This is a genomic window from Acinetobacter sp. 25-47-130 (genome assembly GCF_056779705.1).
In genome coordinates, this window is record NZ_JBWYII010000010.1 from 1 (window position 1) to 57671 (window position 57671).

The 57671-nt window shown below is 37.6% G+C and carries 53 protein-coding genes (1 of these 53 running past the window's edge); 21 read left to right on the top strand and 32 right to left on the bottom strand.

Annotated elements, in window-relative coordinates:
* Nucleotides 1-358: 358 nt before the first annotated feature.
* The 5 genes from AC1M83_RS11330 to AC1M83_RS11350 form a co-directional block, all read right to left on the bottom strand.
* Nucleotides 359-2236 (bottom strand): 5'-nucleotidase C-terminal domain-containing protein, encoded by a 1878-nt coding sequence (locus tag AC1M83_RS11330; RefSeq protein WP_092767840.1) that lies wholly within the window; start codon nucleotides 2234-2236, stop codon nucleotides 359-361.
* 63 nt (nucleotides 2237-2299) lie between these two features.
* Nucleotides 2300-3895 (bottom strand): FAD-dependent oxidoreductase, encoded by a 1596-nt coding sequence (locus AC1M83_RS11335; RefSeq protein ID WP_092767838.1) that lies wholly within the window; start codon nucleotides 3893-3895, stop codon nucleotides 2300-2302.
* Nucleotides 3892-4353, bottom strand: coding sequence for a hypothetical protein (locus tag AC1M83_RS11340; protein WP_092767835.1), 462 nt, complete (start codon nucleotides 4351-4353; stop codon nucleotides 3892-3894). Before AC1M83_RS11340 ends, AC1M83_RS11335 begins: the two co-directional genes overlap by 4 nt.
* 163 nt (nucleotides 4354-4516) lie before the next feature.
* Nucleotides 4517-5131 carry a YidB family protein gene (locus AC1M83_RS11345; protein WP_092767832.1) on the bottom strand — a complete coding sequence of 205 codons (615 nt, stop codon included), beginning with the start codon at nucleotides 5129-5131 and terminating at the stop codon, nucleotides 4517-4519.
* Nucleotides 5132-5232: 101 nt separating this feature from the next.
* Complete coding sequence (locus AC1M83_RS11350) at nucleotides 5233-5700, bottom strand: DUF6231 family protein (RefSeq protein WP_092767830.1); 468 nt, start codon at nucleotides 5698-5700, stop codon at nucleotides 5233-5235.
* Nucleotides 5701-5731: 31 nt separating this feature from the next.
* Between AC1M83_RS11350 and AC1M83_RS11355 the strand changes: the two genes are divergently transcribed.
* The gene (locus tag AC1M83_RS11355) at nucleotides 5732-6607 is read left to right on the top strand and encodes a DUF2797 domain-containing protein (RefSeq protein WP_092767828.1); all 876 of its coding nucleotides are present in this window, start codon (nucleotides 5732-5734) and stop codon (nucleotides 6605-6607) included.
* Between the two features lie 35 nt (nucleotides 6608-6642).
* Here AC1M83_RS11355 and lpxB read toward each other — a convergent pair whose 3' ends face one another.
* Nucleotides 6643-7812 (bottom strand): lipid-A-disaccharide synthase, encoded by a 1170-nt coding sequence (gene lpxB, locus AC1M83_RS11360; protein WP_092767860.1) that lies wholly within the window; start codon nucleotides 7810-7812, stop codon nucleotides 6643-6645.
* 186 nt (nucleotides 7813-7998) lie between these two features.
* Between lpxB and AC1M83_RS11365 the strand changes: the two genes are divergently transcribed.
* The 3 genes from AC1M83_RS11365 to AC1M83_RS11375 all read left to right on the top strand — a co-directional run bounded on the left by AC1M83_RS11365 (nucleotide 7999) and on the right by AC1M83_RS11375 (nucleotide 10800).
* Complete coding sequence (locus AC1M83_RS11365) at nucleotides 7999-8874, top strand: sulfite exporter TauE/SafE family protein (RefSeq protein ID WP_481590715.1); 876 nt, start codon at nucleotides 7999-8001, stop codon at nucleotides 8872-8874.
* A gap of 261 nt (nucleotides 8875-9135) precedes the next feature.
* The gene (locus AC1M83_RS11370) at nucleotides 9136-10227 is read left to right on the top strand and encodes a 3-deoxy-7-phosphoheptulonate synthase (RefSeq protein WP_051586615.1); all 1092 of its coding nucleotides are present in this window, start codon (nucleotides 9136-9138) and stop codon (nucleotides 10225-10227) included.
* Nucleotides 10228-10275: 48 nt separating this feature from the next.
* On the top strand, nucleotides 10276-10800 hold the full coding sequence (locus AC1M83_RS11375; RefSeq protein WP_092767824.1) for a phosphatase domain-containing putative toxin: 525 nt from the start codon (nucleotides 10276-10278) through the stop codon (nucleotides 10798-10800).
* A gap of 10 nt (nucleotides 10801-10810) precedes the next feature.
* On the opposite strand, the gene ispF is transcribed toward AC1M83_RS11375, so the two are convergent.
* Nucleotides 10811-11296: a 2-C-methyl-D-erythritol 2,4-cyclodiphosphate synthase gene (ispF, locus tag AC1M83_RS11380; protein WP_092767822.1), complete on the bottom strand. Its 486-nt coding sequence runs from the start codon at nucleotides 11294-11296 to the stop codon at nucleotides 10811-10813.
* A 98-nt stretch (nucleotides 11297-11394) separates the two neighbouring features.
* Here ispF and AC1M83_RS11385 point away from each other — a divergent pair, with 98 nt between their 5' ends.
* Nucleotides 11395-12048 carry an A1S_1983 family putative colistin resistance protein gene (locus AC1M83_RS11385; protein WP_092767858.1) on the top strand — a complete coding sequence of 218 codons (654 nt, stop codon included), beginning with the start codon at nucleotides 11395-11397 and terminating at the stop codon, nucleotides 12046-12048.
* A 23-nt stretch (nucleotides 12049-12071) separates the two neighbouring features.
* Here the strand turns inward: AC1M83_RS11385 and AC1M83_RS11390 are convergent, their stop codons facing one another.
* The 4 genes from AC1M83_RS11390 to AC1M83_RS11405 form a co-directional block, all read right to left on the bottom strand.
* Nucleotides 12072-12920 (bottom strand): DMT family transporter, encoded by an 849-nt coding sequence (locus AC1M83_RS11390; protein ID WP_092767820.1) that lies wholly within the window; start codon nucleotides 12918-12920, stop codon nucleotides 12072-12074.
* Between the two features lie 77 nt (nucleotides 12921-12997).
* The gene (gene fba / locus AC1M83_RS11395) at nucleotides 12998-14035 is read right to left on the bottom strand and encodes a class II fructose-bisphosphate aldolase (RefSeq protein ID WP_035269168.1); all 1038 of its coding nucleotides are present in this window, start codon (nucleotides 14033-14035) and stop codon (nucleotides 12998-13000) included.
* A 132-nt stretch (nucleotides 14036-14167) separates the two neighbouring features.
* The gene (locus AC1M83_RS11400) at nucleotides 14168-14416 is read right to left on the bottom strand and encodes a hypothetical protein (protein WP_035269170.1); all 249 of its coding nucleotides are present in this window, start codon (nucleotides 14414-14416) and stop codon (nucleotides 14168-14170) included.
* A gap of 120 nt (nucleotides 14417-14536) precedes the next feature.
* Nucleotides 14537-15724: a phosphoglycerate kinase gene (locus AC1M83_RS11405; protein ID WP_092767819.1), complete on the bottom strand. Its 1188-nt coding sequence runs from the start codon at nucleotides 15722-15724 to the stop codon at nucleotides 14537-14539.
* Between the two features lie 138 nt (nucleotides 15725-15862).
* Here AC1M83_RS11405 and AC1M83_RS11410 point away from each other — a divergent pair, with 138 nt between their 5' ends.
* The gene (locus AC1M83_RS11410; protein ID WP_035269188.1) at nucleotides 15863-16246 is read left to right on the top strand and encodes a DUF2237 family protein; all 384 of its coding nucleotides are present in this window, start codon (nucleotides 15863-15865) and stop codon (nucleotides 16244-16246) included.
* A complete protein-coding gene (locus tag AC1M83_RS11415; protein ID WP_481590716.1) occupies nucleotides 16246-16857 on the top strand; it encodes a Maf family protein in 612 nt (203 codons plus the stop codon). The genes AC1M83_RS11410 and AC1M83_RS11415 overlap by 1 nt, the downstream gene beginning before the upstream one ends.
* A 117-nt stretch (nucleotides 16858-16974) precedes the next feature.
* On the opposite strand, the gene AC1M83_RS11420 is transcribed toward AC1M83_RS11415, so the two are convergent.
* Complete coding sequence (locus AC1M83_RS11420) at nucleotides 16975-17730, bottom strand: hypothetical protein (RefSeq protein WP_481590717.1); 756 nt, start codon at nucleotides 17728-17730, stop codon at nucleotides 16975-16977.
* 176 nt (nucleotides 17731-17906) lie between these two features.
* Between AC1M83_RS11420 and AC1M83_RS11425 the strand changes: the two genes are divergently transcribed.
* Nucleotides 17907-19073, top strand: a complete 1167-nt coding sequence (locus tag AC1M83_RS11425) for a ribosomal protein uL16 3-hydroxylase (RefSeq protein WP_481590718.1) — start codon at nucleotides 17907-17909, stop codon at nucleotides 19071-19073.
* Nucleotides 19074-19183: 110 nt separating this feature from the next.
* On the top strand, nucleotides 19184-20854 hold the full coding sequence (locus AC1M83_RS11430; RefSeq protein ID WP_481590719.1) for an FMN-binding glutamate synthase family protein: 1671 nt from the start codon (nucleotides 19184-19186) through the stop codon (nucleotides 20852-20854).
* A 36-nt stretch (nucleotides 20855-20890) separates the two neighbouring features.
* Here AC1M83_RS11430 and AC1M83_RS11435 read toward each other — a convergent pair whose 3' ends face one another.
* Genes AC1M83_RS11435 through AC1M83_RS11450 form a run of 4 tightly spaced genes read right to left on the bottom strand, consistent with a single transcriptional unit; the run spans nucleotide 20891 to nucleotide 24628 of the window.
* Nucleotides 20891-21919, bottom strand: a complete 1029-nt coding sequence (locus tag AC1M83_RS11435) for an alpha/beta hydrolase (RefSeq protein ID WP_035266046.1) — start codon at nucleotides 21917-21919, stop codon at nucleotides 20891-20893.
* Nucleotides 21919-23049: a YdcF family protein gene (locus AC1M83_RS11440; protein ID WP_481590720.1), complete on the bottom strand. Its 1131-nt coding sequence runs from the start codon at nucleotides 23047-23049 to the stop codon at nucleotides 21919-21921. The genes AC1M83_RS11435 and AC1M83_RS11440 overlap by 1 nt, the downstream gene beginning before the upstream one ends.
* A gap of 10 nt (nucleotides 23050-23059) precedes the next feature.
* Nucleotides 23060-24094 (bottom strand): UDP-N-acetylmuramate dehydrogenase, encoded by a 1035-nt coding sequence (gene murB / locus AC1M83_RS11445; protein WP_481590758.1) that lies wholly within the window; start codon nucleotides 24092-24094, stop codon nucleotides 23060-23062.
* Between the two features lie 12 nt (nucleotides 24095-24106).
* Nucleotides 24107-24628 carry a low molecular weight protein-tyrosine-phosphatase gene (locus tag AC1M83_RS11450; protein WP_481590721.1) on the bottom strand — a complete coding sequence of 174 codons (522 nt, stop codon included), beginning with the start codon at nucleotides 24626-24628 and terminating at the stop codon, nucleotides 24107-24109.
* Nucleotides 24629-24741: 113 nt separating this feature from the next.
* On the opposite strand from AC1M83_RS11450, the gene AC1M83_RS11455 reads away from it, so the two are divergent.
* Together AC1M83_RS11455 and AC1M83_RS11460 are read left to right on the top strand one after the other, a co-directional pair.
* Complete coding sequence (locus AC1M83_RS11455; RefSeq protein ID WP_481590722.1) at nucleotides 24742-25902, top strand: iron-containing alcohol dehydrogenase; 1161 nt, start codon at nucleotides 24742-24744, stop codon at nucleotides 25900-25902.
* A 37-nt stretch (nucleotides 25903-25939) separates the two neighbouring features.
* Nucleotides 25940-26383 carry an acyl-CoA thioesterase gene (locus tag AC1M83_RS11460; RefSeq protein ID WP_481590723.1) on the top strand — a complete coding sequence of 148 codons (444 nt, stop codon included), beginning with the start codon at nucleotides 25940-25942 and terminating at the stop codon, nucleotides 26381-26383.
* Here the strand turns inward: AC1M83_RS11460 and dnaX are convergent.
* The 7 genes from dnaX to AC1M83_RS11495 all read right to left on the bottom strand — a co-directional run bounded on the left by dnaX (nucleotide 26380) and on the right by AC1M83_RS11495 (nucleotide 35318).
* Nucleotides 26380-28506, bottom strand: coding sequence for a DNA polymerase III subunit gamma/tau (dnaX, locus tag AC1M83_RS11465; RefSeq protein ID WP_481590724.1), 2127 nt, complete (start codon nucleotides 28504-28506; stop codon nucleotides 26380-26382). The two genes, AC1M83_RS11460 and dnaX, sit on opposite strands and share 4 nt — an antisense overlap.
* Nucleotides 28507-28624: 118 nt before the next feature.
* Entirely contained in the window at nucleotides 28625-29083 is a 459-nt protein-coding gene (locus AC1M83_RS11470; protein WP_092767797.1) for a copper resistance protein NlpE N-terminal domain-containing protein, read from the bottom strand.
* Nucleotides 29084-29143: 60 nt separating this feature from the next.
* On the bottom strand, nucleotides 29144-29761 hold the full coding sequence (gene cpaB, locus AC1M83_RS11475; protein ID WP_092767795.1) for a metalloprotease secretion chaperone CpaB: 618 nt from the start codon (nucleotides 29759-29761) through the stop codon (nucleotides 29144-29146).
* 3 nt (nucleotides 29762-29764) lie between these two features.
* The gene (cpaA, locus tag AC1M83_RS11480) at nucleotides 29765-31495 is read right to left on the bottom strand and encodes a metalloendopeptidase CpaA (RefSeq protein ID WP_481590725.1); all 1731 of its coding nucleotides are present in this window, start codon (nucleotides 31493-31495) and stop codon (nucleotides 29765-29767) included.
* 108 nt (nucleotides 31496-31603) lie between these two features.
* Nucleotides 31604-32863, bottom strand: a complete 1260-nt coding sequence (locus AC1M83_RS11485; protein ID WP_373683312.1) for a serine hydrolase domain-containing protein — start codon at nucleotides 32861-32863, stop codon at nucleotides 31604-31606.
* A 68-nt stretch (nucleotides 32864-32931) separates the two neighbouring features.
* Nucleotides 32932-33786, bottom strand: coding sequence for a MaoC family dehydratase (locus tag AC1M83_RS11490; protein ID WP_481590726.1), 855 nt, complete (start codon nucleotides 33784-33786; stop codon nucleotides 32932-32934).
* A 140-nt stretch (nucleotides 33787-33926) separates the two neighbouring features.
* Nucleotides 33927-35318 carry a 3-oxoacyl-ACP reductase gene (locus AC1M83_RS11495; protein WP_035266061.1) on the bottom strand — a complete coding sequence of 464 codons (1392 nt, stop codon included), beginning with the start codon at nucleotides 35316-35318 and terminating at the stop codon, nucleotides 33927-33929.
* A 240-nt stretch (nucleotides 35319-35558) separates the two neighbouring features.
* On the opposite strand from AC1M83_RS11495, the gene AC1M83_RS11500 reads away from it, so the two are divergent.
* On the top strand, nucleotides 35559-37088 hold the full coding sequence (locus AC1M83_RS11500; protein WP_092767787.1) for an acetyl-CoA C-acetyltransferase: 1530 nt from the start codon (nucleotides 35559-35561) through the stop codon (nucleotides 37086-37088).
* Nucleotides 37089-37265: 177 nt separating this feature from the next.
* Nucleotides 37266-38264, top strand: a complete 999-nt coding sequence (locus tag AC1M83_RS11505) for an OmpW/AlkL family protein (protein ID WP_481590727.1) — start codon at nucleotides 37266-37268, stop codon at nucleotides 38262-38264.
* Nucleotides 38265-38307: 43 nt separating this feature from the next.
* On the opposite strand, the gene aceI is transcribed toward AC1M83_RS11505, so the two are convergent.
* A complete protein-coding gene (gene aceI, locus AC1M83_RS11510) occupies nucleotides 38308-38739 on the bottom strand; it encodes a chlorhexidine efflux PACE transporter AceI (protein ID WP_092767850.1) in 432 nt (143 codons plus the stop codon).
* Between the two features lie 97 nt (nucleotides 38740-38836).
* Between aceI and aceR the strand changes: the two genes are divergently transcribed.
* From aceR to AC1M83_RS11530, 4 genes are all read left to right on the top strand, one after another.
* A complete protein-coding gene (gene aceR / locus AC1M83_RS11515) occupies nucleotides 38837-39721 on the top strand; it encodes an HTH-type transcriptional regulator AceR (RefSeq protein ID WP_092767852.1) in 885 nt (294 codons plus the stop codon).
* Between the two features lie 94 nt (nucleotides 39722-39815).
* Nucleotides 39816-40802 (top strand): transaldolase, encoded by a 987-nt coding sequence (gene tal / locus AC1M83_RS11520; RefSeq protein ID WP_481590728.1) that lies wholly within the window; start codon nucleotides 39816-39818, stop codon nucleotides 40800-40802.
* A gap of 67 nt (nucleotides 40803-40869) precedes the next feature.
* Nucleotides 40870-41520, top strand: a complete 651-nt coding sequence (leuE, locus tag AC1M83_RS11525; RefSeq protein WP_180028198.1) for a leucine efflux protein LeuE — start codon at nucleotides 40870-40872, stop codon at nucleotides 41518-41520.
* Between the two features lie 53 nt (nucleotides 41521-41573).
* Nucleotides 41574-42752 carry a benzoate/H(+) symporter BenE family transporter gene (locus tag AC1M83_RS11530; RefSeq protein WP_481590759.1) on the top strand — a complete coding sequence of 393 codons (1179 nt, stop codon included), beginning with the start codon at nucleotides 41574-41576 and terminating at the stop codon, nucleotides 42750-42752.
* 19 nt (nucleotides 42753-42771) lie between these two features.
* Here the strand turns inward: AC1M83_RS11530 and map are convergent, their stop codons facing one another.
* Entirely contained in the window at nucleotides 42772-43566 is a 795-nt protein-coding gene (map, locus tag AC1M83_RS11535; RefSeq protein WP_035266073.1) for a type I methionyl aminopeptidase, read from the bottom strand.
* Nucleotides 43567-43910: 344 nt separating this feature from the next.
* Here map and brnQ point away from each other — a divergent pair, with 344 nt between their 5' ends.
* Together brnQ and AC1M83_RS11545 are read left to right on the top strand one after the other, a co-directional pair.
* Nucleotides 43911-45203 (top strand): branched-chain amino acid transport system II carrier protein, encoded by a 1293-nt coding sequence (brnQ, locus tag AC1M83_RS11540; RefSeq protein WP_481590729.1) that lies wholly within the window; start codon nucleotides 43911-43913, stop codon nucleotides 45201-45203.
* Between the two features lie 420 nt (nucleotides 45204-45623).
* On the top strand, nucleotides 45624-45875 hold the full coding sequence (locus AC1M83_RS11545; RefSeq protein WP_035266079.1) for a hypothetical protein: 252 nt from the start codon (nucleotides 45624-45626) through the stop codon (nucleotides 45873-45875).
* Nucleotides 45876-45966: 91 nt separating this feature from the next.
* Here the strand turns inward: AC1M83_RS11545 and AC1M83_RS11550 are convergent, their stop codons facing one another.
* Entirely contained in the window at nucleotides 45967-46422 is a 456-nt protein-coding gene (locus AC1M83_RS11550; RefSeq protein ID WP_416224324.1) for a hypothetical protein, read from the bottom strand.
* Between the two features lie 144 nt (nucleotides 46423-46566).
* Nucleotides 46567-48099, bottom strand: a complete 1533-nt coding sequence (locus AC1M83_RS11555; RefSeq protein ID WP_179999510.1) for a TerC family protein — start codon at nucleotides 48097-48099, stop codon at nucleotides 46567-46569.
* A 556-nt stretch (nucleotides 48100-48655) separates the two neighbouring features.
* On the opposite strand from AC1M83_RS11555, the gene AC1M83_RS11560 reads away from it, so the two are divergent.
* Entirely contained in the window at nucleotides 48656-49120 is a 465-nt protein-coding gene (locus tag AC1M83_RS11560) for a MarR family winged helix-turn-helix transcriptional regulator (protein ID WP_035266085.1), read from the top strand.
* Between the two features lie 17 nt (nucleotides 49121-49137).
* Here the strand turns inward: AC1M83_RS11560 and AC1M83_RS11565 are convergent, their stop codons facing one another.
* From AC1M83_RS11565 to AC1M83_RS11585, 5 genes are all read right to left on the bottom strand, one after another.
* Entirely contained in the window at nucleotides 49138-49803 is a 666-nt protein-coding gene (locus AC1M83_RS11565; RefSeq protein WP_180028200.1) for an SOS response-associated peptidase, read from the bottom strand.
* 59 nt (nucleotides 49804-49862) lie between these two features.
* Nucleotides 49863-51311, bottom strand: coding sequence for an aldehyde dehydrogenase family protein (locus AC1M83_RS11570; RefSeq protein WP_481590730.1), 1449 nt, complete (start codon nucleotides 51309-51311; stop codon nucleotides 49863-49865).
* Nucleotides 51312-51402: 91 nt separating this feature from the next.
* Complete coding sequence (locus AC1M83_RS11575) at nucleotides 51403-53565, bottom strand: malate synthase G (protein ID WP_481589304.1); 2163 nt, start codon at nucleotides 53563-53565, stop codon at nucleotides 51403-51405.
* Between the two features lie 354 nt (nucleotides 53566-53919).
* The gene (gene zapE / locus AC1M83_RS11580; RefSeq protein ID WP_092767765.1) at nucleotides 53920-55062 is read right to left on the bottom strand and encodes a cell division protein ZapE; all 1143 of its coding nucleotides are present in this window, start codon (nucleotides 55060-55062) and stop codon (nucleotides 53920-53922) included.
* Nucleotides 55063-55162: 100 nt separating this feature from the next.
* The gene (locus tag AC1M83_RS11585) at nucleotides 55163-56173 is read right to left on the bottom strand and encodes an AraC family transcriptional regulator (protein WP_481590731.1); all 1011 of its coding nucleotides are present in this window, start codon (nucleotides 56171-56173) and stop codon (nucleotides 55163-55165) included.
* 155 nt (nucleotides 56174-56328) lie between these two features.
* On the opposite strand from AC1M83_RS11585, the gene AC1M83_RS11590 reads away from it, so the two are divergent.
* Nucleotides 56329-57671, top strand: partial view of a flavin-containing monooxygenase gene (locus AC1M83_RS11590; RefSeq protein ID WP_481589305.1) — the 5' portion only. The gene runs 178 nt beyond the window's last position; only the first 1343 of its 1521 coding nucleotides appear in the window; the start codon lies at nucleotides 56329-56331; the stop codon falls past the right edge of the window.

Below are 57671 nucleotides of genomic sequence, written 5' to 3' on the forward strand. Positions count from 1 at the left end.
AATTTCTACCAATTATTAATGATAATATATATCGATCAATCAACCAGTAAAAATCCACACAAGTTGTTCTTCATAATCTCTTAATGATCTTTCTAACATCTCGTCAATGCTAGAAGCTGGACTCGAAACACTTAACAACTCAGCAACCTGCTTCGCTCGTTTCCGTGTATCTCGTCGGTATGGGGTGCATTCTATAGATTTTTTCTTCCCTTGCAACCCCTTATTTAAACAAAAACTCATGCATGTTTGTTTTTTAAGCAAATTTATGTTTTTTACACTAAAAAATACACAAAAACGATTAATTAAATTAAAAAACCCCAATTAAATTGAGGTTTTTCAGATCAAAAAGCTCTAAATCTTATTCTATGTATTTTTGAGTACTATAATATGAAGTAGGTAATTTTCGAATTGTTTTTATTTTTTGATGACCATCTATTGAATTTAAGTAATTTAAGAATGCTTCTGCATAGTCCAATCCAACTTCTATTCGACGCTCACCTGTAATTTTTTTCAATGTATGATAGTAATCAGCACCATCAGCTAAAAAATTGATGGTTACAATTTTATATAACTGATTTAAATCTAATGGCACAAGCTGGTCAAACCCATTTCTGACTTGAATATTTGTAATACGCTTTCCAATAGGCTGCGTCATATCAACTTGCCAAGTTAATCCAGCCGTATACGGATAACTTCCAGTATTTTTTTGTTCAATCACGCCTGAAATGGCATCTTCAAGCGTATCTTTAATTTCTTGACCAGTCATATTCAATTGAACGAGCGTATTTTTGAAAGGTAAGACTCGGAAGATATCTGCTACAGTGATATTTCCTTTCGCCAAATCAACTCTTACTCCACCTGCATTTTGAAATGAAATATCAGCATTAAAATATTCTTTGCCTTGTTTAAGAAATGCTTCGGCAACCATTTGTTGAATATCACCACCATGGACATCGACATGCGCATTCAAATTACACACATCACCTAAAGATGATCGTGAGCGATCAAATTGAGTTCCCGGCACACGTCTTGAACATAAATTATCAACTGCCTGCCCAACAACTTTGACTGCAAATAATTTTTTAGATTGCTTATAGCGCTCTAAGACACTCAAAATATTTTGATCTTCTTTAATAATAGAAAAAGGAGCTCGTTCTTCTTCGAATTGATGTTCTATATATTTTTTTTCTTGATCACTGACTCTTTCATTATTTTGCTTACGTTTAAAATCATCGCTAATTAACACATGCGGTGTACCCACACAACTTTGAACCGCACCATCTGCATTAAATTTTACGTTAAGTTCACCAACCACATAACTGTATTGCCATGCTTGAGCAACACAAACAGATTCGCCATTTTTATTTTTCAATTGTAATGGGTAGGTAGCGACAGGAGACATACCATACTTTTCTAATATATGAGGTCCAAACAATGTGTGAGAGTCGCCTCCAATTATCACATCCACATCCGTAAGTTCTTGTGCTAATTTTTGATCAAGTTCATAGCCTACATGTGTTTGTAAAATAATTTTTTTAATTCCCTGTTTTTTGAGTTGATTAATCTCATTTTGAGCTACTGTAATTTCATCTCGGAATAATGTGTCTTGATTTGGTTGAGAGGAGTTTTTAGTTTTTGATGCAATGGTGAGCCCCACAACCCCATATTTTTCCCCATCCCGCTCAAGAACAATAGATTTTTGAATCCGATCTGTCTGATATAAAGGTGAACTCACCCCAAATTCAACATTTGCAGAAAGAATCTCTGTTCGCTCTTTACACTGTCCTTCGTCTAAAAAACCAATAAAATCTTTTAAGCCTTGATCTTTTGCATCAAATTCATGATTTCCCAAGGTGAAAGTATCAAAACACACTGTATTCATCATTTCAGCATCAGCTTTTCCATTTGAGAGGTTGTAATACAAATCTCCTGTTATCGCATCACCAGCATGAATTTTCACTACATTCTGATGATTTTCTGCCATTAGATTCATAAATGTTGCTACACGAGAAAATCCACCACGGGAAACGACTAGTTGTTCTTCACCATGACCTAAATCGAAATTAAAGCTAAGCTCTTCACCATCTAAATGGGAGTGATGGTCATTAATATGAAGAATTTTCAACTCTGAGGGTTGTGTAATATTAGGATTAGATTTTTGGTCATCTCCACCACAACTACTTAGCAATAACGATGTCGTTAATAGAAGACCTGTTATTTTTATCTTGTTCTTCATTTGAATACTCCTTTTTTTTAAACCAAGAGTATTCAACGAAGATATGACATTATGATGGTGGATTTATGACACTTTATCGAAATGACTAATTTTATATTTTTCTGCAAATCGCTCAGCTAATGCCGTAATGGTCAAACTCGGATTAACACCAACATTCACAGGAATCGCACTCCCATCAACCACATATAAGCCTTGATAGCCAAAAACCTGATGATTAGAGTCAATCACACCTTTAGAGGAATCCTCAGCCATAACTACACCACCCAATATATGCGCTGTAACAGATAAGTGCCCCATACTTTCCAATATATTATTCTGTGCTTGACCACCACTTACTTCAGCAAATTTTTCTGCAGCTTCATTTGCTAACGGTATAAAAGACGGCGCTCTTTCTCCAACTGAAACCTGCGTTTTCAAAAAACGCCTAAAACCTCTGAGTGCAGTACGTCCATATACAAATCGTATTTGATTGTCTGCCTGTTGCATGACGGTTAATACAGTGACACGTTTATGCCAGTTTTTAGAACGCCATGATCGAGTTGAAACAAAGGGGTGCAGAAAAAAATGCTTTAAAACATGGAGTGCACGTTTTACAGGTTGATCGCCATTGACCAGTGGTCCCATATAAAACTTCATAAACTCATAACTTGCTGGAAATCGATTCTGAGTAATATGTGTTTTGTCATCTGCATGAAAATGACTGGAAATGGTCGTCCCTCTCGTTAAATCTATTGTTTTATCATTATTAGAGATCGCAACAATCGCCTCACTATTGGTTCGAATATGTTCACCTAACTGACCAGAAATATTCGGTAAGGTTTTAAACACATCTCTTGAAGCAAACAAAATTTCAACAGTTCCTATAACACCTGCGGATAGAATGACCTGTTTCGCAGAGTAATCTTGTTTTTCTTTGGAGTTAAATGACTGATATGTATGAATGATATATTTTCCATCAACATGTGAAAGATGAGTTACTTTGGTTTCTGGAATAATCTCAACTCCATTGTTCTCTGCAAGATATAAATAGTTTTTATCCAAACTATTCTTCGCACCCTGCGCACACCCCGTTATACAATTTCCGCACTGATTACAGCCTATTCGTTCGGGACCTTGACCATTCAAAAGTGGATCACTCACCCATTGATGAGGATCACCAAAGTAAATTCCCTGTGGTACAGTGTCAAAACTATCTCCAGAACCCATTTTTTCTGCTGTTTGTTTTAACCACTCATCTTGCTGACCTTTATATGGATTTAAACTTACACCTAGCATGGACTGAGCCATCTGATAGTGCGGTTGTAATTCCCTCTCCCAGTCTTCTGACAAATGACTCCAAGTTGGATCACGATAAAACTTTTGACCTGGTTTTAACAACACAGCAGCATAAACAACACTGCCACCACCAACGGCAACCCCTCGAACCACACCCATATGTTGGAATACGTCTTGTGCAAGAAAACCCTTCATCCCTAACGTCGGTGCCCAATTTAAGTATTTAGAACTCCGACTTGCTCGATGTAAATCATCTTCAGTGAGCCTTCTTCCCTGCTCTAGCACAGCTACTTTTAATCCAAGCTCAGACAATCTTAGCGCAGATACACTTCCACCAAAGCCTGAACCTACAATAATGACATCATATTCAAATTTTGATTTCATACATCACGACTTAGAATAAATGGAAATGAAAAATGCTTTAAAAAAGGAAGATTAATGATAGTCATACACAACATCGTATGTTCATCAAGCTGTCTTAACTCATCAACCACCCAACGCCATGGAATTGGTGCTGTCTTGCCATAATACAAGGCGATCGTTTGTTTTCCATCAATCAAAGACGCCTCTTCTAGACACTCCATTTGAAGCTTTTCACTTCTCTGACCGCGATTGAGTAAAATATTAGTGACTAAATTTTGATTGATGAATTTTTTCCCAAACCATCCCCCCAATCCACTTAAAAATAAACTCGGTGCTGCAGACACTCTTAACCACCAAGGACCAATAAACTGAGCCTTATATTCTCCTTGTCTCATGGCAAGTGGCGCGGATGACAGTTGTTGATAGGTTGCCTTAATCGAGGTCAACGAAGCAGTGATTAAATGCTCCTTACGGATCATGAATTTCTCCCTCAATGATTTTTGTTTTATTCAGCATGTCCTATGCTTCTTTATGAAATATATCAATCGTTTAAATTTTATTCCACTTACATACTTTGCTCGATTGCATAAAAAAAGCCGGATGTGACATACATTCGGCTTTTCAACTCAAATTAATTTCACTTTATTTCTTTAAAAATCCTGATACAAGATTCAACACATTTTGTATATCTGAATTCGCTTCTTGTGGATCGGTCTTATTTGCTTGAGGTGTAAGCGAATCAATAATTTGTGGTAAGACTGAAGAAATCGCACTGTATACATCCTGTTTAGGAACTTGCGCTTCTTGTGCAACTTGCTCTACATCTTGCTGATCAAATAAATTTTGAACCTGTTGCGTGCTGACATTGGCATTTTCGCCAGGACCAGTTGAAACCCAATCATCCACTTGACTCGTCAGACCCTGACCTTTCAGTTGATCAAGTGCACCTTGCAAACCGCCATTTTTTTGAATCCAATTGAGAATTAAAGGAACTACTGCGATTAATAAGGTTTGAGCGTTTAGACCTGATGATTTGCCTACACCACCAGGTTGACTACCCGATAAACCACCAAGTACAGATCCCAAAATCCCTCCCAATCCACCTTGTTGTTGGTTTTGATTGGTCTGATTATTTTGTCCCGTTAAACTCCCGAGTACCGAACCAAGTACACCACCCAATCCCGATTGATTAGATTGTGGATTACCGCCTAAGGCCTGTTTCGCTAAAACTTCAACAATATTACTTAAATTTGTCATCAAGACACCTTTACATTCTTATTTTCATTGATCAGCATATCGTTAAAAACATGGCTTTGTACATTGAAATTGTTGTGTTTTGATAAACTCAAAGTTTGCCATTACCATCGAAACTTATTCCAATTTTCTGGATTAGCCCAAAACTTAGAATTAAACCAATCTGGCACATGCTTATAATTCAAAATATTGAATTGCCATAAGGCGAAATCTTGCTCTGTATTTTTTTGCTCAATGAGCTGCGTGAATCCCAGACTTCTTAATAATTGTTCATCTGCAATATGACTCAACACGACGATTCTTTTTGCCATTAAATCACGCAGTTTTACCAGCATTTGTGATTTATGATGGGTTGATAGTGTATCCATCTGTTCATTATTTAAAATCACAACACCTAGATCATAGCGTTGCTGAAAAGGAAGCATTAAAAATTCAGTTACGTTAAAATGATTCCATTGGATTGTTTGAGCATAGTCTTGGCTGAGATCCTGACCAAGACATACGGCAGTTTGAATTGGCTGTTCTTTAGATAAATCGTCTAGCATTGACGTGATGACATTTTTCTCAGCCATGAGCTGCACCTTATTTGAGTGAGATTAAAGCATGGAATTACAGGGCATTTGTCATAAAATGCACGCTGGTTTAACCAACCTAAGTGTAACTGAACAACAAACACAACAGGCAAATGTTGAATATAAATTTATTTTAGATCGTTCAGAAATCAATCTCCCGTTCAACTTAGGTCAAGAAATTGAAATTGAATGGACCGGCAAAATTTACTGTGTTTCCTGTGGGAATAAAACACCAAAATCATACTCCCAAGGTCACTGCTTTAAATGCATGAAAACGAAAGCAGCCTGTGATATGTGTATTATGAAGCCAGAAACATGCCATTACCATTTAGGGACTTGTCGTGAAGAAAGCTTTGCTCAAGAAGTATGCTTTCAACCCCATATTGTCTATCTTGCCAATTCAAGTGCATTAAAGGTTGGCATTACCCGTTTAGGTCAAATGCCAACACGTTGGCTAGATCAAGGGGCTACCCAAGCTTTACCTATTATGAAAGTGGGCTCTCGTCGGTTATCAGGACAACTTGAAGTCATGTTTGGTACGCAAGTCGCTGATAAAACAGACTGGAGAAAATTGCTGAAAGGTGAAGCGGAAAAGGTAAATTTGTTAGAGATCAGAGATGAATTGCTCACGGAGTTTGAACCTCAAATTGAAACCATTCGAGATGAGTTCAGCATGAGCCTAGATTTCAATGAAAATGTAGAAATTTTAGAAAACGAACTTCCTCGTGAATTCATTTATCCTGTCGATCAATATCCTGAAAAAATTAAATCGCATAACTTAGACAAAACGCCAGTCATACGTGGAAAACTGCACGGTATCAAAGGACAATATCTGATTATGGACACAGGTGTCATCAATATACGCAAATATACGGGTTATGAATTAAAAATTCGTGCTGATTCATAATGCTAAATCAATAAAGCCTCAATATGAGGCTTTTTTTAAAGGATAGATAGAATTGCGTGCACTGGATCTTCATTTTGATCCGACAATAGTTGCTTGTGCATCGTCAACAATTGCATAGATTGTATTTTTGAGTTTTCGATATTCATCAACAACTCAATCTCATGTGCTAAGTTTTCTGGAGTTGCATCATTCTGGATTAACTCCTGAATTACTTTTTTACCTGCAATAATATTAGGTAAAGAATAATAAGGAATTTTCACTAAAAGTTTCGCAATCCAGTAGGTCAAACTATTTAGTTTATAAAAAGTCACCATGGGACGATGCAATAACATCGCCTCAAGTGTTGCAGTACCCGATGCCAACGCCACAATATCACTGGCATCCATGACCATCCGACCTATTTTAGATTCCGCATCAATATTTTCCATTAACTTGATATTATCTCTGAGTCTATCTGGGTAACCTATTAAGATCTGCTCAATTTGTTGTTTACGAGCCTCATTGATGGCTGGAATTAAAAATTGATACTCAGGATATTTTTGATGGACAATCTTCGCTGCATCTAATACAAGCGGCCCTAACTTATCAACTTCACCACGACGACTTCCAGGCAGTAATGCGATATGTTTTTGTGCAGGATTTAAACCAAGCGCCTGCTTTGCATCGAGTATAGGATTTTCCAGCGGTAATTGATTAGCGAGAGGATGTCCAACAAATACCGCTGGCACATTAAATCGATCATAAAAAGTTTTTTCGAATGGGAATAGGCAAAGCACCAAGTCAATTGAGGCTTTGATACCATGAACACGACCTTGACGCCATGCCCAAACCGAAGGACTCACATATTGAACAGTCTTAATTGGCAACGATTTTTGCTTTATTTTCTTTGCTAAGCGCAAGTTAAAATCTGGTGCGTCTATCCCTATAAAAATATCAACAGGTTGTTTAGTCCATTGATCAACCAAGCCATCTCGAACCGCAAAAAGTTTTTTAATATCTTTTAATACTTCAACAATTCCCATCACCGATAGAATATCCATCGCATAATAGCTTTTAAAACCCTCTGCAATCATTTGAGGACCGCCAATTCCTTCAAATTCAGCATTAATTCCCTGCTCTCGAAAACGACGTATTAATTTGGCGCCTAAGGTATCACCTGAAACTTCACCAACCACAATGCCAATTTTAAGTTTTCGATTTTGCAAATGAATATCCTCTTTCATGCTCTACAAGTATCTTAACATAAGCATCTCATAACAGATTGAGTTCTTGAAATATCTTAACTTAGTAATGCTTTATCTTATTTTTGAATAAGTAAATGAATAATCAAGACAACAGCTTATATTCAAAAATCATAAGATATGCCGGTTTTCTGATAAGTAGCACAAACGATGTACGGTTCTATTGAATATATTTTAGCAGGTGTTTTAGTTGGTTTCTGTGTAGGGGTCACTGGCGTGGGTGGTGGCTCACTTATGACGCCTATCTTAATTGGTTTATTTAAAATTGAACCACATATTGCAATTGGTACAGATCTACTTTATGCCGCGATTTCTAAGTTTTGCGGCTCTTTTGTACATGCAAAAAAGCTTAATATTGTTTGGCCCATCGTCATTTGGCTTGCGATCGGAAGTATTCCAGCCTCTTTAGCCACAACTTGGGTTTTAGACAACTATTTGAGTCAATCCACACATTACAAAGCCATTCTCACGATGGTTTTAGGCTTTATGCTGACCATTACTGGTATTTCAATTGTATTCCGTACCCAGGTAGAAAAATTCTTCAAAAAATTTTCCAAAGAAGTTACTGAACAGGAAGTTGAATTAACTCGAGAAAAATTAAAGCAGAAGCGTTTATATATAGCTTTAATGGGTATTGTACTGGGTATTTTTGTGACCTTGTCTTCAGTTGGCGCAGGTGCATTCGGCATTATGGCGCTGATCATCATGTTCCCTAATTTACCTATGATTAGAATTATTGGTTCTGACGTTGTACATGCAGTTTTACTGACGCTCGTTGCAGGTATGGGGCATATGAATTCAGGTAATGTGGATTTCAATTTATTAATGTGGCTTTTAGTCGGATCGATTCCTGCAATCATCGTTGGTACGCTGGTGAGCTCCCATTTACCTGAAAAAATTATTCGCAAGGTACTGGGCATCACCTTATTTGCCATTGGTGTTAACTTCATGCTTAATCCAGTCAAAGCGAAACCTGTGACCGCACCTGAGGCAGTTATTGAAACCTCAACTCAAGTCCAGTCTTAATTAATATCATGTTCAAACTGTAACCTCAGTGAAGCTGTATAATTCACTGAGGTGAAATTAAATGATTTATTCAATTTAATAATTTTCAAAAATTAAATCATTCTATACAATACAAGTAGAAACTCTGATTAATACCAAAAAGACAATTTCATTACTTTTTTTTATTAAATCCATTCAACTTTTTGATAACAAATGATCTACTGAATCATGCTATATTCAATAGATTGAACATTTTCTTGTAAAAACGAACCAGTGACGGCAATGAATACTTTACAGTCAAATTCTATCACCCAAAACGACATTGATGACGTGAATGTACAAAGCATTCAGCCTCTTGTTACTCCTGCTGAATTAAAAACAGAATTACCGTTAACTGATAATGCATACCAAACAGTCCTAAAAGGTCGTGAAACTGTACGTAATATCTTAGATGGCAACGACAAACGTTTATTCGTAGTCATTGGACCGTGCTCTATTCACGATCCTGCAGCAGCTCATGATTATGCTGATCGTTTAAAAGTCTTAAGCGAAAAAGTGAAAGACACGCTTTATATCATCATGCGCGTGTATTTCGAGAAGCCTCGTACAACAGTGGGTTGGAAAGGCTTAATTAATGACCCTGACATGAATGACTCTTTCAACATTGAAAAAGGTTTACGTTTAGGTCGTAAATTATTGCTTGAACTCAATGAGAAAGGTCTGCCATGCGCAACTGAAGCGCTTGATCCAAACTCTCCACAGTACTACCAAGACTTAATTTCTTGGTCAGCAATAGGTGCACGTACAACAGAGAGCCAAACACACCGAGAGATGTCTTCAGGTTTATCATCTCCAGTTGGCTTTAAAAATGGTACGGATGGCGGTCTCACTGTTGCAACCAATGCGATGCAATCTGTAAAACATGGTCATAGTTTCCTTGGCTTAAATGACCAAGGTCAAGTTTCAGTCATTCGTACTAAAGGTAACCAATATGCCCATGTCGTGTTACGTGGTGGTAATGGCAAACCGAATTATGATGCTGGTTCTGTAGCTGAAGCTGAAAATGCATTAGCGAAAGCAAAAGTAAGCAACAAGATCATGATTGATGCGAGTCATGCCAATTCTAATAAAGACCCATACCTTCAGCCATTGGTTCTAAAAAATATCACTGAACAAATTTTAGATGGCAATAAATCGATCGTAGGTATTATGGTTGAAAGTCATTTAAAAGGTGGCCGCCAAGATATTCCTGCAAATCTTTGCGATTTAGAGTATGGTAAGTCTGTTACAGATGGATGCATTGATTGGGAAACAACTGAAAAAGTTTTGTTGGAAATGGATGCAGCTTTGAAAGACGTTCTACCACAACGTTAATCAGATTAAACGCCATCACACGATGGCGTTTTTTTATAAGGTTAAATCATGGATCAACTCGAAAAAGAACTAAGCTCAATCCCCCATTTTCAATTTGTTCATGAGCATTTGTTTAGCTCAGGTCAGCCAAACGAAGAACAACTTAAATCAATTAAAGCCTATGGTATCGATACCATCGTTAATCTCGCTTTTAATGATGCTACACCGAACTTAAATCATGAAGATCGCTTGAGTGCTGAAATTGGTCTTAACTACATCCAAGTACCTATTGATCCAGAATTTCCACATGATGATCAATGTTTATTTGTACTCGATCTGATCGATCATCTCGTTAAAGAGAAAATGGTCTGGATACATTGCACCGAAAATCATCAATGTAGTTCATTAATCTATCTGTACCGACTACATTATATGAATATGGATTTACCTACTGCACATGAGCTATTACACCAAGTATGGGAACCCAACAACACTTGGACTGGCTTAATGCACGCGGTCGGCTTACAGTTGCAAGGACGTAAAGCTACTCAAGAACTGCAAGCCTCTTTGATGAAAGCGCAAAACTTTGAATGATCGAAATTGCTCATTGATGACTAATTAATACGGTCGCTGTAGACAGGATTCCTTCCTGACGACCAGTAAACCCTAATTTTTCAGTGGTAGTGGCTTTAATACTAATCTGATTGATATCCACATCAAGTACATCTGCAATACTTTGACGCATATCTAAATTATGTTTCGCTAATTTTGGACGCTCACAAGCCACTGTAATATCCGCGTTATTCAGTTGATAACCACGATCCAATATCAACTGATAAACATGCTTTAATAAAACCTTACTGTCCGCGCCTTTGAACTGTTCATCAGTATCTGGAAAGTGCTGTCCAATATCACCGAGCGCTAAAGCACCCAACAATGCATCACAAAGTGCATGTAAAACTACATCTCCATCAGAGTGTGCTTTCAAACCATGTGTATGCGGAATACGAATACCAGCCAATGTGACATAATCGCCTTCCTCAAAAGCATGAACATCAATACCTTGACCTATACGAATAGCTAAGCTCACATTGAACTCCTTTACACAGTTTTTGAAAATGAAATCTTGTATTCTTTGATTCTTGTTCGCTATAGTAGATGCGCAAACATTTGAAAGTATAAGCGATGATGTTGTCAAAAAGCGTATCAAGTTGGATGAAACCTTTAATTTCTATCTTTTTCATTGGATTAAGCAGTGTTTCTGTCGCACAGGCACAACTTATTCAATGCGATAAGCCTCAATCAAGTTTTAAAAATTCCATGATTTGTGCTGTTGATTTTTCATCTTTGAGAGATGAATTGAATGAACGCTTTTTAACATCCTACTTAGTTACCGATGCACCAACTCGATTAATTCAAGATACACAACAGCTTTGGCTGAATCGACTGCAGCAGTGTAAAAATAAAAATTGTGTGTCATTACAAATCAATCAACGCATTGATGATTTAAACTTTTACATGTCAATGAATCAAACGCTTACTCAGCATTACATCAAGTTTGAACAAGGTAAAATTGCAGCGCAACCTGTACACCTTAAGATTCATCAATTAAGCAAGGATCGCGTCAAAATTGAAGGTATTGCTTATCGTAGCCCTAATAATCGCCTAGAAACCCAGACCATCCCATTATTGGCTTATACAACCACTCAAAGCAAACACGAAATTACTGATAATGAGCATGATTGTCATTACAAACTCAAATATCAAAAATCATTACTGATTGTCTCAACTGAGCAAACAGGCTGTGAGCGCTTTAGTGGAATCTATCGACTATATGATTAAACAGAGTGTATGCAAGTTCACAGTTAAATTGCGAATGCTAAACACAACACTCCTGTGATCGCTAACAGAATACCTAAGCTGTTTTTTAGGGTTATTTTTTCTTTAAAAACTAATATACCTGCGATCACACCTAACACTACGACTAGAATATTCATACCAGCGAATACGATTGCAGGTGAATCCTTTAACAACATATGTGCTTTCACATAAAGTGCAATATTGGCAAAATTCAATACACCTAAACTTAGTCCAGCAAGAAAATTTTGCACTGTCCATGATGTTTGACGCAGGGACAAATATCCCATGGAAATAATAAAAGCAAACACAAACATCAAGTTTAAACTGACTGCAAATTTTAACCCTAAACTTGTACTGTATTTTAACAGAACATCTACGAGTGCATAGCCAAGCCAAACTGCGAGCAAATACATTCCTGCTTTTTTTGTTTGCAATGTTGGTTTCGATGTTTTAGAAAAAATGATCAAAACAATTGCACTCAAACCCAATGCAATACCAATCAATTTCAGGGTGCTAAATTTTTCTTGGAAAAGAAAATAGGCTGCCAACAATGAAAGAACAACGGATAATCTTTGCGCGATTTCAGTTCTGATAATTCCAGCTTGATCAAGTGATTTGGAGAGCAGCAAGAATATTGAGGGTAATGCTATCCCCAACAACCCAATAAGCCACCAAGGTGTGGAGGTTAATGATATTTGGTTGAGGTCTGGCTTAAACCAAAAAAAACAGAGTATCGTGGCGATAGCATAATTCCATGCAATCATTTGCATGACATCAAATCCACGAGACTTACTAAACTTCAATAAAATCGATACTAGTACGCTGCACAAAGCTGCTGAAAAAATCAGTTCCATAATTTGCTCTTGTTTTTTTATTCAAGAAAAAGCCCACAATCACTGTGGGCTTTTAAAATTATAAATAATTTTATTAATTATTTATAACGATCTACCATTTTCTCTAAAGAAATAGGGCGAATCTTGTCAGCATGACCTGCTGTACCAAATGCAGTATAACGATCTACACAGATTTGCTTCATTGCTTCAACAGTTTGAGCAAAGAATTTACGTGGATCAAATTCGCTTGGTTTTTCAGCCATCATACGACGCATAGCACCTGTTGAAGCTAAACGTAAGTCAGTGTCGATATTGATTTTACGTACACCGTGTTTAATTGCTTCAACCAACTGCTCAACAGGAACACCATAAGTTTCTTTGATGTCACCACCGTATTGGTTAATAATCGCTAACCATTCTTGTGGAACTGAACTTGAACCATGCATTACAAGATGAGTATTTGGAAGTGCAGCGTGGATCTCTTTAATACGATCGATCGCTAAAATATCACCTGTAGGTGGACGCGTAAATTTATAAGCGCCGTGTGAAGTACCAACTGCAATTGCTAACGCATCAACGTTAGTATCAGCGACAAATTGAGTCGCCTCTTCAACCGAAGTAAGCAGTTGTGAATGATCTAGAACACCTTCAGCGCCAACACCATCCTCTTCACCAGCCAGACCAGTTTCAAGGCTACCTAGGCAACCAATCTCACCTTCTACAGATACACCACACGCATGTGCCATTTGAACAACACGACGAGTTACATCTACGTTGTAATCATAAGTTGTTGGTGTTTTACCATCTGCACCTAATGAACCATCCATCATTACTGATGAAAAGCCTAATTGGATTGAGCGTTGGCAAACGTCAGGATCAGTACCATGGTCTTGGTGCATCACAACTGGAATGTGTGGCCATTCTTCGATTGCAGCCAAAATAAGATGGCGTAAGAATGGAGCACCAGCATATTTACGAGCACCAGCAGATGCTTGAACAATAACAGGTGAATTTGTTTCATCTGCGGCTAACATAATCGCGCGCATTTGTTCTAAGTTGTTTACGTTAAACGCTGGTACGCCGTAACTATGTTCTGCGGCGTGATCCAAGAGCTGGCGCATTGAAATAAGAGCCATAATTTCCTCCCAGGTAATGCTCCATATTCTAACCTGACCTGTGTTTCAATTCAGCAACAATTGACAGTATTTCATAAAAAATCCCTGCAATTGCAGGGAGATTTTCGATTTAGTACTGATTGATGTACGAAATCACTCCGCCGTTGCTTGATCAGCAGGTGCATTTGCAACTTCTTCAGGAACATCAGTATTATTTTCATCTTGTAATGGCTGATCAATAGCATCAATAGCCGCTTGTTGTTCAGCACTAATATCTGATGCTTCAACAGCAACTTCTGATGTTGATGTTTGATCTGCAGCTGGTGCACTTTCTTGTTTAGAACAAGCCGTCATAGCAAGAGTAGCAGCCAATAGTGCAATTACGCCTAATTGTAATTTCATGATGTTATTCCGCATGATAAATCAGATTATGATCATAATATTTCAAAATTATTTCATTTTCATGACGAAAATTAGTCATAAAAAAAGACCTTCTTAGAAGGTCTTTTTTCTTAAATCCAATTAAGCGCGTTCAAGTAGAACAGCGACTGCTGGTAATGTCTTGCCTTCTACAAATTCAAGGAAAGCACCACCACCCGTTGAGATATAACCAATTTTGTCAGCCACTGCATACTTATCAATCGCAGCTAAAGTATCACCACCACCGGCGATAGAGAAACCTTCAGATTCTGCAATCGCTAAAGATAGCGCTTTCGTGCCCTCACCAAATTGATCAACCTCAAATACGCCTACTGGACCATTCCAAAGAATTGTTTTTGAAGTTTTTAAAATTTCAGCAAATGCTTGAGCTGTTTCTGGACCAACATCAAGAATCATGTCATTGTCAGCAACATCTTCAACTTTTTTCACTACGGCTTTTGCTGCCGCTAATGAGCCAAGGAAGTCATCAAAGTTAATTTCTGATGCGTCAGCAACAACAACATCTGTTGGCAATGGAACCGATACTTTCGCAGCAATTGCTTTAGCTGTATCGATTAAGTCATTTTCACAAAGTGATTTACCAACGTTATAGCCGGCAGCTGCTAAGAATGTATTCGCTATACCACCACCGACAATGAGCTGATCACAAATAACTGATAACGATGTTAAAACATCTAGTTTAGTCGATACTTTTGAACCAGCTACAATAGCAACCATTGGTTTTTCAGGCGTCTGAAGCGCACGACCAAGTGCATCTAATTCAGCGGCAAGTAATGGACCTGCTGCTGCAACTTTAGCAAGACGAGCCACACCTTCTGTTGATGCTTCTGCACGATGTGCAGTACCAAATGCATCCATCACAAACACATCACAAAGTGCTGCATATTTTGCTGCCAACTCTGGATTATTTTTCTTTTCGCCTGTGTTAAAGCGACAGTTTTCGAGTAACACAACTTGGCCTGGTGCAACTTCAACACCATCCAAATATTCAGTGAGTAATTTAACTTCTTGACCCAATGCTTCAGTTAAGTAGGCAGCAACAGGTGCAAGTGATTGTTCAGCTTTAGGCTCACCTTCAACTGGACGACCAAGGTGAGAATAAACCATTACTGCTGCGCCTTTTTCAAGAGCGGCTTTAATTGTTGGTAATGCAGCGCGTAAACGTGCATCACTCGTAATCACACCATTTTTAACAGGAACGTTTAAGTCTTCACGGATCAGAACACGTTTACCTGCTAAATCGAGGTCAGTCATACGCTGAAAGTTCATGTATAGCTCACTTTATAGATATCAAAACCGCATAGATTCTAAATGATTATGCTAAAAAAGGTGAGTAAAATTTCAGAAAAGCTGTAGAAATCTTTAGATTTGATTATGATAGATGGAGTCGAACCACAAAGTGTTGCTATGTCTATCCATCCAGATCCAAGTATTAATCGTTTAAATGTTTTCGGCGAACCGCTCGCCAGTTGTTGTTTTGATCCTATTACAGGATATTTCAGAAATGGTTTTTGCCACACTGCGCCCTCTGATTTAGGTCAACATACAGTCTGTGCCGAAATGACGTCTGAATTCTTAAGTTTCTCGCAACGAATTGGGAATGATTTGACAACACCACTACCCGAAGTTGGTTTTCCCGGTTTAAAGCCTGGTGATTTCTGGTGTATTTGTGTGACGCGCTGGGTTGAAGCTTATCAGAATGATATGGCACCGAATTTAAAACTTCAGGCTTGTCATCAATCAGTACTTGCTTATGTCCCGATCGACATTTTAATGGAATTCTCAGTGTAATGAATCATCATGTTGCTTCAACGTCAGCAAGAATTATTTTAGCTTCTGGCAGTCAGACACGTAAGGAACTACTTAATCGATTACATATCGATTTTGAACAAATATCACCCGATATCGATGAGACTCCGCGTGGGGAAAGCCATGCCGATGATCTTGCCTATCGACTTGCATATGAAAAAGCAAAATATTTTGCTGAGAAAGATCCAGATGCGATCGTTATTGGTTCTGATCAGGTGGCTTGGCGTGAAGGCGCACCTGATATATTTATTGGAAAACCTTTAGCTCCTGAAAAAGCAATCAAACAACTTCAAGCAAATTCAGGAAAAATTGTTTATTTCAGTACAGCTTTGAGTGTTCAACACGCTTCATCTGGGTTTGAAGAAACCATTGTTGAACATTATAAGGTCAAATTTAGGCATTTGAATCTTGAAGAAATTCAGCGTTATGTCGCACTTGAACAACCTTTACAATGTGCTGGAAGTTTCAAATGTGAAAGTTTGGGCATCAGCTTATTTGAAGAAATGATCGGTCAGGATCAAACAACTTTAATGGGTATGCCGATGATCCAATTGTGTAAGATTTTACGTGAATTGAAAATTCTAGTGCCTTAATTCCTTCTTAGATTTGCAAAAACCGAGCATGATTGTTCGGTTTTTTGGTTCATTTTTCAATATTTCAATAAATTTATAATTTTTTAAAAAACTTAAACTAATGAGAAATAATATTATTTAAGTGTATTTGAACTCCTCAAAAATATCTTTATCAAATTTAATTTCTGCATAAGAAAAATCATATTTTTCAGAATCTACTATGTTTTTAGGATATTTAACTCTAAAGAATCCACCAATACTTGACTCAAACTCATCTGTTTGACGTCCATTTTCTACAGTAAACACATTAGAACCCGAACTAAATGACCAAGTATAAAATTGAGATGCCATCAAAACTGTTAATCCAGATACTGCATTTATTAAATTTTTAAGGTTTGCTTCTTCAAATTTTTCATGGCGATCGTGTTTAGTGCTGTTATATGCTTGATACCAAGACAGAGGTGCTGTATTTGAAAACTCTTGGAATGGTACTGTAGTACCATCATTGCCTTTCCAATTTGGTATACATACCTTATATTGAGAAAGATAATGACTTTGCTCAACTTTTCTATAGTCCCTCATATTCCAATTCTTCGGATTAATAGGATATTTATTTTCTTTAAGAATAGCAGTAAAGTTAGCTTCTACTTCTATACGCGTCCTTACAAGTAATTCATGAATTCTATGAGAATAAGTATTAGAGTTTTTATCTGCAGGTTCTATGTAATTAAAAATTTTTTTCAGATCTTCCTGTATCAATAAAAAAGCTCTAATAAAATCTGCAGGAGATTTTGCATATCGTTCATGCTGGATGTACTCCGATTTTCCTCCATACCCATACGTGTTATCTGTAAACATTCTAACTGTTCGTCTATAAGGTTTTTTAATACCCATTTTCAATTATTCTCTTAATTTTTTTAAAACATCAATTGCTTTTAACACATTTTTATAAAAATATTTCAAACTTATATAGCTTATCCAAAACAATATCCCCACTTATTAATTTCCATCACTTGCAGAGCTTCCACAGTTCAAGAGACAATAAGCCAAACTAAATTGTAGTCCTTATTATGTCCCAAACTTTAGATGTTCTCGGCGGTATTAGCACTGAAAAATTCCTTACGGAATATTGGCAAAAAAAACCTCTCCTCGTACGTAATGCAGTTCCTGAAATTGTGGGTTTACTTGAACCCAATGATGTTAAAGAGCTTGCACTCGATGAAAACGTGACTGCGCGTTTAATCAAACAAAAAGATCGCGACCCTAACCAATGGAATGTGAAGTCATCACCACTACTCAAAGCAGACTTCCAAAAAATGCCAAAATTATGGACACTGCTCGTTCAAGCGGTCGATCACTATTCGTTTGATCTTGCTGAATTATGGAAAAAATTTCCTTTTATTCCTCAATGGCGTCGTGAAGATATTATGGTGTCTTACGCACCACAAGGTGGTTCTGTCGGTAAACACTTCGATTTTTATGATGTATTTTTAGTTCAAGGTTACGGACATCGCCGTTGGCAATTAGGGCAAATGTGTGATGAACAGACAGCACTCGTTGCAGGTCAGCCTTTAAAACTTTTGCAAGAAATGGAAGTTCATTTTGATGAAGTTTTGGCGCCGGGAGATTTACTATACGTCCCACCTGGTCTTTCTCATTATGGCGTAGCTGAAGATGAGTGTTTAACCTATTCTTTCGGGTTCCGCATGCCAAATATCTCAGACATGATGGATAGTCTTGGTGATTCTTTTTCAGAACAAGAGCAACTGAAAAAACCATTATTAGATATCACACGCTCTGTCAGCACTGCTGTCGGCGAAATTTCAGATCATGAGCTTAGCTATTTGCGCGAACAACTTTTAGCTCAACTGCAAAATCCTGAGATGCTAAATGAAGCCATCATGTGTCTCGCTTCGCAACCTGGTTATCCTAACAATATTCCAGAAAATGACGAAATTGGAACAGGTGATTTAGAAGAAGCACTTGAAGAAGGTTATTTATTAAAAATCGAACCTGCTTCACGTTTGCTTTATAGCAACTTCAATGATGAACTTAACTTTTGGGCAAATGGAGAGCGCTTATGTATCTCCGAAGAATTTAAACCTCATTTAAAACGTATCGCTGATGGTGAAATGATCGCTTTAGATGAAAGTTTATATGATCAACATATTCTTGAAGATCTCGCGGAACTCTTGAATAGTTCGATCATTATGTTGCTTCCTTCGGAAGAAAACTAAACCCATAAATATAAATTGTTAGCTTACAGCTGTAAGCTAACAATTCACTACTTGTCTGATTCCATAGAAGTTCGTATGGTAATTGCAGTAAAGAACGATGGAAAATAAAAATGGCAAGTCCTGCTCAAGCAATAAGACATAAATTACTGAACACTTTTTTTTCAAGACATTCTGTATGGTTCGCTTGTATTATCATCGCCCTGAGTATTACGTGGCTTAGGCTATTTTACAGCCCCCATTATATTTATTATTTTCTATCCGACAGTGTCATTAATATTATTTGGCTACTGACCAGTTTACTCAGTGTCTTAGGCCTATATGATGTACTTCAAAATAAACATTCAATTTTAAAGAACTACCCAATCATGGGGCATTTTCGCTTCTTATTTGAAGATTTCAGACCCGAAATTCGTCAATATTTTATTGAATCAGACCAAGACGCTTTACCCTTTTCAAGAATGCAACGTAGCTTAGTCTATCAGCGTGCAAAGAATGAAAATGCTGATAAGCCTTTTGGTTCAATTATTGATGTATATCAAGATGACTATCGTTTCATTACCCACTCTCTTGCACCGAAACTCCCAGCTGATACCAGCACCTTCCGTATTAAAGTGGGTAATGATCAATGCGCTCAACCTTATATCGCATCAATCATGAATATCTCAGCCATGAGTTTTGGAAGTCTAAGTGCTAATGCAATACGCGCACTTAATCTCGGTGCCCACATGGGTCAGTTCTATCATGATACTGGCGAAGGAAGCCTAAGCCCCTACCATCTTGAAAATAATGGAGATATTGTTTGGCAAATCGCCAGTGGATATTTTGGTTGTCGAACTGAAGACGGTCTATTTGATCCTGAAAAATTTAAAGCTCAAGCAAAACATCCCAATATCAAAATGATTGAGCTAAAACTGTCTCAAGGAGCAAAACCAGGTCACGGCGGTATTTTACCCAAACATAAGATTACAGAAGAAATTTCGAAAATTCGTGGTGTTCCTCGTGATCGCGATTGTATTTCCCCGCCAAGCCACCCTAGCTTTAATACACCGATTGAAATGATGCATTTTATTCAAAAGTTACGTGAACTATCAGGTGGTAAACCTGTTGGATTCAAATTATGTATCGGACAGCCTTGGCAATTTATGAGTATTGTCAAAGCGATGCTTGAAACCAATATTGTTCCTGATTTTATCGTCGTAGATGGATCAGAAGGTGGAACCGGTGCTGCACCGATTGAATTTAGCGATAATATCGGAACACCACTGCGTGAAGCGCTCTTGTTTGCACACAATACCTTAATAGGTGCTGGATTAAGAGATAAAGTAAAAATTGGTGCAAGTGGTAAAATCATCAGTGCTTTTGATATTGCAAGTACCTTTGCCTTAGGTGCAGATTGGGTGAATTCAGCTCGTGGATTTATGTTTGCTGTCGGTTGTATCCAAGCTCAAAGTTGCCATACCAATCAGTGTCCTGTTGGGGTAGCAACACAAGATGCTGAGCGCCAAAAAGCAGTACATGTACCAACGAAAGCAGAACGTGTTTATAATTTCCACAAAAATACATTGCATGCACTGTCGGAAATGATAGCAGCTGCAGGTTTAAATCATCCGAGTGAAATTAAAGCTCATCATCTCGTGCAACGTATAAATGATCGTGAAATCAAAAATTATGCTCAATTACATTTTTGGTTAGAATCGGGTCAACTATTGAACTGTAAAGATAAAGACGAAGAAAATTTCTATTTCAGAATGTGGAATTTGGCAGATGCCAGCAAATTCTAGTTTCATCAAAAAGGTGCTGAAATCAGCACCTTTATTTTAAAAGTATCCTTTATGACTTTGCGCATGTAAGAATGCTGGGATTAAACCCGTTAATGCTGCCCGTATATCCGCACGCTCATTGATCAACTGATGAGATCCCTCCTCTAACATGAGCAAGGTCTGAAGGCGAAACTTTCTGCGTATAAATTCGATATTATAACGCCAGTCTACGGTTTGATCTTGAGCACCTTGAGCGAGCCAAACTGGAATTCGGCATGCAGGTCGATTTTCCATTTCCAACATCCACTTTGACATTGCTAATATCCAATCCATCCCCATCATACGCGGTTGTAGTGGATCTTTTAGACGTACAAATCTTAAAAATTCAGGATTGTGATTATTGCGTTTAAAATGTCTTGGAACTTCACGTTTAATACGGCGAATGATGCCCAAGCCTACTGGATTATGCCACCATGCTGTTTTTGCAGGTCTGACTAATGGCGACAAGAGTAATACGCGTTCTACAATTGGATTTTTACGTTGTTCAGCAAACTCCAACAAATGATGCATCCAAATTGCACCACCAGTACTCTGTCCGATACCTAGCCATGGTTTAGGCAATTGATCAGCTTGTTTTACATATTGGTGAACCGCGTGGAGTACTTGCTGATAATGATCAAAGTTCTGAATGCTGGCAGCATTGCCATCACTTAACCCATGTCCAGGCAAGTCATAAGTTAAAACACTAAACCCTTGATCCAGCAATTCACCAATAATTGGTTGGTAAATCCCACTGTGTTCCAAATAGCCATGCAATAAGAATACAGTACCTTTCACCTGCTCTATGCGAGGTTGATACACCTGCACATGAAGTTTGAACAAAGGCATTTTGATATAACCCTGCCAATAATTCGCTTCAAGACGATCAAGTGCGTAAAGATGACGATAAGCTTGAATCTCTTTCGAAGGAGAATAAGGTCGATTTAAGTTTAAAGGTTCCAACCTTAGTGGTGTTTGTTCTCGATTCGGAATGGGTAAATCGAGTTGTTTCAACACATTTGGATTCAGAAATGGAATATCAGACATTATGGCACCTCCCGACAACCGCTAGAGCCAAACATTACATCTCTGATCGTGGCAAGTAATTCATAATTTGCACGACGACTGTGATCGTAATTTAATTGGCTAGGACGCCATGTTGTCAGCATTGTAGGCATAGGCGCTTCAACAGGAATTGTCTTAATACCGTTCAAAGCAAAAAGACGTCGTGTACGTGTCATATGATAACGATCGGTAATCAGAATCACTGTCGGCGCTCCTCCTTTTTTTTGTAATAATAATGAACTAAAGCGTGTATTCTCACAGGTATTCATGCTGCGTTGCTCTAATAGATTCGCTTCTACCCCACGCGATGCTAGCCAAGATTGCATGTACGGTGCTTCAACACCACTCAACACAATAGGTAAATCCGTTTGCTTCTCAATCTCAAGTGTTTTTTCTAGTCTAGAGCGTGTGTAATCATTAACTACGATATCAATTTTATTATCCCCTAGCGTCAACCCACCACCCAACACTACTATCGCATAAGGTTTATCTTGTTGATTTGATAAAGTTTTATTTTCATTTTGAATCAACGCGATATCTTTATAGATTTGCGGATCTAATTTTTGAACCTCATCATCTTCTAAGGGATGATTTCTAAGGAAAAATTCATATTTTTCCATTAAAGCCAAGCGCTGATTTTTTTCTTCATTGATGGATGAATTTGTTGAATCAGTTTGGCTTATGGCAACATCACTGGCTAAATCAGGCTGATCAATTGCGAAGACAACATCCTCTTTAGTTTCATTCTTTGTATTTATATCTGTAAGCAATTCATCTTTAATTTTTTGTTTTAATAAAACATAGCGAGTTTGAATTTCAGCAAGCTGTTCAGCCCCTTGATCATTCAATTGTTCTTCAATAAGTTTGAGATAAGCTTGTCTTGCAATCCACAACCTTGAACCAGGCTCCAAATCCTCCTTATCAGTTAACGCTGCCATTTGCTGGCTCTTGGCCGCAATTTCGTCAACTTTGATAGGGACAAATGCGTGAAGTGATTTCACAACAAGTGCTGAATAAAATGGTGTATACCAGAAAACCATGAGACAGCTCAAAAGTGCGAATATGATCGCCATCATACGCACCGTTGTCACCATCCAATGTTTTCTAGACATACTGTCCTTTTTATACTAAATGAGATTGAATAGAACCTTTTTGATCGAACAAAACAGGCTCAGGTTCTAATAAAATACCAAACTTATTTAACACATCTTGCTGCACAGAGCGATAGGTTGCCTGCACATCTGTGAGAGATGCATCGGCGTAATTGACTAAAACTAAAGCCTGTCGATCAAACATTCCCACTTTTCCTAATTTTTTTCCTTTCCAGCCTGATTGGTCAATCAACCAACCAGCTGCAACTTTTACGGAACCATCCGCTTGAGGATAGTGTGGAATCGTGGGATGAAGCTGTAAAACTTCCTCAAATTTCGTTTTAATTAAAATCGGATTTTTAAAAAAGCTCCCTGCATTTGGATATTCTGCAGGATCTGGGAGTTTACTTTGACGAATTTTGATCACTTGTTGCTGTAAATTATATGGCGTAATGTCATCGCCCATCGCAGCATTTAAATCTCCATAATGCATTTTGAGTTGTGGGTGTTTAAGTAATTTAAAGATGACCGCAGTAATAACAAACCGCTCAGGGTGATCTTTAAAAATACTGTGTCGATATGAAAAATGACAATCACTCGCTTGGATTTGTACGATTTCATTTTTAGTACGATCAAAAGCCTCTACAAATTCAATAAATTCACCGACTTCAACGCCATAGGCACCGATGTTCTGAACAGGTGCAGCACCCACCCACCCTGGAATCAATGCGAGATTTTGCAATCCATAAAAACCTTGCTCTGTTGTCCATAGCACGAACTCATGCCAGTGACGTCCAGCACCTACTCGAATTGTTACATAGGTATCATCTTCAGCAAGCAGGACAAGATCATCTAAATGTAATTGAACAACCAAAGCATCTAGATACTCGGGAAGCAGCATATTACTCCCCCCAGAAAGTATCATCATGTTTAATTGAGCTTGCTCAGCAAATTGAATTGCTTCTCGCAAATCTTGAAGAGATCGAACAATACAATAATGAGATGCAACAGCATTTAAATTCAACGTATTGAAAGACTGGAGTTGTATATTAGTTTGAATATCAATCATATTTTTATCTTACTCAACGTTTGACTGCTGCAACATTGGTTTTAAGTAACTAATCCATGCTTTACTGTTCGACTCACATTGATCTAAGACCAACTCAAAGCCATCATCTCCACCATAGTAAGGATCTGGTACGGGTTGATTTAAATATGAATGATCCTTGGCACTCATGAGCTCTATTTTTGCTCGCAATTCATGGTTTTGAAATATCTGCGCTGCTTCAACTTGCAGTTTCTGAATATTGACTAGATTTTCATGATCCATCGCCAAGATTAAATCAAATTCCTTAAAGTCTTCAATACGAATCTGTCTCGCACGTAATGAAGATAAATCATACCCTCGTTTCAATGCGTGCTTTTGACTTCGATGATCAGGCGCTTTGTTTGGGTGGTAGTTACTGGTTCCAGCTGAATCAACTTCAATATTTAATTTTTCTAAATCAGCAAAGTGTTTCATTACCACTTCTGCTGTTGGGGAACGACAAATATTTCCTAAACATACACATAAAATTTTGTATGGCATTTTCGTCGTCATCTTCGCCTCAAAAATACATATACTTTCGCAGTGCATATGTTAAGTTATTTAAGGAGTGAATCCTATAGAACTGTAAAACAATAATCTTATTTAAAGCGCAAAAAGGATGTGTGATGAGCCAATTTCAATTTCAAACTGTCGGGAATATTATTTCTGGTTTAGGGAGTATTCAACAGCTTGGCTCAATTTTAAAACAACATCGATTTAATAAAGTTCTTCTCGTCACAGATCAAGGAATGATTGATCATCACCTCCACCAACCTATTCTTCACATTTTCAACGCTACTGGGACTGAGTTCAGTATTTTTTCCGATGTCGTTGCAGACCCTCCTGAGGAAGTCATCTTAAATGCAGTAGATGAAGCAAAACGTTTACACATTGATGCAGTCATTGGTTTTGGCGGTGGTAGCTCCTTAGACGTGGCAAAAATTATTGCCGTACTTGCACACCCCAATCAAACCCAAACGATTTCTGAGTTATATGGCGTCAATCAAGCTCAATCGCCACGATTACCACTTATCTTAGTGCCTACAACTGCAGGTACGGGTTCTGAAGTTACACCAATCTCTATTGTCACTACAGGCAAAACAACAAAAACAGGAATTGTTTCACCCGTTCTGTATGCGGATACTGCCATTTTAGATGCAACTTTTACTCAAGGTCTTCCGGCTCACATCACTGCAGCAACAGGAATTGATGCAATGGTGCATGCAATTGAAGCCTACACCTCAAAACTAAAGAAAAATTTCTATTCTGATTTGCTCGCTAAACAAGCATTGGATTTATTGAATCAAAATTTAAAACTTGTTCTAGAGCAACCCCAAAACCTAGAAGCGCGCCAAAAAATGCTCTTAGGCTCTATGTTGGCTGGACAAGCATTTGCAAATGCTCCTGTTGGAGCTATTCATGCGCTTGCCTATCCTTTGGGCGGGCATTATCACTTATCGCATGGTCATACCAATGCAATCGTGCTTGTTGAAACACTGAAATTCAATGCACCTCAAGCGAAGAAATACTATGCTGAACTGATGCAATGGATTGACCCATATAGCAAAGGCAATACTGATGGCTTATGTGATTTATTTATTGATCATATGGAAAGGCATGTTAGCCAGAGTGGGTTGAGCTTAAAACTCAATGAGCTAGGTGTACAAGAATCAGATTTAGAGATGTTAGCTAATGATGCGATGCAACAAACGCGCCTCTTACAAAACAATCCTAGAGCTCTAAGCTATGCTGATGCTTTAAGCATCTACCAAGCAATTTATCATTAAATGACTCGAAATCTTTAATCAACTTTCTGAATAAAATATGACAACTATTTCAAAAAAAACTAGAGCAGACTATCAATTCTTTTTTCCCATCCAAACCCGTTGGGCTGATAATGACGTGTATGGGCATGTCAATAACGTCACTTATTACAGCTACTTTGACACCGCCGTAAATGCGCTACTTATTCAACACGCACTATTTGACTTTAAAACTTCGCCTATCATTGGACTCGTTGTTGAATCAAAATGTACATATTTTTCTGAACTATCCTACCCCGAAGTGATTGATGTTGCTGTCGCTATCGAAAAGATTGGACGATCTTCAGTGACGTATAGCATTTCAATATTTAAGAAAAATCAATCAGAGCCTGCTGCTCAAGGTTATTTTGTGCATGTATTTGTCGACCGTGACTCTCGTAAAAGTATTGAATTACCAAACTCAATACGCGAAGCCTTAACTACGTTTATGACGAAATCAACTTAAGACTTAAGCTGAATATTATGTAGCTCACCGCCGAAAATTTTTAACAAGTCTTCCACGACGGGTTCTTGATGAATCAATTCTTCAGCACGTCGATATGCCTTTTGCTTACGCTTTTCCTGCAGATCGAAAGGCGTCTCACCGTTTGGTTCGTTGTATTTTACGATTAATTGAGATTTTGAAAATGATTGCTTGAGTACTGCTTCTAAACTCGGAATGAGTGAGTGCAATAAAGCTTCGTATTTTGCAGGGATATAGAATTCACAAGTTCCATCAATTTGACCTTGCATAAGACCTTGTTGTGCTAATTCTTGTACCGCAGGTGTTAATGGACTATTTCTGAACCAATATTCCCACTTTTGAGTATCCCATTCACCTACCAATTCGACAGGCTCAAGCCTTAAAATATCTTGAGGCATTAAACCTTTTAAGCCAGCATCTGCGACAACATTTTTATTCTCATCAAGTAGATCTAGACTTGGGCAATGAGTGCCATTCGATGATCCTTCTTCTTGAACTGACAATTCAGCGCTTTCAGCAGAATGTTCACTTGGCTTAGGCTCTAAAAAGAAAATATTGTCTTGATCAACAATAGAAGATTCAACAGGCTCTGAATGAAAGCTTGCTCCAAATGAAGTCAGCTCAATCTCCCCACTGCCTACCACAGAGTTGGTTAAATTCTCTTGTTTCACTTCAACAGATACAGACTGACCGACATCATCCGCATGATTTAATTCTGTTGAATGCAAGCTTTCAGATTCAGATTTTTCAGGATGAACTGACTCCGTAGGAACAGCCTCATCATCAGATGCCATCATCTGCTGAAATAAGATTAGATCCGTATTTTCCTCATCATTTACATCACGACTACGCTGAATCGAACTCGTATTATTCTCAGGCGAACTGATTTTCGATCCTGCTTCTTGATGATCAGCCGATATAGATTCTGAATTCTCTGTCGAAATCTGATTGAAATTTTCAGCTTCTTTTAAGACATTTGATTGTTCTGGAGGTGCTTGAGTGGTCAGCTGCTCATTATTCGCCATCGGGCGGAATGCCAACAACCTGAGCACACACATTTCAAAGCCTTGCTCTTGAGTCACTGCAATTTGTAATTCAGCACGACCTTTACATGCAATTTGATAATACAATTGTAGATCTTGAGCAGAAATCATGCTCGAAAGCTGCATAATTTTCTGATTAATCTCAGCACTATATTTTAAACTCAAGTCTGGTAAGTATTGGAGTAAAGCCAACTCATGTAAAGTTGAAATGAGTTGATCCAACACCAAAGAAACATCAAGTGCTTGTTGACGGAATTGGAGTAATAAAGCACTGACTTTAGCACGTTGATTTTGATGTATCGCCAAAATAAGGTCGAATATAATCGTGCGATCAATCAAACCCAGCATTTCTTTCACATCTTGGTGGTGAATCGCACCTTGCCCATATGCAATTGCTTGATCTGTTAGCGACAGTGCATCACGTAAAGAACCTTGTGCTGACTCAGCGATCTGCCAAATCGCATCAGCTTCCGCATTAATTGATTCTTTAGTTAAAATTTGTGTGAGATGTGAAGTGATTTCATCAACCGCCAATGGGCGTAAAGTAAATTGCAAACAACGTGAAATAACCGTAATTGGAAGTTTTTGAGGATCTGTCGTCGCAAATAAAAATTTGACATGTTCAGGCGGTTCTTCAAGTGTCTTGAGTAAAGCATTGAAAGAATGTGTGGACAGCATGTGTACTTCATCAATGAGATACACTTTAAAACGACCTTGCGTTGGTGCATAAGGTACGTTATCCAATAATTCTCGTGTATCCTCAACTTTGGTTCGGGATGCTGCGTCAATTTCAATTAAGTCTATAAATCGACCTTCATTGACTGCGGTACACGTTGGGCATACTTCACACGGTGTAGATGTTACACCTGTTTCACAGTTCAGACATTTAGCAAGAATCCTTGCAATCGTTGTTTTACCAACGCCACGCGTCCCCGTAAAAAGATAAGCATGATGCAGTCGACCACGCTCTAAAGCACTGGTTAATGCACGCGACACATGGTTTTGACCAACCAATTCTAAAAAATTACGTGGACGATATTTACGCGCAAGAACCTGATACATGAATGCTCCCTAATTACAGGACTAAGCATACTGTTTTTTTTGGCAAGAGTGAATGCGTTACAGATCATTCATACATTCAAAAAACAATTTAAACCCAACTCTTTTTTCTTGGGAAAATTTAACCTGTTAAATTCAAACTAAAATCATCAAAATTTTCGTATTCCTCACCAGTCCCATCGATACGAATTTCTAGCATTTTGTTGACCAAATCGACAAGAATGATATTTCTGGTTGGAACACCGTTTAATTGAATCAAAGACTTCTCAGTATTAATGAATTTGAACTGACCTTTGATTTCTTCTGCTTGGTTATGACCGCTTAGACTTAATCGTGACAACACATACGTTTGGTCTGCGTTAAGTTGTAAATCAACAGCCATACCAGGACAATCATCACAACGCGAAAAACACCCCATACATGGCGTAGTACCTTGATATAAACCAATATATTGAGGTGTTACTTGATTTTTTATTGAATCATTCTGTTTCAAGAGTTGATTTGATTGCGTGGACTGATCGCAAGAAGCCATATGAATCGACGATATCAAAACGAATGGGATGACAGTACTACGGCGCATAATCACAAATCAATTTTAACAATTTTGTGAAAATTACCATATCTCAAGTCTGCATATGAATCAATGCGTATGTTGGTGCACGTGAACCCCATCATCATGTAAAACTTGATCAGGGTAAGCGAGTCCAATCCCTTTAATTACTTCAGCAAAATATGACCCTTTATCTGTATAAACTTTAATAATTGCATATTGATCTTCAATACTTTGAGTAATCGTAAAATAGTTTAGATCAGCAGGATAATCCTCAAATTGCCCCTTATATCTCACAATTCCATCCTCAACTTGTTCAATCTCAGTAATTTCGGCCACACGATTGATACCAAATTGCAAAAGTTTCAAGGGAAATTTACTGCCCTCTTTCATGCTCGCCACTTGATCAGGGCTAAACTTAAATAAATAACCCGTGTCAGCCCGATGCTGAAAACTTTCTGGAAGAATCATATGCCGTTCAACATTTTGTTCTAGTACAGGCATAAGCTCAGGCATCAGATGAGAACTCGATGACTCATTCTTATTTTTAAGGCGTTCGTCATGAGCATAAACATTTTGACCCAGTTCATTTTCAACTTGATGCTGCTGTAAGCTTGCAGATGGTTTGTCTTTTTCGGGTTTTAGATATAACGTAAATGTAGCAGTCACAAAAACTGCTACACCCAATAAAATATAAATTACTTTCATAAATTATTTGAATAGCGACACTGCTTTAGCATTTTTATTAATCATAGTGACAGCATCACGATCATTCGTACCCCCTAATTGGTATCCATACTTTGGATGGAATAAATCTGGGCTTGAGAAATAAGAGATACTATTACCTCCCATAATCGTACTACCCAAAGGATGCTCCAAACCACGTGCTGGCCCAGCGGTATCATGATGATTAACCCCCATATTATGACCGAATTCATGTCGTAAAACCGTGATTCCACAGTTAATACTTCCACTACCGATCATATAATTGGAGTTAGGGTTTACAAGTAAGTACGCTAAACCACAGCCCTCTTCATCACCTTCATAATATATAGCATCAGCTTTTAAGCGATTACGCTCATTCTGAATAACTTTGTCCACACGACCAATATCAAGGACATTGTTTAATGTTTTAGAACCTGGTGTTTTATATTGCAGATAACCAACGTTGCGTAGATAAAACTTGGCATTTGAATTTTCTGCAGACACATTGGTTAGGTCAAAGCCTTCAATCAATCTAATTTTCGCTGCATTTGCACCTAATTTCTCTGCAACAGCAGGACTACTCACCAAAAGCATGTCAATCGTTGCACTATCAGCTTGCCATCCTTGAGATGTATAGACAAAACGTTGTGTTTCACCAGTTTGAATCGTTTGTCGTAAATTATTGGATGCCTGAATTGTGCTGCTCCACGCCGCTCCAGAACTTATGATTATCTTGTCATTGATTTGAGCACGATCAGGTAAATTAATTACTGATTGCCAATTTCCATTTGCCAACTTAACACGTGTCACTGGTTGTTTAGGATCAGGAACTTTTTGATTATTTAAATCTTTCGCTTGTATCACACGTTCTGGTGCAGAAACTAAAATCCACTTCGCTAATTCTTTTACAAACATAAATTCATATCGATCACCTCTATTTAGTTTTAAAGTTGCTGAGGTATTGATATTCTGATTTGAAATAGTAGCTTCCCATGTTGCAGTCGACTTCACGATCACACGATCACGGTCATATGCTGAACTTGGTAACGTGAATTGTGACACCCAGTTTCCATCACCAAAAATAATTTCAGTTAAAGGGCTATCGGTTTTATTTAACTGAGTACCCACTGAACTAACATTTATTTGCCTCGGCTTGATATATTCAGGAACCCATTTTTTTAGTTTTTGATTAAATACAAACCAATAGCGATCTCCTTTTTTTAAATTAAAATTACTCGAAAAAAGAAGATTTGTTGTATCAATTGATGAATCCCAGCCTGCATCAGATTCAATCAACATTACCGTATTGTTAGTTACATCGCTCGGCAATACTATTTTCTTTGCCCAAGCGCCATCTTTTAGATGAACTCGCTGTATGATTTGTTGATTAGATATAATATTTTGTACACTTGAATTATCGACAATGGCACTAGGTGTACTGTTGATTCGCCATTTTTTTAAAGATTCACTATAAATAAAGTCGAATGTGTTTCCTCTATTGATTTGAATTGATTCAAGTGGAATATCTATATTGGAAGTATCTAGATACGCCGTATATCCCGCCGATGAAGAAATTCTAATCTTGTCATTATTTTTTGGATTGTTTGGCAGATAGATTTGCTTCGTCCAATTTCCATCACCTAATTTAAATTCTAATTCAGCATAACCGCTCGGAATCTGACCGCTTTGCTGATTTTGGTTTGGTGTAAGTACTGTACTTGCCACAACACCACTCATCAAACAACCCATTAGTAAAAAGGTAATTTTTTTATTCATCATGTCACTATTTGTTTATTTTAGTTAAAGTTAGTGTACATTATAAATACAAATCCCCCTTTGTAAATGTTAAAACCATCCCTTTTTACCATTATTAATGTGATCCACACATCTCAATGCCTCTTGCGATAAACTCCACAAACGATAATCCCCTGTAATTGACCCAACAGGATAATTATGGGTATAGGCAAAACTTAATTTTCTTTCAGGATCACACCAAGCTCCTGATCCGTTGTAGCCCATATGACCAAAACCATTTTTTGCACTTTTACCGAGCGTGATAACTCTGTGATAACCCAAACGCCAATGCATAGGTATTGGCATCACCTTGTCTCGATCATAACTTTGAATTTGCGAAAGTTGTTTGAATACAAGTGGCTTGATAAATTGTCTTGATTCGAACTGACCATAGTGCGCCATCATGGCATAGATTTTCGCTAAACTTCTGGCTGTAAATACACCATTAGCAGCAGGAATGGGTTGAGTCAGAACACGATCATCAAAAAAGCTAAAACCCTTCATTCCCTTTGGAATCATTGCATCTATAAAATCATCAGGATTTTGACCAGAATATTGAATGATACGATCCGGAAATGAAACTTTCTGTTTTTTCTTCTTTTGTTGTGCAACTTGAGTAGTTGATGACTTTCTTTCAATATTTGTTTTTTCTAGAGGTTTGGCTATTCTTGAAAGTTGATCCTGAGGGACACCAAAATAGGCACCATCTAATTGAAGTGGTTCTACTAAATATTGATTCATCAGCTCAGAAAGATTTTGCTGAGTCGCTTTTTCAATCAGCCCTCCTAATAACCAGCCATACGTAAGTGCTTGATATGCATAATTTGAATTGGGTTTAAAACGTGGTGTCGCGCTAGCCATCACATTGAGCATGTGATCCCAGTCTGCCATTTCAGATGCTTGAGCAATGACATTTCTAACATCATATAAACCACTACGGTGACTCAATACGTCAGCCAAAGTAATATTAGATTTTCCATGTTCAGCAAATTCTGGCCAATAATCAGCTATGGGTTGACGATAGTCTAATTTCCCTTCACTCACTAGAATATGCGACAAAGTCGCTAAGATCCCTTTTCCGGTGGAATAGCACATCGCCATCGTGTCTTCTGACCACTCTTCACTCGAAGACTTTTTTCCAACATAAATATCAACCACTTTTTCTTGACCATAATATACAGCCAATGATGCACCACCTTGTTCAGTACGAGAGTCTTGTAAACGACTAAATAAATGTGCCAAATCTGCAAACTGATGGTGAACGATACCCTTATAATTATGTGTGTCAGCGTAAATTAAATCTTTTAGAATTTTCATCTTCTATCCTTGATTTATAGTTATAAAAAAGCCTAACAAACATGTTAGGCCTAGAGCATCTATTAAAGTGGTTTCACAACACCAGAAACATGAGGTTTTTGTGATTTTGCATTACGAACTAACAAATATGTCGCTTGATCTCGCTCACCCGTTAAAAATTCAACCTCAGATGGTAAAAACATAGGCAACTTAAAATAAACATCAGCATCATAAGCATCCGGTAAACTAATACTTGCTAATGCTTTAGCTTTACTCCACATGCCATGCGCAATCGCTTGTTTAAAACCAAATGCTTTCGCTGTAACTGCATGAATATGAATAAGGTTAAAATCACCTGAAACGAGCGCATAGCGACGCCCCGTGTTTTCAGCGACTTTCCAATTACTCTGTGATTTAAATTCAGGCAACTGATCTTCTTTCGCCTTTGAAGCGGATGAAGTATTTGTTTTTTGACGAGAAAGATAGGTCGTTAAACCTTCCATCACTACATCATTTCCTACTTTTGCAGTCGTAATGAAGTCAAATTGCAAACCTTTGTCATGTGGTTTTAACTCACCAAATTTGCATGATAGCGTGATAGTTTCATTCACTCCAATTTTGCGATACTGCTTAACTTGATTACGAATATGAACCAAACCCAGCAAAGCAAATGGGAAAGGTTCTTGTGTCATCATTTGCATCTGCAAACTTTGAGAAATGACTGCCAAGTAAGTCGATGGTACATATCCATTATTCTTATAACCACAAATTTCGTTATAAGATTTTAAATGGTCATGATCAACACGATATTCATCAACGATGTAATCCACTTGTGGAAGTGTCTTTTCGCCTTTCGGTTTTTTAAAAATTAAACCTTTAATGACTTTAGGATAAGCTAAATAAGCTTTTGGCAATTGACTAAAGTGACGTGTTTTCATGTTAAAAATTCCCATTTATCTTTATAAAAAATTTACAGTTTGCAGCTCAACAAAACGATCATAACAAATCATACGAGCAATAAAGAGAGCAATGCCTGAACATTACTCTCTTTCATTTAACAATCTATGACCACTAAAGCTTAAGCACCTAATAAACTTTGACCGCACACACGTACAATGTTTCCATTCAGCCCCGTTGAAGCAGATGAAGCAAATAATGCGATTGTTTCAGCCACATCAACTGGTTGACCACCTTGACTCATCGAATTCATACGGCGACCCGCTTCACGAATTGCGAATGGAATCGCTGCTGTCATTTGAGTTTCAATAAATCCAGGAGCAACAGCATTAATCGTTACACCATTTTTCAAAATTGGTGCTGTAAATTTCACTAAACCAATCACACCAGCTTTAGAAGCTGCGTAGTTCGTTTGACCGAGGTTACCCGCAATACCTGAAATCGAAGATACGCAAACGATGCGACCATTTTCATTGATGCCTTCATTAGACAACAAATAGTCATTCACACGCTCAATCGCAGATAAGTTAATGTTAATCACAAGATCCCAAAGCTCTGGCTTCATATTAGCAAGCGTTTTATCACGTGTAATACCGGCATTATGGACAATCACATCTAGCCCGCCTTGAGCAGCCGCTGCAGCTTTGATTTTTTCTCCAGCATCTGGTGCAGTGATATCAATCGCTAAAGTCGATCCACCAATTTCACTCGCAACACGATCAAGATCTGCTTGTTGTTGTGGTACATCTAAGCAAATGACATGAGCACCATCACGCGACAAAACATGCGCAATCGCTTCACCAATACCACGACTTGCACCTGTGACCACTGCAGTTTTGCCCGCAAGTGGTTTAGTCCAATCAACATCAACAACATTTGCTTTTGAAACACGAATGACTTGACCTGATACATACGCTGAGCGCGGAGAAAGTACAAAACGAAGTGTAGATTCAAGATTTAAAGCAGCATCTTGATCTACATAAACCAATTGTGCAGCAATACCTTTCTTAAATTCTTTACCTACAGATTTCACGAAACCTTCTAATGCACGTTGAGCAATCGCTTGTTTCACTGTAGGTGCTGATTCTGGTGTCAAGCCAACGACGACTACACGACCTGAAGTTTGAATTTGGCGAGCAATTGGATTAAAGAATTTATACAATTCAATTAACTGTTCAGAGTCCTGAATACCCGAAGCATCAAACACAACTGCTTTGAATTTCGACTCTTTATCGCCTTCATTAAACGCACCTAAGTTCAACCCTACTTTAGCTGCAGCTTGTTGTAACTCAGCATTGTTTCCCGCATAGCTGTTGGCATGAATATTACTCAGAACTTGCGCAATTTCACCATTAAAAAGACTTTTAGACGCAGAACCGAATAAAACAGCGCCTTGAACAACAGGCGTTGCTGATTCAAAGCGATCTAAGTGAATTGGAGATGGTAAACCTAAATTTTTGATGACAAATTTACCAATTGGAGATTTTGCAAAAGCTTGATATTGGTCAGTCATGAATATGATCTCTCGATAGAATAATTTTTTGAAGGATCTATGATGTAGATGAAGTTCAGTTCAAACTCTGATACTTAGTAAATTAATCGATCCCTGCGTTTCAGTTAAATAATACTTGAGTTACTCTATGTATGTCTTGACCTGAAAGCATTGCTAAATGTCATTTTAGTCAATACGACCTCTTAGCGATTATGCTAATGTAGCACTCAAGAATATCCCAAATATGCTTGGAAAAGCCTTATGAGCAAAACAACTCAAGAAAATCCAACAACTGAGAATTCTGCGAAAGCGGCTGTGTCAAATACATCAAAAGCTCGTTCAAATGCGAGTAGTGGTAATGCAAACAGTGCCAACAACGCAAATACTCCAAAAGCGACTCGCCCTCGTACGTCGACGACTCGCAAAAAAACAGCAGCAACAAATAAAACTAAAGCTGAAAATCAAACTTCAGCAACTACGACTCAATCTTCCGCTGAACAGGAAAAAACTATGACTCAAAATACTGTACGCCGTGTTGCAATTATCGGTGGTAATCGTATTCCTTTCGCACGTTCTAATGGTGCTTATTTCACAGCTACAAATACGGATATGCTTACAGCAGCATTGAATGGTCTAGTTGAGCGTTTTAATCTTCAAGGTCAACGTCTGGGTGAAGTCGTTGCTGGTGCTGTACTAAAACACAGCCGTGATTTCAATATGACGCGTGAATGTGTGTTAAGCACAGAGCTTGCACCTGAGACTCCAGCTTACGATATACAACAAGCTTGTGGTACTGGGCTTCAAGCTGCTTTCCTCGTAGCGAACAAAATTGCATTAGGTCAAATTGAGGTGGGTATTGCAGGTGGTGTAGATACCACTTCAGATGCTCCTATCGCATTTGGTGATGGATTACGTAAAGCCCTCTTAGAACTCAACGTTGCAAAAACAGGTAAAGATCGTCTTAAAGCGTTAACTAAAATTAACGTAAAAGATTTGCTAGATGCTCCTAAAAATGGTGAACCTCGTACTGGCTTATCTATGGGCGATCACCAAGCGATCACAACACTTGAGTGGGGCATTTCTCGTGAAGCTCAAGATGAACTTGCTGCATCGTCTCATCAGAAAATGGCTGCAGCTTATGAAGCAGGATTCTTTGACGATTTAATGACGCCATTCCTTGGCCTTGAGCGCGACAACAACTTACGTCCTGATTCAACTGTAGAAAAGCTTGCAAAACTTAAGCCAGCGTTTGGTAAAGGTGATGCTCGTACAATGACTGCTGGTAACTCTACTCCACTTACCGATGGTGCTTCTTGTGTATTATTAGCATCAGAAGAATGGGCTAAAGCAAATGGTCACGAAATTTTAGCGTATTTAAGTTTCTCTGAAACTGCTGCTGTAGATTTCATTGGTAAAAAAGAAGGTTTGTTAATGGCTCCTGCTTACGCAGTTCCACGTATGCTCGAGCGTGCTAATTTAAAACTTCAAGATTTTGACTACTATGAAATTCATGAAGCATTTGCATCTCAAGTTCTTTCTACATTAAAAGCTTGGGAAGATCCTAAATTCTGTAAAGAACGTCTAGGCTTAGATGCGCCTTTAGGTTCAATTGATCGTGCGAAGTTAAACGTTAAAGGCTCTTCGTTGGCTGCGGGTCACCCATTTGCCGCAACGGGTGGTCGTATTATCGCAACTGCTGCAAAAATTTTAAATGAAAAAGGTTCAGGTCGTGTACTTGTCTCGATCTGTGCTGCAGGTGGTCAAGGTGTAACGGCTATTATTGAAAAATAATTCGATGTTCATAACAAAAAAGCCCCTCGATTGAGGGGCTTTTTTTATTTTCATAAAAAAGATTGACAGAGTATTTATTTTTTTTAGATGAATGACTGACATTAAACTTTAAAAATTAGCATTTTATTACATAATTAAAGAGCTAAAAATGGATTTTAGCCAATTAAAGGAAAAAAAATGAAAAAGATACAAAAAATATACTCAGTAATTCTATTATGTTGCATCAGTACCACAATTTTGGCGAACTCAGTTGAGCCTAAATATAAATGGTCTGTTAGTACTGGATGGCTACATATAATGCCTCAGGGGAAATATGGAAATACGTCGATTAATACAGCCGTTGATCCTGATTATGAGTATGACCTATTAAAAAATATAGGCATAACCTCAAAAATGGAGGGATTAAGCAATTGGACAGAAAATGCTGGCTTAAAACCTAAGGATGGGGATACTTTGGGCTTAATGATTAATTATTATGTCAATGATAACATTTCACTTCAAATGATTGGAGGTGTTCCACCCAAAATTGATATTAAGGGGAAAGGTCAGATTAATGCAAAACCTATTGCACTTAACCCAATGATTGATGCTGCTATTATTGATATATTAGGACCTGATCGAAATTTGTTTATAACTGATCTTGGGAGCAGATCAAAGTTGGCAGAAGCAACAGCTTGGACTCCAGCTGCAACCGCACAGTACCACTTTGGTACTATAGGTATAAATAAATTTAGACCTTATGTAGGGGCAGGAATAATGTATGCAACATTTACTGGGCTAAAAATTGATAAAGGTCTTGAGGAAGAACTAATAACTGCTGGACATCGTATCGGTCATATTACAAATATTGTTAGAGATGATGACCCGATGAAGGATATCAATGGAAATCTATTAGATGCTATTGTAGATCCTATAGGAGTAAGAATTAATTCTCCAGTAGATCCAAAGGTTAAAGTGAAAGCCACTGATGCTTTAGGAGCAGTATTTACTTTAGGTGCAAATTACGACATTTCAAATAGAATCTATATTACCGGATCACTAACCTATGTAGATTTATCGAATAAGTCGAAAATTACAGTTTATGACCAAATATCAGGGCGTCAATTAGTTTCATCATCAACAAAAATCAATCTTAATCCTTTAATCAGCTATATTGGAATTGGTTATAAATTTTAATTAAAAAAAGCATCTCAATAGAGATGCTTTTTTATTTTGAGTTTTAGTGATTTAAAGCCTCAGGTGCATAACCCAGTTTAGCTTCGATCCCATCATAGAACCATTGAAATATAAACGTATACACCAGAATACTAAGCGTCAAAGCTAAGTCGACGATAAAAGCTTGTATGAGCGTCATATCCATCATATATGCAACAATTGGAATGGTCACTAACATTAAGCCACCTTCAAATCCTAGCGCATGCAATATACGAACTTTTACAGTACGCTTCCACTGATTGCGCGCTTCAATTTTTTCGAAATAATGATTGAAAATCATATTCCAGATCACTGAAAGTACAGCCATAATCACACCTAATGAACCTGCAATCTCCAGTGGAACTTCAAAAATAAAACTCAAAGAAATTGCGATGATCACCAATAGAATGATTTCATAGCTTATTGCGTGAATAATTCTTCTCTTTGAAAAAAACATGCGTTCACTCATCAACATTGTTATTCATGAGCGCATTTTATTTTCATAATATTGAATGATCGAGTTAGAATCTATCAAAATTTTTGAAAGAATAAACATGAATATTAATCAAGAACAATTGGTCGTTTTTAAAACTGTGATGGAAACAGGTTCTTTTTCCGCAGCCGCACGTCAGTTAGGCAAGGTCCCCTCTGCTGTCAGTATGGCGATTTCCAATTTAGAGATTGATCTGAATCTTCAACTGTTTGAAAGAGTAGGACGTGAACCACAGCCAACACTTCAAGCCAAAGTTTTGTATGAACGTACTAATCATTTATTGATTGAAATGAATCAATGGAAACAACATGCGTTTGGTTTGAGTAGCGGCATCGAAACCGAATTAAATATTGTGGTGGTATCAGAGTTACTACATAGTAGATGGACTGATTATATTGTTTTATTAGAACAACAATTTCCTCAACTACAAATCAATATATTCAGCGCACCACAAGAAGATGCTCAACAAATGATTTTAACGGGTAAAGCACATTTAGCATTGATGTTTGAGCGTGAACATATTGAGGCAAATGAACAATTTGTGGAATTAATGAAAGAAAGTTTAATTCCAGTTGCATCTGTTCATCATCCGCTGTGCCAAAATCAAAAAGTGAGCTATGAAGAAATTTTTCAAAGTCGTCAGATTGTAGTCGCTAGTCGCGATCGGAACATTAAGCCTGAATTACTCTTCTCCAAAGATGCATGGCGTACAGACAATCACCATTCTGCATGTAGATTAATTTCACAAGGACTTGGATGGGGAGTTTTACCCACTGAAATGCTTATCGAACAACCAACATTAAAGAAAAAACTTAAAGTTCTACGATTTTCAGATTTCACCCCAAAATTTGATTATTTTATCGATCTAGTCTGGAGTAAAGAGCAACCACTGGGCAAAGCTGCTCAATTTTTAATTCATCACATCAGAAATAAAAGAAAAATGTAGGAAAATAACTTGATTTAAAACTTTTGTAGCATGTTTCAAAATAATCATGTGTTATAAAGATGATATAAGTAATGAAACAAAGAATTAGATCGCAATGACTGAAACAGCTTTATCTCAATTAAAAAACTTCACTACAATTGTTGCAGACACAGGTGACTTAAACGCTATAAAAAAATTTAAGCCATTGGATGCTACCACTAACCCTTCACTCATCACGGCAGCAGCTTCATTCCCTGAAAACAAAGCACTGATTGAAGCTGCATTTGATCAAGCAAAGTCAGAGGGTTATCAGTCAGATGAGTTAATCGATAGAACAATTGATATCCTGACTGTCAAATTAGGTGTGGAAATTCTAAAAGTAGTTGAAGGTCGAGTATCAACAGAAGTTGATGCAGCACTTTCATACGATACAGCCGCGACAATTGCTAAAGCTAAAGAATTACTCGCACTCTATGCGACGTATGGTGTTGATCAAAACCGAATTTTAATTAAAATCGCCTCAACATGGGAAGGTATTCAAGCTGCTAAGGTTCTTGAAGCAGAAGGCATTCATTGCAACTTAACTTTGTTGTTTGGCTTACATCAAGCAAAAGCATGTGCGGATGCTCAGGTCACGTTAATTTCACCATTTGTAGGTCGTATTCTCGATTGGTATAAAAAAGCTGAAAATGTGGATCACTATCCAATTGAACAAGATCCTGGTGTGCAATCCGTTAAACATATTTACCAGTTCTACAAACAAAATCAGGTGAAAACTGAAGTTATGGGTGCAAGCTTTCGTAGCGTAGAACAGGTTCTCGGACTTGCTGGATGCGACCTCTTAACTGTATCACCGAATTTACTTGACGAATTGGCTCAAGATCATCGCCAAGTTGAAATTCAGTTAAATGCAAATGCACACAGCTCAAATATCGAATCGCTTAGTCCAATCACTGAAATAGATTTTAAAGCGCAAATTCAGAAAGATCTTATGGCATCGCAATTATTGCAAGGCGGTATTGATGGCTTCATTAAGGCAAGAGATCAACTCAGCTCTCTGTTAAAACAATCATTTGGCATAGATGCAGATATTAAAGTTTAATTGCACTACCCATCATTCTTTCAATCGAGCTCTTAGAGGCTCGATTATTTTTTTAAGAGATAAATGAGTGTTTGGTATTACTGATCTTCCAACCTATTTAATTGGTACATTACTTATTATTTTATTACCTGGACCTAACTCACTCTATGTCATGTCTATTGCGACTCGCTTTGGCATAAAAGTGGGCTATCAAGGTGCATTCGGTATTTTGTGTGGAGATAGCATCCTTATTTTGCTAACTGTCTTAGGTGCCGCAACATTATTGCATCAATTTCCCTGGATTTTTTTCGCCCTAAAAATTATTGGTGCTTTATATCTTAGTTATTTAGGTATCCGTTTAATATATGCAGCCTATTTAACTTGGAAACGTCCAAGTAAAGATCAAGCTAATGTTTCTATTGAACAAAAACAAGAAAAATTTCATCCTTTTCGTACCGCATTACTCATCAGTCTAATTAACCCAAAGGCAATACTGTTCTTTTTATCTTTTTTTGTTCAATTTGTAGATCCAGCTTATCCTTATCCAGCTCAAAGCTTTTTAATGCTTGCTGTAATTTTACAATTGATGAGTATAGCTTACTTAAGTATGTTGATCTTTACAGGTATCAAAATTTCAAATTACTTCAACACACATTATAAAGTAGCTGCTGCTTCTGTTGCCGCTATTGGTATTTTATTTGGATTGTTCGGGATCAAACTTGCGACATCAACAATGTAATCTTAAGATCACAGACTCATTAGGGAAATAATATAAAAATGCTCATAGACGTGATAACAAGAATAAAAAAAGATTTTAGTCTACCTGCTGTTTTCGCTGGCTTTATTACATTTTTAATCGGCATTAGCGTTTCATCTGTACTGGTCATTCAAGCCGGACAAATATTAGGTGCAAATCAAGCACAGATTAGCTCATGGTTTTGGGCATTGGGTCTGAGTATAGGATTATCAGGACTGATCTTAAGCTGGAAGTTTAAATATCCAGTTGCGACATCATGGTCAACAGCAGGACTAGCACTGATTATCGCTACAGGCTCAGGATACAATTTGAATGAGGCGATAGGGGCATTTTTAATATGCGGAATTATGACTGCTGTATTGGGCTTTTTTGGAATATTTCAAAGAATTCTTGAATTTTTACCGCAATCTCTTACAAGCGCCATGTTAGCTGGAGTGTTATTAAAATTTGGCATTTCATTATTTACGGTCATGCAAGACCAATTGATCTATGTTTTAATCTTGATCAGTACATATTTTATAAGTAAAAAAGCATTACCACGCCACTCCATTGTCATTACATTGTTAGCTTGCATTATTGCCACACCTTTTTTCTTTGAATACACAGCAACCAAAATTCACTACGGAATGACGTATCCAGTATGGATTCAGCCTGAATTTCACTGGTCAAGTATTTTGGGTTTAGCTATTCCCCTCTTGATCATCAATATGGCTTCGCAATATTTACCTGGTTTAGCAATGATCAGATCCTATGGTTACAAACCTCATGTCAACCAATTAGTGAGTTGGACAGGAATTGCTCAAGCAATATTCGCTCCGTTCGGGGCATTTTCAACCAATATCGCGGCAATTAGTGCAGCTGTGAGCCTAGATGAACAAGTTCATCAAGACCCTTCAAAACGCTATATTGCAGGTATGGCTTGTGGTGTGTTCTATATTTTTATGGGCATTTTTGCAGCGACACTAACGGGATTGTTACTGTCATTCCCTAGAGAAATGATTACCACTTTGGCGGCGATCGCGCTTTTTGCCACGATTGGACATAACATCAGTATCGCATTTAAAGAAGATTTAGATCGTGATGCTGCTTTAATCACTTTTTTAATGTCTGCATCTGGAATTCAGTTTTTGGGCATTGGATCTGCTTTTTGGGGTTTGGTTATTGGATTTATTATTTATCATTTGATGCGTATACAAATTAAAAAGCCTATTTAAAAAAATAGGCTTTTGGGAATTAAATTACAGGATATTCACCCGTACCTTCAGGCCAAGGTGTCAATAATTCATATCCTTCATCAGTCACAGCAACCATATGTTCCCATTGTGCAGACCAAGATTTATCTGCTGTAACTACTGTCCATCCGTCTTTTAATTCTTTAACTTTGGCTTTGCCTGCATTCACCATAGGCTCAATGGTAAACACCATTCCTTTTCTTAATACTAATCCCTGACCAGGCTGTCCGTAATGCAATACATTCGGTTGCTCATGGTAGGTTTTTCCAATACCGTGACCACAATATTCACGTACAATCGTATAACCTTCGCGTTGCGCAACTTGTTGAATAGCATGACCCACGTCACCAAGTGTCGCGCCAGGTTTAACCGTTTTAATACCTGCAAGCATCGCTTCATAAGTCGTATCGACTAATTTTTTTGCTTCAGGTTTAATTGTACCCACATAGTACATTCGACTGGTATCACCAAAATAACCATCCTTGATGATTGCAACATCAATATTAATGATGTCTCCATCCTCTAAGATAATATTGGAAGCAGGGATACCATGACATACAACTTCATTTTTCGAAATACAGGTTGTTTTTGTATATCCGTAATAACCGACATTTGCTGGCGTCACCTTAAGTGTATTGACGATGTAATCATTACAGATATCATCAAGATACTCAGTACTCACACCTGGCTTCACATAATCACCAATCATCGCAAGCACTTGTGCCGCAAGCCGACCCGATATTCTTAGTTTTTCAATATCTTGTTCAGTTTTAATGGTGACAGCTGTTGCCTTCATGATGAACCCCTTTTTAATTCAGGATTCATTATAGGACTTTCATTTGTCGATCACAAACGCTATAGACTGTCTGTAACTTAATCATTTTCGACTATTATTTAACCATTCAGTACATTATTTTATTTTGCGAATCTAGATCTATGCTCTGCTTGATTTCAATTTAATAAATAAATTTATTTTATTAGTTTTATAAATACATAGACTTAATTTAACTCATAATTTCCCATCCAATAAAATTATTCGCTTCTTGCTTTTTTACTATTCCATTCGATGGATGACCGCCCTCCCTATTTACTGACATTTGCTCTAAAATCGCTTTCTTTTTTCTTGAACCGATCTCCCTTATGACCAATTTGCGTACACGGGACATTATTGCCTTAGGTTTTATGACCTTTGCACTATTTATCGGTGCAGGCAATATTATCTTCCCACCTATTGTTGCTCAACAAGCGGGTGAACATGTTTGGTTAGCTGCTTTTGGCTTCTTAATTACTGCTGTTGGCCTTCCTGTTATCACGATCATTGCGCTATCGCGTGTTGAAGGCTCTATTCAACTTTTAAGCTCTCCACTGGGTAAGATTGCAAGTTTAATCTTAACCGTAGCATGCTATCTTGCTGTTGGACCACTTTTCGCGACACCTCGGACAGCTACAGTTTCTTTTGAAATTGGTTTTTCGAGTTATTTTGGAACGTCTTCATCGACCTTGTTGATCTACAGTGCAATTTATTTTGCATTTGTAACGTTAATCTCACTTTATCCGAATAAAATTTTGGATACTGTCGGCTATGTTTTATCTCCACTCAAAATTCTCTCTTTGATCATTTTAGGTGGTAGTGCCTTTTTAGTTTCTACAGATTATATCCCTGCACCTATTGGAAACTATATCAATAGTCCTGTTTCAGAAGGTTTTGTTAATGGTTATTTAACCATGGACACTTTAGGGGCTTTAGTATTTGGTATTGTCATTATTAATGCGATACGTTCACGTGGTGTAACTGATCAAAAGTTAATTACCAAATATGCAGTGATCGCAAGTTTAATTTCAGGTATTGGCCTTACACTGGTTTACATTAGCCTATTTAAACTTGGACTGAGTAGTCACGAGGCTGCACCTAACGCTGCAAATGGTGCCATTATTCTCCATGGCTATGTTCAGCATGCCTTTGGTGACTTTGGCTCATATTTTCTAGGGGCGATGATTTTTATCGCATGCATGGTTACGGCAATTGGTTTGACTTGTGCATGTGCAGAATATTTCTCACAAATCACGAAGATTACTTACAAAAAATGGGTTTTCATTCTTGTTGGTTTCTCATTTGTCATTTCCAACTTAGGTTTAACCAAGTTAATCGCCTTCTCTGTACCTGTATTAAGTGCAATCTACCCACCAGCGATTGTGGTGATCATGATGGGATTTATGTGGAAGTTCTTTAATTCCGCTCCACGCGTCATTGCGCCTGTTACAGCGGTTGCTTTCATATTCGGTATTATTGATGGACTTAAGGTTGCAGAATTAGATCATTTCTTGCCAGCATTTATGAACAATCTACCATTGGCTGAACAAAATTTAGCATGGTTGATTCCTTCTTTAGTTGTATTTGTCATTGTCTACACACTGGATAGACTGAAGAAGTAAATTCAGGTGATTTATCAATAAATATTGTTTTACCCAAGCCGTATTTGTTCTGTAATCAATAATTGTCTCGTTTATCCAACAGACTATTATTGCTTACCCACCTTAACTTTGACCTCATCAGTCAGATTTGGAATGACTTTTGCTACTATTTATTTGTTTTGCAAGATGCTAAAAAGTAAATAGATTAAAGAATTACAAGAAACTCTATTCATCTCATCACGATTTATCGAAATAATTCTAGCACTTAGCTCACGTAGTATCTTAATTTCAAATATTTCGACTTTTGTCATATTAATGTCATAATTTATTTACATAATAGAGTGTTAAAAACTTGCTTTATTCTTCAATCCCCTGTACAAGTATGTAAACAAAGTCGACTAAATCATTCAGATTTGTCATGAATTATCAGGAGGGATGGAGATGTTATCATTACATTTCAACAAGCAAGTCTTCATTAATACTCTTAAAGCGAACAACAATGCTGTCGTTTTTTTAAGCACAATGTTTGCTCTCATGCTGACACTTGTTGTGCAAGGTACAATTCAAGGCACGTTGAAGCTTGAATATTTTGCTTATGCACTTGCTGCGACGCTAGCATTTTACGTGTGGGCCTTTATTGACACGAAATATCGTACTCAAAAGCTTTCTGATCAAGAAGCACATTTAGACTAAGAGATGGATGCCAAAGCATCCATCTTAAAGTCAATGTCATCATTTAAAGCACTCTATCAAAATAACAAGTTTTTCAATTCTGCTCTACTTATTAGAATAACCCAACATATAAACCATAAAGCAAACCTAAGGTCGCCCCAACCTCACCTACGACCAATAGTACCATCGCACCTCTCATGAGCAATTTTGGTAATTCAATACGCCCTAATTGATGTGGTTCTTTGAACTGATTTGTCGTATCTTTCAATAAGCCATGCAAAATATAACTTAAAATTGAAAATGCAAAAAAGAAAATATTAATCAAAATAAAGAGCAAATTTGTCGATTCATTCAACGCTGAAAAATATGCCATAACCGCTAGAATTAACGTTGCAGGTGCATATAGCAAACTACTCCTATGCGCAATATCAACATAATAATGTGCTCGAGCTTGTTTAGATAAGCTGATTTGCACATACTTCCATACACCAGTAAGCATACCGGTCAATAAAAAAATACCACTAAAAAAAATAGCAAGTCTTACCGATAATTCCATTTGATCGATCATGATCTGACATTCCTTCGCTATAAAACAAATTACAATATGTTTAGCATCTTATCTCATATTTCATACTACGACTTCGCTAACTCCATACCTTATATAGAAATTTAAGCAAAAAAAAGCTCCAATAAGGAGCTTTTTTATTAGAGTTTAAAGCGTGATTTTAACGGTTTTAATTCGATTATCTTCCATTTCTAGAATTTCAAAATTAACCCCTTGATGTTCGATCACCATACCAACATCAACCGCCCCACTCGTTTTATCTAAAATTAGTCCTGCAACACTGAAATAACCAGAGTCTTCTTGCACCAGAACTAAATCTAAAATATCAAGAGCCAGCTCTAATTGATATAGATCCAACATACCAGATGCCTTCCAAGTGGTATCGTCGATTTTGACCAATTCAAGCTGTTCATCAGCATCTGGGAATTCACCAGCAATTGCTTCAAAAACATCCAACGGTGAAATTAAACCTTGAATATTGCCATATTCATTTGTAACAAGTACCAATGAACCTTTTGAAGTTCTTAATGTATTAATTGCATCAATCACTTTCATTTTTTCATAAATGAAAATAGGACGCACACGTTTCATCAAATCTTTCAGTTGATCTGGATCATCTAATGCATCAATCAATTCTTTTGCACGTACAATCGTGATGACTTTATCTAATTGTCCACGGCAAACAGGGAAAAGACTATGAGGTACAGCTAAAACCTGTTCGCGAATTGCTTCGGCATCGTCTTCAATATTTACCCAAGAAATTTGATTTCGAGGTGTCATAATTGAAGCAACTGAACGTTCAGCAAGTGATAGCACACCACCAACCATATAACGTTCTTCATCACCAAAAGCTTGTTGAATTTCTTCAACTTCTTTGGATGTTGCAATATCGGCATCCAATTTACTGCCCATCAATTTCAAAATTGAATCTGCAGTTCGATGACGTAATGGGATCTTCGCTTGATTTTTTTCAAGATTACGATTCGAAAATTGATTGAATGCTTCAATTAGAATTGCAACACCAATACCTGAATAAATATAACCTTTAGGGATATGGAATCCAAAACCTTCAGCGATTAAACTTACACCGATCAATAACAAGAAACTTAAACAAAGGATAACCACCGTAGGATGGCGGTTAACAAACGTAGTTAACGGTTTTGATGCAATTAACATAACAACCATAGCCACAATCATCGCAGCCATCATCACGTAAATATTATCTACCATACCAATCGCAGTGATCACTGAGTCGAGTGAAAATACCGCATCAAGCACGACGATCTGAGCCACAACTGCAGCAAAACCAGCGTATACGACATTGTTATTTGTTTTAATCTCGGGTTTACCCTCCATTTTTTCATGGAGTTCATTGACAGCCTTATACACAAGGAATAGACCACCAAATAGTAATATCAAATCTCGACCTGAGAATGTTTTTCCAAAAATTTCAATCAATGGTTGAGTTAAAGTCACTAACCACGAGATCGCAAAAAGTAGACCTAGACGCATTAATAATGCGAGGGATAAACCGATTACACGGGCTTTATCACGTTGTTCTGGAGGAAGTTTTTCTGCAAGTATCGCAATAAATACTAAGTTATCAATACCTAAAACGATTTCAAGAATGATAAGGGTAATTAACCCTATCCAAATGCCAGGATCCAATAAAAATTCCATATTAGATCTCCTGGTTCTTATTATTTAAGATAATGTAAGAAGCTAAATTAGGCCAACACGGCGACGGGTCCATATATAAAGTTACCTTTTCAGAAATGATGAAACTATTATGCATAAGAATTTTATTTTGTAATTACTTTTTTTATGTTCAAAACAATTTTTTATGTAAATTTAGATCATATCTTTAGTCGTAATTGCCATCCTTGAATAGTCTTTGACATTTTCGACACAAAAAAAAATATCAGTGCCAAGTTATAGTTCCTCTATTTTTCAATAGAATTTGGTCAGCGTGGAATTGACATAAAGATATAATCACGAAGATCAGAAGAGCTGTATTTTTAGAATCTTCTGTTTTGATATATATAAAGATATTTAAAGATCATTGAAATATGTTTTATAAAACTGAAGCCTATAGGTATCATGCCTTTTGTCTGATTTAAGGTAAGCGCTTGAACATAAGTTGATTATTTGAACAAAGTTCTTTTAATATAGGTTATGCTTCATGTAATATTTAAATCAATAAAAACAATTAAGTTACACTGACAAGGACGTAGCGATGTCAAAAAAATATGCAAAATTTTTACCTTCATCTGAAAATTTTGAACTCGAAAATTTTCCATTCTATTGGATCACTCAAGTCCATTCTCAGTATGTACTGAATGTTGACCATGTGCTCAAAAAGTATGGCGTTGATAATTCTCGTCGACGTTTGCTTGTCGCATTGTCTACTAAGCCAGATGCAAGTGTTTCAGAACTCTCTGACATGATTGTGTCAAAAATGTCGACGACTACAAAAATCGTTTACCGTTTAAAAGATGAAGGAATGGTTGATACTTACTCGTGTGAAAACGATGCCCGTATTACACGTGTGGTACTAACACCAAAAGGTTTGGAAATGACAAAAAAAATTAATGACCTGATGAGTGTGGTTCTTGAACAAACATTTGAGGGATTAACCCCACTTCAAATTGAAAAACTAATGGAAAGCTTAAAGCATATTTTCAAAAATTTAGCGCATTAATTTTCCTAAACTTTAGATTAAAGCCCATCATCAAACATATTGAGTTGGGCTGTATTGTTCTGCCGTGGTTTTGGACAATAAAAACATTCAAATTCCTCTACTGGAAAGCCTTCAACAAAGTTCTGAATGTCGGGGGATTTTAAACTCAACCACTGATCTAATTTATGGTGCGGAATAACAATTACTGACCGTTTAACATCTCCAGGCTCATGAAATTCCCTCATCATTTCGTGATGAATAGCATCCATGGTAATCATCGTTGCTGAGCGATAAATGCTTTGATCAATTTTCGTGATTTCATATAACGCTGCGATAAAAAATGCCTGACCATCTTTTCTTCTCACACCCCATCGTTGCGGTCGTCCATTAATATATTTTGCTTCATAAAACTCAGTGACTGGAATTACACCAAATTTACATTTTTCAAATGCTTCTTGAAAACTTCTTTTTTCGCTTAATGTTTCATTGCGTGCATTATAGGTTTTCTTCGCTATTTCTGTATCAGTTGCCCATTTTGGTATAAAACCAAAATTAACTAACCTCCACTCGTAGCCATGATCAGATTTAAATAACAACGGGGTTTCGTAGCTTGGATAAACCTCTTCCACATATTCAAATGGAATATGTGGAAGTTCTAATGCTTGGATTTGATGCGCTTGTATTGGCTTAAAGTTGGCACACATAGCATAATTTTCAATACTATAAAAAACTTAGGCTATTATAGCCGATCCAATTCAGTTCATTATGATGATATTGGTACTGTCATCCAGTGTGTACGCGTGAATTCATCCATAATCCAATGCCCATTAAAGCGCCCTAATCCAGAGTTCTTTTCTCCACCGAATGGTGCATTAGCATGGTCCGCGACACTTATACCATTAATATGTGTCATTCCAATATCGAGTTTTGAAGCGATTTCTACTCCGCGCTCTATATCAGATGTACATACAGCACCAGATAAACCAAACGGTGTGTCATTGGCAATTTGAATTGCATGTACCTCATCATCTGCTCTGATGATCGGCAGAATTGGTCCGAAGCTTTCCTCTTGAGCAATTGCATATGTCGGCAACACATCGATAAACACATGAGGTGAAACCAAATTATTTTCAATACCCCCAGCATAGACCAACTTAGCACCTTCTATTTGAGCCTGATCAATGATTCGTTGATGCTGCTTCACTTGTGTATTATTGATAATAGGCCCTATGAGCGTCTCATCAAGATTAGGATCACCCACAGGAATATCTTTTACTTTGTTTAACAGCTTTTCAACATATTCATTGTGAATCGATTGATCTACGATGACACGATTAGTGCTCATACAGATTTGGCCTTGGTGAAGGAAGCGCCCCTTGATCGTCAAATCGACTGCCAAATCTAAATCTGCATCTTTAAGAATTAATAATGGCGCATTCCCCCCAAGCTCTAAAGCAAGTCGTTTGATTCTAGAGCTGGCCATCGCTTTAGCACCAACATTTTTTCCTACTTCTGTAGAACCAGTGAATGAAATCATCTTCGGAATAGGATGCTCGACAAAATAATCCCCTATTTCACTACCACTACCCACAATGACATTCAGTACACCAGCGGGCACACCCGCCTCTTCAAACAATTTCCCTAATAATGTTCCACCTGTAACAGGTGTGTCACTCGCAGGTTTAAGTACCACTGTATTTCCACATGCGATTGCGCAAACAACCGATCGCATTGACAAATGAAATGGAAAATTCCAAGGGCTAATGACAGCAATAACACCCAACGCTTTGCGTTGATAAAAACTTTTTCTCGCAGGATCTTTACTTTCTAGCTGAACAGTTTGGATTTGATCAGGAAAAGTGAATGATTCTGAGATAATACCAAGCGCAGCACCCACTTCAATATTTGCTTTGAGACGCGTACTTCCAGACTCGGTAATCAGCCAATCTATAATTTCGTCTTTACGTAATTGTATAATGTCATGCAGCTTCTGAATGATTTTCTTGCGATCTACAGCAGAGGTAATTAAGCCAAGATCAAATGCTTGTTGTGCTGCAGAAAAAGCGAGATCAACATCAGACTGATTCGCCGCTTGAATTTGGTGTATTTCTTTTAAATCAAATGGATTTAAATTTTGTACGACACGCTCTGAAGAGCCTTTTAACCAAGAACCGTTAATATACTGTTGATTTAAATTTGAATATTGCGTCATTTTATGTCCCTCTACATGCCACTTTTTACCCAATGGTCAACTATTTTACACAATCGTAAAAAAAGCCTCCGGAGAGGCTTTTTTATTTTAATTAGTCACCAGTGTAACCTTTAAGCTTCAAGCGGTAAGCATGAAGTAATGGTTCTGTATAACCTGATGGTTGTTCAGCACCTTTAAACACTAAATCATATGCTGCTTGGTAAGCATAACCGTCAAACCCAGGCGCCATTGGTGTGTACGCTGGATCGTTCGCATTTTGCTCATCTACAATTTTAGCCATACGTTGCATTACTTCATCAACTTGCTCTTTAGTCACGATACCGTGACGTAACCAGTTAGCAACGTGTTGAGATGAAATACGTAAAGTTGCACGGTCTTCCATCAAACCAACGTTGTTGATGTCTGGAACTTTAGAACAACCAACACCCAAATCAACCCAACGAACAACATAACCAAGAATACCCTGAAGGTTATTTTCTAACTCTTTGGTTTTCTCTTCATCAGTCCAATTCGTATCAGTCGCTAATGGTGGAGTTAATAAATCATCTAAAGGTAATGCTTCAGTTTTTAACAACTCTTGTTGACGCGCTGAAACATTACATTGGTGATAGTGAATCGCATGAATTACAGCACCAGATGGTGATGGAACCCAAGCACAGCTCGCACCAGCTTCAGGATGCTCAATTTTGGTTTTATACATATCTAAAAGCATATCTGGTTTAGGCCACATGCCTTTACCAATTTGTGCTTTGCCACGTAAGCCTGCTTGTAAACCAACCATCACGTTACGGTTTTCATATGCAGGGAACCAAATTTGAGATTTAACTTCACCCTTACGAACGAATGGACCTGCTTCCATAAAGGTATGGATTTCGTCACCTGTACGGTCCATGAATCCTGTGTTAATGAAGATGGTACGATCTTTCGCTTGAGCAATACAGTTTTTCAAGTTTACAGAAGTACGGCGCTCTTCATCCATGATCCCGATTTTAAGCGTTTTTGCTGGCAAACCTAGAGCTTGTTCAGCACGCTCAAATAGTTCAACTGCAAATGCAACTTCTTCAGGGCCATGCATCTTAGGTTTAACGATATACATAGAACCTTTACGAGAGTTCTTGATTTCATTTTGACCTTTGATGTCAGCAAACGTTAACAACGGTGTGATCAATGCATCCATGATACCTTCATAGATTTCTTGACCATCCACAAGGATCGCCGGGTTCGTCATCAAATGACCAACGTTACGAAGAAGCATCAATGAACGACCGTGTAAAGTTGTTTCGCCACCGATCAGATTCTTGTGGGTACGGTCTTTGTTTAAAGCACGAGTAATGGTTTTACCATTTTTCTCGATTTTCTCTTCCAAAGTACCCTTCATCAAACCTAACCAGTTACGGTAGCCTTCAACTTTTTCTTCAGCATCCACCGCAGCAATTGAGTCTTCCAAATCTTGGATCGTTGTTACCGCAGATTCTAAAACAAGATCTTTTACGCCAGCAGCATCCGTTTGACCAATTGGGCTTGTCGCATCGATTTCAATGATGACATGCAAACCATTATTTAATAAAACGATTTCTGTCGGCGCAGACTCTTCACCATTAAAACCTACAAATTGAGCTTCTTTAGCCAAATTCGTTGTGCTGCCATCTTTAAGCGTTACCACTAATTTTTTTGCTTCAACAGCGTATTTCGTAGCATCCGCATGTGATCCATTTGCTAAAGGGAAAGTTTCATTTAAGAAATTTTTAGCAAAAGCGATAACTTTTTCGCCACGAACAGGGTTATACCCCTTACCTTTTTCCGCACCGCCTTCTTCCGAGATGACATCGAAACCATACAATGCGTCATATAAAGAGCCCCAACGAGCATTGGCAGCGTTCAAGCAGTAACGTGCATTACGTACAGGCACAACCAATTGTGCACCCGCCAATAGTGCGATTTCTTCATCTACATTTTCAGTTGTAATTTGAAAATCTTCTACTTCTGGTAATAAGTAGCCAATTTCTGTCAGGAAAGCTTTGTAAGCTCCTAATTCAAATTTATTATTGCGGTGCCATTCATCAATTTTCGCTTGAATGTCATCACGCTTAGCCAAGAGTGCTTTATTTTTTGGGCTAAGATCAACAACGACTTGTTCAAAGTTTTTCCAGTAAGTTTCACTGTCTAAACCAGAACCTGGTAGTGCTTCATTTTCGATGAAATCGTAGAGTTCTTTAGCAATCGCTAACTTGCCTTTCTGAATACGTGCAGTCATTGTCTTTCCTGATATTGCTACTTTTTATACAAGAGAATCTAGTATACCCATTTATAAATTGCTGAATAGTAATATCACATTGCTAAATAGTGATCATTTATTATAGACACCAATCAGATGAGACTTTTGATCTATTACTTATTGAGTCGTTTTAATTCAACAATCTAATTACAGTGTATAAAGTTTTATAAAGGTAGAAATTAGACTTAAGTGCCAATTTCCATCAAATCTGATTTAATTTAAACCAATATGTCTATTTTCTCTACGCTTTTAAGGAACGATTTCAAATTTATTCCACTCTAAATAAAAAAACCCAAACATCATCTGTTTGGGTTCATTTGTGAATTCTCACATTTATTCAGCGGGCTTATCAATTTGTCGATGCGCAGATTGTAAATAGTCATCTGATTGCATTTCAAGTAAACGTGAACGTGTACGTTCGATTTCAAACGCTAATTTTTCGCCACTATATATATCAATGATACTGGCATGTGAGGTCAGTAATAATTTAACACCACGATCATAGAACTCGTCAACTAAATAAATGAATCGGCGTGTTCCTTCTGATAAATAATCATTCAGATCGGGAACATTACTGACTAGGACAGTGTTATAAGTGTTCGCAATTTCGATAAAGTCCGCAGGACTTCGTGGCTTCATACAGAGTTCAGAAAACTCACACCACAATACATCTTCAGTATGACCAATCGTATCGACATTACGTCCATTAATGATAATCGGTTCTTCACTCACATTTTGAGCACTGGTTAATGCTGAAAAACGTTGTGCCATCCATACCTGATTATCATGGCTTAAAGGTGATTTGAACAATTGCGCTTGTTTCAGTACACGCAAACGATAGTCAACACCTGCATCCACATTCAAAATGACACAGTTCTTTTTTACCATTTCAATCGTTGGAATAAAGCGGTCGCGATGTATGCCGTTCTTGTATAAACCATCTGGTGCAATGTTTGATGTTGCAACAAGTGTAATTCCACGTACAAATAGCTTTTGGAATAAATCACTTAAAATCATCGCATCCGTGACATTTGATACAAAGAATTCATCAAAACAGATCACAACCGCATCTTTGTAAATTTGATCAGCAACGATGTCGAGTGGATTTTGCTGTCCTGAATTTTTATTTAACTCTTTATGCACATATTGCATAAAATGATGGAAATGCATACGCGTCTTACGACGGAATGGTATCGCATCATAAAACTGGTCCATCAACCAAGTTTTTCCACGCCCAACACCACCCCACATATAAACACCCTTCGGGGCTGTTTGACGGCGAAAACGTCGAAACGCTTTTTTAGACGCTTTATATCGTAAGATCAGTTCTTCCCAAACACGATTAAGTTCATGTACAGCTTGAGCTTGAGCATCATCAGGCATAAATTGTCCTGACGAAATTGCGTGAGCATAACGTTCTGCAGGTGATTGCGGAGTGTGACTTAAACTATTTTGCGAAGAATGAGAATGGAACATAGATATTGATTACTTTTTTAGGCCGTCGGAAGTATAACGAATATTTAAAAAAATGATAAATAACACTTTGGCATATACTATTTGAGCATACATGCTGAGGTCATTTTCCATACTGTCGTGGACTTTGTCCAAACCATCTTTTAAAAGCATGGTTAAATGCTGCAGGTTCTGAATATCCAAGCATTTCAGCTATTACTTCGATCGAATACTCTTTGTACTCAATTAATCGAAGCGCTTTCTCTCGAATGAGTTGCTCCCGTATTTGCTTATAGCTTGTATCCAGTTGGTTAAGCTGATGTCGCAAAGTTCGCTCTGGAATATTCAATGCTTGAGCAGTTTCTGCCATTGTTGGAATCTGCCCCGTTTGTAAATCCAAATAATCGTGAATTCTTTGAATCAACTGGTGTTGATTCAATTGTTGCGCATTTAATCTTTCGATCTCAGCATTACATCTTTGTTGGTGGACATTAAATGTGATTTGATCAGCTGAAGGCAACTTCAATTCTAAAATTTCTGCATCAAAAATCAGTCGAAATTTATCATGTTCAAACCGAACTTGCGCACCGAAATAATTCAAATACTTGTTCAAAAAAATGGATTCTTTCGGTCGTGAAAACGGCAATTCAACCTGCACTTCAGGAAAAGGCAATCCTATCATTTTGTAGATATCTTGCACGAATTTAACCGTACCTGAAATTTCACATTGAGCCCTGAACTCATCAACTTCACTTTGTAAATTGAGAGGCTCATAACATAAAGCCGCATAGACACTCGTCTGCTCTAATGTAAGTCTACCCGATAAATGGGTAAGCGCTTGATAGCGTATTCCATTTGTGAGAGCCGCACCGACATTCGGGCTTGTGACCAACAGCATAAGAAGCGGACCATAGCCTGCGAGCGCATAATGTTGACCGACATCTAAACCGAGCAACGGGTTAACCCCTTTAGCAATAATTCTTTGAATGATTTGTTCTAATTCAGGTTGAATCGTTGAACTCGGATCTAAAGCATCCGCCTTTAAACCGACAGCTTCCAATCTTTCGTCCACATTTATTCCGATTTGTCGCATGCCCTGTATGAGATACAACAAACCGAGAATCGACCTTTTCATAAATCAGAATTTTAAAATTAAAGTTGCATATGTTTTACCCTAAAAAAAAGGGAAAGAATATTGCCGAAAATATCAATATTAAATGTCAATGAAATCATGTCAGTTTCAGTCCAGACTGATTATGATAGCTTCAAATAATATAAACGAGTATTAAAATGGAAGTTACATCAGATCAGCTAGATACAAATTCAGTCGACTTAACTGAAACGCAATTCATCAAGAAAAATACTAAAATTGCGATTATCGGCGCCGGATTTGGAGGATTAGCCACAGCGATTCAACTTCTTAAACGCGGTATCAAAGATTTTGTTATTCTTGAAAAAGCTTCAGATGTAGGTGGTACTTGGCGTGAAAATCAATACCCGGGTGCTGCATGTGATGTGCAGTCTCATATGTATTCATTATCTTTTGCACCAAAATCTGACTGGACAAAACGATATGCTGAAGCACCTGAAATTTTCCAATATATTCAAGACCTTATTCAAGAATATGATTTAAAAAAATTTATTCAATTTGATACCGAAGTCATTTCGACACGCTTCGATGAGCAAGCTCATGCGTGGGAAATCTCCATCAAGAATCAAAGTGCTCTACACAGTCAATTCCTTATTTTTGCCTCTGGTCCATTGCATATTCCTCAAATTCCAAAGATTAAAGGAATCGAAAAATTTAAAGGCGAAGTATTCCACTCATCATCTTGGAATCATGCTTATGACCTGAATGGTAAACGTGTAGCCAGTATCGGCACAGGTGGAAGTGCAATTCAATATATTCCTGAGATTGCACCAAAAACCAAACAGTTATACGTGTTTCAAAGAACGGCTGCATGGGTAATACCGCGCGATGAACGAGCTTATAATGCTTTAGACAAAAAACTATTTGCCCAATACGACTGGTTTAGAAAATTGCATCGAGCACGCTTATATTGGTCTAACGAATCACGCGTAGTTCCGATTGTAAAACCTCAAATGATGCGACTGGGTCAAAAACTTGCAGAAGCTTTCATTCGCTTCCAAGTCAAAGATAAAGAAATAGCAAAAAAACTGACACCAGATTACACCATGGGGTGTAAAAGAATTTTGGTATCAAATCGATATTTCCCAACATTTAATCGCAAGAATGTAGAGCTCGTGACGGACAGCATTCAAGAAATTACTGAAAATGCGATTGTTACCAAAGATGGGCAAGTACGAGAAATAGATTGCTTAATTTACGGTACTGGTTTTATTACTGATCCACGAATTTATTTAAAAGATTTTAAATGTTATGGTGAAAATGGTATTGAGTTGAAAGAAGCATGGAAAGAGGGTGCTGAAAGCTACTATGGAATTTCTACCAAAGGATTTCCAAATCTCTTTCAACTTTTAGGCCCGAATACTGTTTTAGGTCATAACTCTGTAATTTTTATGATCGAATCTCAAGTGAATTACATTCTACAACTGATTGAAGCTGTCGAAAAATCCAAGACTAAAGCAATTGTGGTCAAAGATGTAGTCCA

Excerpts from the sequence above, each read along its gene's own strand:
- AC1M83_RS11330 (WP_092767840.1), bottom strand. The coding sequence starts at position 2,236 with ATGAAGAACAAGATAAAAATAACAGGTCTTCTATTAACGACATCGTTA.
- AC1M83_RS11335 (WP_092767838.1), bottom strand. The coding sequence starts at position 3,895 with ATGAAATCAAAATTTGAATATGATGTCATTATTGTAGGTTCAGGCTTT.
- AC1M83_RS11340 (WP_092767835.1), bottom strand. The coding sequence starts at position 4,353 with ATGATCCGTAAGGAGCATTTAATCACTGCTTCGTTGACCTCGATTAAG.
- AC1M83_RS11345 (WP_092767832.1), bottom strand. The coding sequence starts at position 5,131 with ATGACAAATTTAAGTAATATTGTTGAAGTTTTAGCGAAACAGGCCTTA.
- AC1M83_RS11350 (WP_092767830.1), bottom strand. The coding sequence starts at position 5,700 with ATGGCTGAGAAAAATGTCATCACGTCAATGCTAGACGATTTATCTAAA.
- AC1M83_RS11355 (WP_092767828.1), top strand. The coding sequence starts at position 5,732 with ATGGAATTACAGGGCATTTGTCATAAAATGCACGCTGGTTTAACCAAC.
- AC1M83_RS11365 (WP_481590715.1), top strand. The coding sequence starts at position 7,999 with ATGTACGGTTCTATTGAATATATTTTAGCAGGTGTTTTAGTTGGTTTC.
- AC1M83_RS11370 (WP_051586615.1), top strand. The coding sequence starts at position 9,136 with ATGAATACTTTACAGTCAAATTCTATCACCCAAAACGACATTGATGAC.
- AC1M83_RS11375 (WP_092767824.1), top strand. The coding sequence starts at position 10,276 with ATGGATCAACTCGAAAAAGAACTAAGCTCAATCCCCCATTTTCAATTT.
- AC1M83_RS11385 (WP_092767858.1), top strand. The coding sequence starts at position 11,395 with ATGTTGTCAAAAAGCGTATCAAGTTGGATGAAACCTTTAATTTCTATC.
- AC1M83_RS11390 (WP_092767820.1), bottom strand. The coding sequence starts at position 12,920 with ATGGAACTGATTTTTTCAGCAGCTTTGTGCAGCGTACTAGTATCGATT.
- fba (WP_035269168.1), bottom strand. The coding sequence starts at position 14,035 with ATGGCTCTTATTTCAATGCGCCAGCTCTTGGATCACGCCGCAGAACAT.
- AC1M83_RS11400 (WP_035269170.1), bottom strand. The coding sequence starts at position 14,416 with ATGAAATTACAATTAGGCGTAATTGCACTATTGGCTGCTACTCTTGCT.
- AC1M83_RS11405 (WP_092767819.1), bottom strand. The coding sequence starts at position 15,724 with ATGAACTTTCAGCGTATGACTGACCTCGATTTAGCAGGTAAACGTGTT.
- AC1M83_RS11410 (WP_035269188.1), top strand. The coding sequence starts at position 15,863 with ATGTCTATCCATCCAGATCCAAGTATTAATCGTTTAAATGTTTTCGGC.
- AC1M83_RS11415 (WP_481590716.1), top strand. The coding sequence starts at position 16,246 with ATGAATCATCATGTTGCTTCAACGTCAGCAAGAATTATTTTAGCTTCT.
- AC1M83_RS11420 (WP_481590717.1), bottom strand. The coding sequence starts at position 17,730 with ATGGGTATTAAAAAACCTTATAGACGAACAGTTAGAATGTTTACAGAT.
- AC1M83_RS11425 (WP_481590718.1), top strand. The coding sequence starts at position 17,907 with ATGTCCCAAACTTTAGATGTTCTCGGCGGTATTAGCACTGAAAAATTC.
- AC1M83_RS11430 (WP_481590719.1), top strand. The coding sequence starts at position 19,184 with ATGGCAAGTCCTGCTCAAGCAATAAGACATAAATTACTGAACACTTTT.
- AC1M83_RS11435 (WP_035266046.1), bottom strand. The coding sequence starts at position 21,919 with ATGTCTGATATTCCATTTCTGAATCCAAATGTGTTGAAACAACTCGAT.
- AC1M83_RS11440 (WP_481590720.1), bottom strand. The coding sequence starts at position 23,049 with ATGTCTAGAAAACATTGGATGGTGACAACGGTGCGTATGATGGCGATC.
- AC1M83_RS11450 (WP_481590721.1), bottom strand. The coding sequence starts at position 24,628 with ATGACGACGAAAATGCCATACAAAATTTTATGTGTATGTTTAGGAAAT.
- AC1M83_RS11455 (WP_481590722.1), top strand. The coding sequence starts at position 24,742 with ATGAGCCAATTTCAATTTCAAACTGTCGGGAATATTATTTCTGGTTTA.
- AC1M83_RS11460 (WP_481590723.1), top strand. The coding sequence starts at position 25,940 with ATGACAACTATTTCAAAAAAAACTAGAGCAGACTATCAATTCTTTTTT.
- dnaX (WP_481590724.1), bottom strand. The coding sequence starts at position 28,506 with ATGTATCAGGTTCTTGCGCGTAAATATCGTCCACGTAATTTTTTAGAA.
- AC1M83_RS11470 (WP_092767797.1), bottom strand. The coding sequence starts at position 29,083 with ATGCGCCGTAGTACTGTCATCCCATTCGTTTTGATATCGTCGATTCAT.
- cpaB (WP_092767795.1), bottom strand. The coding sequence starts at position 29,761 with ATGAAAGTAATTTATATTTTATTGGGTGTAGCAGTTTTTGTGACTGCT.
- cpaA (WP_481590725.1), bottom strand. The coding sequence starts at position 31,495 with ATGAGTGGTGTTGTGGCAAGTACAGTACTTACACCAAACCAAAATCAG.
- AC1M83_RS11490 (WP_481590726.1), bottom strand. The coding sequence starts at position 33,786 with ATGAAAACACGTCACTTTAGTCAATTGCCAAAAGCTTATTTAGCTTAT.
- AC1M83_RS11495 (WP_035266061.1), bottom strand. The coding sequence starts at position 35,318 with ATGACTGACCAATATCAAGCTTTTGCAAAATCTCCAATTGGTAAATTT.
- AC1M83_RS11500 (WP_092767787.1), top strand. The coding sequence starts at position 35,559 with ATGAGCAAAACAACTCAAGAAAATCCAACAACTGAGAATTCTGCGAAA.
- AC1M83_RS11505 (WP_481590727.1), top strand. The coding sequence starts at position 37,266 with ATGAAAAAGATACAAAAAATATACTCAGTAATTCTATTATGTTGCATC.
- aceI (WP_092767850.1), bottom strand. The coding sequence starts at position 38,739 with ATGTTTTTTTCAAAGAGAAGAATTATTCACGCAATAAGCTATGAAATC.
- aceR (WP_092767852.1), top strand. The coding sequence starts at position 38,837 with ATGAATATTAATCAAGAACAATTGGTCGTTTTTAAAACTGTGATGGAA.
- tal (WP_481590728.1), top strand. The coding sequence starts at position 39,816 with ATGACTGAAACAGCTTTATCTCAATTAAAAAACTTCACTACAATTGTT.
- map (WP_035266073.1), bottom strand. The coding sequence starts at position 43,566 with ATGAAGGCAACAGCTGTCACCATTAAAACTGAACAAGATATTGAAAAA.
- brnQ (WP_481590729.1), top strand. The coding sequence starts at position 43,911 with ATGACCAATTTGCGTACACGGGACATTATTGCCTTAGGTTTTATGACC.
- AC1M83_RS11545 (WP_035266079.1), top strand. The coding sequence starts at position 45,624 with ATGTTATCATTACATTTCAACAAGCAAGTCTTCATTAATACTCTTAAA.
- AC1M83_RS11550 (WP_416224324.1), bottom strand. The coding sequence starts at position 46,422 with ATGATCGATCAAATGGAATTATCGGTAAGACTTGCTATTTTTTTTAGT.
- AC1M83_RS11555 (WP_179999510.1), bottom strand. The coding sequence starts at position 48,099 with ATGGAATTTTTATTGGATCCTGGCATTTGGATAGGGTTAATTACCCTT.
- AC1M83_RS11560 (WP_035266085.1), top strand. The coding sequence starts at position 48,656 with ATGTCAAAAAAATATGCAAAATTTTTACCTTCATCTGAAAATTTTGAA.
- AC1M83_RS11565 (WP_180028200.1), bottom strand. The coding sequence starts at position 49,803 with ATGTGTGCCAACTTTAAGCCAATACAAGCGCATCAAATCCAAGCATTA.
- AC1M83_RS11570 (WP_481590730.1), bottom strand. The coding sequence starts at position 51,311 with ATGACGCAATATTCAAATTTAAATCAACAGTATATTAACGGTTCTTGG.
- AC1M83_RS11575 (WP_481589304.1), bottom strand. The coding sequence starts at position 53,565 with ATGACTGCACGTATTCAGAAAGGCAAGTTAGCGATTGCTAAAGAACTC.
- zapE (WP_092767765.1), bottom strand. The coding sequence starts at position 55,062 with ATGTTCCATTCTCATTCTTCGCAAAATAGTTTAAGTCACACTCCGCAA.
- AC1M83_RS11585 (WP_481590731.1), bottom strand. The coding sequence starts at position 56,173 with ATGAAAAGGTCGATTCTCGGTTTGTTGTATCTCATACAGGGCATGCGA.